The 50,237-nt window shown below is 72.6% G+C and carries 46 protein-coding genes and 1 pseudogene; 23 read left to right on the forward strand and 24 right to left on the reverse strand.

Features of this window, described 5'->3' with window-relative positions; genetic code table 11:
• Window positions 1–159: 159 nt before the first annotated feature.
• Together ACWGE1_RS15005 and ACWGE1_RS15010 are read right to left on the reverse strand one after the other, a co-directional pair.
• Window positions 160–360, reverse strand: a complete 201-nt coding sequence (locus ACWGE1_RS15005; protein ID WP_453420923.1) for a hypothetical protein — start codon at window positions 358–360, stop codon at window positions 160–162.
• A gap of 178 nt (window positions 361–538) precedes the next feature.
• Window positions 539–3,778, reverse strand: coding sequence for a BTAD domain-containing putative transcriptional regulator (locus ACWGE1_RS15010; protein WP_453420924.1), 3,240 nt, complete (start codon window positions 3,776–3,778; stop codon window positions 539–541).
• Between the two features lie 131 nt (window positions 3,779–3,909).
• On the opposite strand from ACWGE1_RS15010, the gene ACWGE1_RS15015 reads away from it, so the two are divergent.
• The 3 genes from ACWGE1_RS15015 (at window position 3,910) to ACWGE1_RS15025 (ending at window position 6,806) form a co-directional block, all read left to right on the forward strand.
• Window positions 3,910–5,136 (forward strand): amidohydrolase family protein, encoded by a 1,227-nt coding sequence (locus ACWGE1_RS15015; RefSeq protein ID WP_453420925.1) that lies wholly within the window; start codon window positions 3,910–3,912, stop codon window positions 5,134–5,136.
• Window positions 5,137–5,372: 236 nt separating this feature from the next.
• Window positions 5,373–5,867 (forward strand): GNAT family N-acetyltransferase, encoded by a 495-nt coding sequence (locus tag ACWGE1_RS15020; RefSeq protein WP_453420926.1) that lies wholly within the window; start codon window positions 5,373–5,375, stop codon window positions 5,865–5,867.
• Between the two features lie 84 nt (window positions 5,868–5,951).
• Window positions 5,952–6,806: a trypsin-like serine peptidase gene (locus tag ACWGE1_RS15025; protein ID WP_453420927.1), complete on the forward strand. Its 855-nt coding sequence runs from the start codon at window positions 5,952–5,954 to the stop codon at window positions 6,804–6,806.
• 46 nt (window positions 6,807–6,852) lie between these two features.
• Here ACWGE1_RS15025 and ACWGE1_RS15030 read toward each other — a convergent pair whose 3' ends face one another.
• The 5 genes from ACWGE1_RS15030 to ACWGE1_RS15050 all read right to left on the reverse strand — a co-directional run bounded on the left by ACWGE1_RS15030 (window position 6,853) and on the right by ACWGE1_RS15050 (window position 10,965).
• Entirely contained in the window at window positions 6,853–7,296 is a 444-nt protein-coding gene (locus ACWGE1_RS15030) for an NUDIX hydrolase (protein ID WP_453420928.1), read from the reverse strand.
• Window positions 7,297–7,413: 117 nt separating this feature from the next.
• Window positions 7,414–8,640 (reverse strand): ABC transporter permease, encoded by a 1,227-nt coding sequence (locus ACWGE1_RS15035; protein WP_453420929.1) that lies wholly within the window; start codon window positions 8,638–8,640, stop codon window positions 7,414–7,416.
• Entirely contained in the window at window positions 8,637–9,356 is a 720-nt protein-coding gene (locus tag ACWGE1_RS15040) for an ABC transporter ATP-binding protein (RefSeq protein ID WP_453420963.1), read from the reverse strand. Before ACWGE1_RS15040 ends, ACWGE1_RS15035 begins: the two co-directional genes overlap by 4 nt.
• 14 nt (window positions 9,357–9,370) lie before the next feature.
• Window positions 9,371–10,477: a peptidoglycan-binding protein gene (locus ACWGE1_RS15045; RefSeq protein ID WP_453420930.1), complete on the reverse strand. Its 1,107-nt coding sequence runs from the start codon at window positions 10,475–10,477 to the stop codon at window positions 9,371–9,373.
• Window positions 10,474–10,965: a hypothetical protein gene (locus tag ACWGE1_RS15050; protein WP_453420931.1), complete on the reverse strand. Its 492-nt coding sequence runs from the start codon at window positions 10,963–10,965 to the stop codon at window positions 10,474–10,476. Before ACWGE1_RS15050 ends, ACWGE1_RS15045 begins: the two co-directional genes overlap by 4 nt.
• Window positions 10,966–11,055: 90 nt before the next feature.
• Here ACWGE1_RS15050 and ACWGE1_RS15055 point away from each other — a divergent pair, with 90 nt between their 5' ends.
• From ACWGE1_RS15055 to ACWGE1_RS15065, 3 genes are read left to right on the forward strand one after another with little or no spacing between them, the layout of a single operon-like run.
• Window positions 11,056–11,718, forward strand: coding sequence for a response regulator transcription factor (locus ACWGE1_RS15055; protein ID WP_453420964.1), 663 nt, complete (start codon window positions 11,056–11,058; stop codon window positions 11,716–11,718).
• Complete coding sequence (locus tag ACWGE1_RS15060; protein ID WP_453420932.1) at window positions 11,715–13,010, forward strand: ATP-binding protein; 1,296 nt, start codon at window positions 11,715–11,717, stop codon at window positions 13,008–13,010. The genes ACWGE1_RS15055 and ACWGE1_RS15060 overlap by 4 nt, the downstream gene beginning before the upstream one ends.
• Window positions 13,007–13,816 carry a L,D-transpeptidase family protein gene (locus ACWGE1_RS15065; RefSeq protein WP_453420933.1) on the forward strand — a complete coding sequence of 270 codons (810 nt, stop codon included), beginning with the start codon at window positions 13,007–13,009 and terminating at the stop codon, window positions 13,814–13,816. The genes ACWGE1_RS15060 and ACWGE1_RS15065 overlap by 4 nt, the downstream gene beginning before the upstream one ends.
• On the opposite strand, the gene ACWGE1_RS15070 is transcribed toward ACWGE1_RS15065, so the two are convergent.
• Window positions 13,788–14,417, reverse strand: coding sequence for a transmembrane-type terpene cyclase (locus ACWGE1_RS15070; protein ID WP_453420965.1), 630 nt, complete (start codon window positions 14,415–14,417; stop codon window positions 13,788–13,790). The genes ACWGE1_RS15065 and ACWGE1_RS15070 overlap by 29 nt on opposite strands.
• A gap of 192 nt (window positions 14,418–14,609) precedes the next feature.
• Here ACWGE1_RS15070 and ACWGE1_RS15075 point away from each other — a divergent pair, with 192 nt between their 5' ends.
• The 5 genes from ACWGE1_RS15075 to ACWGE1_RS15095 all read left to right on the forward strand — a co-directional run bounded on the left by ACWGE1_RS15075 (window position 14,610) and on the right by ACWGE1_RS15095 (window position 21,327).
• The gene (locus ACWGE1_RS15075) at window positions 14,610–15,557 is read left to right on the forward strand and encodes an LLM class F420-dependent oxidoreductase (RefSeq protein WP_453420934.1); all 948 of its coding nucleotides are present in this window, start codon (window positions 14,610–14,612) and stop codon (window positions 15,555–15,557) included.
• Window positions 15,558–15,567: 10 nt separating this feature from the next.
• Window positions 15,568–16,353: an SDR family NAD(P)-dependent oxidoreductase gene (locus tag ACWGE1_RS15080; protein WP_453420935.1), complete on the forward strand. Its 786-nt coding sequence runs from the start codon at window positions 15,568–15,570 to the stop codon at window positions 16,351–16,353.
• A 104-nt stretch (window positions 16,354–16,457) separates the two neighbouring features.
• Window positions 16,458–17,579 (forward strand): LLM class flavin-dependent oxidoreductase, encoded by a 1,122-nt coding sequence (locus tag ACWGE1_RS15085; RefSeq protein ID WP_314250461.1) that lies wholly within the window; start codon window positions 16,458–16,460, stop codon window positions 17,577–17,579.
• 539 nt (window positions 17,580–18,118) lie between these two features.
• Window positions 18,119–19,858, forward strand: coding sequence for an N-acyl-D-amino-acid deacylase family protein (locus ACWGE1_RS15090; protein WP_453420936.1), 1,740 nt, complete (start codon window positions 18,119–18,121; stop codon window positions 19,856–19,858).
• The gene (locus ACWGE1_RS15095) at window positions 19,855–21,327 is read left to right on the forward strand and encodes an aldehyde dehydrogenase family protein (protein ID WP_453420937.1); all 1,473 of its coding nucleotides are present in this window, start codon (window positions 19,855–19,857) and stop codon (window positions 21,325–21,327) included. Before ACWGE1_RS15090 ends, ACWGE1_RS15095 begins: the two co-directional genes overlap by 4 nt.
• A gap of 56 nt (window positions 21,328–21,383) precedes the next feature.
• On the opposite strand, the gene ACWGE1_RS15100 is transcribed toward ACWGE1_RS15095, so the two are convergent.
• Both ACWGE1_RS15100 and ACWGE1_RS15105 read right to left on the reverse strand, forming a co-directional pair.
• The gene (locus ACWGE1_RS15100; protein WP_453420938.1) at window positions 21,384–23,201 is read right to left on the reverse strand and encodes a hypothetical protein; all 1,818 of its coding nucleotides are present in this window, start codon (window positions 23,199–23,201) and stop codon (window positions 21,384–21,386) included.
• A 54-nt stretch (window positions 23,202–23,255) separates the two neighbouring features.
• Complete coding sequence (locus ACWGE1_RS15105) at window positions 23,256–24,344, reverse strand: DNA alkylation repair protein (protein ID WP_453420939.1); 1,089 nt, start codon at window positions 24,342–24,344, stop codon at window positions 23,256–23,258.
• 348 nt (window positions 24,345–24,692) lie between these two features.
• Here ACWGE1_RS15105 and ACWGE1_RS15110 point away from each other — a divergent pair, with 348 nt between their 5' ends.
• From ACWGE1_RS15110 to ACWGE1_RS15125, 4 genes are all read left to right on the forward strand, one after another.
• Entirely contained in the window at window positions 24,693–26,252 is a 1,560-nt protein-coding gene (locus ACWGE1_RS15110; RefSeq protein WP_453420940.1) for an APC family permease, read from the forward strand.
• 169 nt (window positions 26,253–26,421) lie between these two features.
• Complete coding sequence (locus ACWGE1_RS15115; RefSeq protein ID WP_453420941.1) at window positions 26,422–26,712, forward strand: hypothetical protein; 291 nt, start codon at window positions 26,422–26,424, stop codon at window positions 26,710–26,712.
• Window positions 26,713–26,788: 76 nt separating this feature from the next.
• On the forward strand, window positions 26,789–27,583 hold the full coding sequence (locus ACWGE1_RS15120; RefSeq protein ID WP_453420942.1) for a bestrophin-like domain: 795 nt from the start codon (window positions 26,789–26,791) through the stop codon (window positions 27,581–27,583).
• A 131-nt stretch (window positions 27,584–27,714) separates the two neighbouring features.
• Entirely contained in the window at window positions 27,715–28,053 is a 339-nt protein-coding gene (locus ACWGE1_RS15125) for a hypothetical protein (protein WP_453420943.1), read from the forward strand.
• Here the strand turns inward: ACWGE1_RS15125 and ACWGE1_RS15130 are convergent.
• From ACWGE1_RS15130 to ACWGE1_RS15145, 4 genes are all read right to left on the reverse strand, one after another.
• Entirely contained in the window at window positions 28,050–28,448 is a 399-nt protein-coding gene (locus ACWGE1_RS15130; RefSeq protein WP_453420944.1) for a VOC family protein, read from the reverse strand. The two genes, ACWGE1_RS15125 and ACWGE1_RS15130, sit on opposite strands and share 4 nt — an antisense overlap.
• Window positions 28,449–28,951: 503 nt before the next feature.
• A complete protein-coding gene (locus tag ACWGE1_RS15135) occupies window positions 28,952–29,194 on the reverse strand; it encodes a hypothetical protein (protein WP_453420945.1) in 243 nt (80 codons plus the stop codon).
• A 125-nt stretch (window positions 29,195–29,319) separates the two neighbouring features.
• The gene (locus ACWGE1_RS15140) at window positions 29,320–29,514 is read right to left on the reverse strand and encodes a DUF397 domain-containing protein (RefSeq protein WP_453420946.1); all 195 of its coding nucleotides are present in this window, start codon (window positions 29,512–29,514) and stop codon (window positions 29,320–29,322) included.
• On the reverse strand, window positions 29,511–30,347 hold the full coding sequence (locus ACWGE1_RS15145; protein ID WP_453420947.1) for a helix-turn-helix domain-containing protein: 837 nt from the start codon (window positions 30,345–30,347) through the stop codon (window positions 29,511–29,513). The genes ACWGE1_RS15140 and ACWGE1_RS15145 overlap by 4 nt, the downstream gene beginning before the upstream one ends.
• 129 nt (window positions 30,348–30,476) lie before the next feature.
• Here ACWGE1_RS15145 and ACWGE1_RS15150 point away from each other — a divergent pair, with 129 nt between their 5' ends.
• Both ACWGE1_RS15150 and ACWGE1_RS15155 read left to right on the forward strand, forming a co-directional pair.
• Window positions 30,477–30,899: an ATP-binding protein gene (locus ACWGE1_RS15150; RefSeq protein ID WP_453420948.1), complete on the forward strand. Its 423-nt coding sequence runs from the start codon at window positions 30,477–30,479 to the stop codon at window positions 30,897–30,899.
• 138 nt (window positions 30,900–31,037) lie between these two features.
• Complete coding sequence (locus ACWGE1_RS15155; protein WP_453420949.1) at window positions 31,038–34,988, forward strand: hypothetical protein; 3,951 nt, start codon at window positions 31,038–31,040, stop codon at window positions 34,986–34,988.
• Between the two features lie 71 nt (window positions 34,989–35,059).
• Here ACWGE1_RS15155 and ACWGE1_RS15160 read toward each other — a convergent pair whose 3' ends face one another.
• Window positions 35,060–35,920: a TIGR03619 family F420-dependent LLM class oxidoreductase gene (locus tag ACWGE1_RS15160; protein ID WP_453420950.1), complete on the reverse strand. Its 861-nt coding sequence runs from the start codon at window positions 35,918–35,920 to the stop codon at window positions 35,060–35,062.
• Between the two features lie 89 nt (window positions 35,921–36,009).
• On the reverse strand, window positions 36,010–37,128 hold the full coding sequence (locus tag ACWGE1_RS15165; protein WP_453420966.1) for an ADP-ribosylglycohydrolase family protein: 1,119 nt from the start codon (window positions 37,126–37,128) through the stop codon (window positions 36,010–36,012).
• A gap of 573 nt (window positions 37,129–37,701) precedes the next feature.
• On the opposite strand from ACWGE1_RS15165, the gene ACWGE1_RS15170 reads away from it, so the two are divergent.
• Entirely contained in the window at window positions 37,702–37,983 is a 282-nt protein-coding gene (locus tag ACWGE1_RS15170) for a hypothetical protein (protein WP_453420951.1), read from the forward strand.
• Between the two features lie 67 nt (window positions 37,984–38,050).
• On the opposite strand, the gene ACWGE1_RS15175 is transcribed toward ACWGE1_RS15170, so the two are convergent.
• From ACWGE1_RS15175 to ACWGE1_RS15190, 4 genes are all read right to left on the reverse strand, one after another.
• Window positions 38,051–40,627, reverse strand: a complete 2,577-nt coding sequence (locus ACWGE1_RS15175) for a bifunctional FO biosynthesis protein CofGH (protein WP_453420952.1) — start codon at window positions 40,625–40,627, stop codon at window positions 38,051–38,053.
• A 40-nt stretch (window positions 40,628–40,667) separates the two neighbouring features.
• Complete coding sequence (locus tag ACWGE1_RS15180; protein WP_453420953.1) at window positions 40,668–41,450, reverse strand: SDR family oxidoreductase; 783 nt, start codon at window positions 41,448–41,450, stop codon at window positions 40,668–40,670.
• A gap of 232 nt (window positions 41,451–41,682) precedes the next feature.
• Window positions 41,683–41,997 (reverse strand): hypothetical protein, encoded by a 315-nt coding sequence (locus ACWGE1_RS15185; RefSeq protein WP_453420954.1) that lies wholly within the window; start codon window positions 41,995–41,997, stop codon window positions 41,683–41,685.
• On the reverse strand, window positions 41,994–42,146 hold the full coding sequence (locus ACWGE1_RS15190) for a hypothetical protein (protein WP_453420955.1): 153 nt from the start codon (window positions 42,144–42,146) through the stop codon (window positions 41,994–41,996). The genes ACWGE1_RS15185 and ACWGE1_RS15190 overlap by 4 nt, the downstream gene beginning before the upstream one ends.
• Before the next feature lie 188 nt (window positions 42,147–42,334).
• Here ACWGE1_RS15190 and ACWGE1_RS15195 point away from each other — a divergent pair, with 188 nt between their 5' ends.
• The 3 genes from ACWGE1_RS15195 (at window position 42,335) to ACWGE1_RS15205 (ending at window position 44,580) form a co-directional block, all read left to right on the forward strand.
• Window positions 42,335–43,669, forward strand: coding sequence for a diacylglycerol/lipid kinase family protein (locus tag ACWGE1_RS15195; protein ID WP_453420956.1), 1,335 nt, complete (start codon window positions 42,335–42,337; stop codon window positions 43,667–43,669).
• Window positions 43,670–43,786: 117 nt separating this feature from the next.
• On the forward strand, window positions 43,787–44,032 hold the full coding sequence (locus ACWGE1_RS15200) for an amphi-Trp domain-containing protein (protein ID WP_453420957.1): 246 nt from the start codon (window positions 43,787–43,789) through the stop codon (window positions 44,030–44,032).
• The gene (locus ACWGE1_RS15205) at window positions 43,999–44,580 is read left to right on the forward strand and encodes a hypothetical protein (protein WP_453420958.1); all 582 of its coding nucleotides are present in this window, start codon (window positions 43,999–44,001) and stop codon (window positions 44,578–44,580) included. Before ACWGE1_RS15200 ends, ACWGE1_RS15205 begins: the two co-directional genes overlap by 34 nt.
• Here the strand turns inward: ACWGE1_RS15205 and ACWGE1_RS15210 are convergent.
• Complete coding sequence (locus tag ACWGE1_RS15210) at window positions 44,558–45,805, reverse strand: aminotransferase-like domain-containing protein (protein WP_453420967.1); 1,248 nt, start codon at window positions 45,803–45,805, stop codon at window positions 44,558–44,560. The two genes, ACWGE1_RS15205 and ACWGE1_RS15210, sit on opposite strands and share 23 nt — an antisense overlap.
• 170 nt (window positions 45,806–45,975) lie before the next feature.
• On the opposite strand from ACWGE1_RS15210, the gene ACWGE1_RS15215 reads away from it, so the two are divergent.
• Window positions 45,976–46,875: a hypothetical protein gene (locus tag ACWGE1_RS15215; protein ID WP_453420959.1), complete on the forward strand. Its 900-nt coding sequence runs from the start codon at window positions 45,976–45,978 to the stop codon at window positions 46,873–46,875.
• Between the two features lie 195 nt (window positions 46,876–47,070).
• Here the strand turns inward: ACWGE1_RS15215 and ACWGE1_RS15220 are convergent, their stop codons facing one another.
• The 3 genes from ACWGE1_RS15220 to ACWGE1_RS15230 all read right to left on the reverse strand — a co-directional run bounded on the left by ACWGE1_RS15220 (window position 47,071) and on the right by ACWGE1_RS15230 (window position 49,395).
• Window positions 47,071–47,280 carry a DUF397 domain-containing protein gene (locus ACWGE1_RS15220; protein ID WP_453420960.1) on the reverse strand — a complete coding sequence of 70 codons (210 nt, stop codon included), beginning with the start codon at window positions 47,278–47,280 and terminating at the stop codon, window positions 47,071–47,073.
• Window positions 47,281–47,499: 219 nt separating this feature from the next.
• Window positions 47,500–48,384, reverse strand: a complete 885-nt coding sequence (locus ACWGE1_RS15225; protein ID WP_453420961.1) for a helix-turn-helix domain-containing protein — start codon at window positions 48,382–48,384, stop codon at window positions 47,500–47,502.
• A 276-nt stretch (window positions 48,385–48,660) separates the two neighbouring features.
• A complete protein-coding gene (locus ACWGE1_RS15230; RefSeq protein WP_453420962.1) occupies window positions 48,661–49,395 on the reverse strand; it encodes a GOLPH3/VPS74 family protein in 735 nt (244 codons plus the stop codon).
• A gap of 186 nt (window positions 49,396–49,581) precedes the next feature.
• Here ACWGE1_RS15230 and ACWGE1_RS15235 point away from each other — a divergent pair.
• A pseudogene (locus ACWGE1_RS15235) lies at window positions 49,582–50,237 on the forward strand (hypothetical protein); the annotation flags it as partial.

The raw sequence follows: 50,237 nt of genomic DNA on the forward strand, positions 1-50,237 counted from the left end.
GGCCGGTTGGTTGTCCAACACCCCCCCCGCTTTTGCCCCCCCCCCCCCCACATACTTTACGGGGGGTGGCGGTGGCTCCCCCTCCGGGCCACCGCGACCGCCGTTCCCCCGTTGTTCCCCCGTACTCCCCCGTGGTTCCCCCGTACGTCGTGCGCGTGCCTACGGACGCGGGCCGGACGCGTGGTTGTCCAGCGTCTGGATCTCTTCGCCCGCGGCCGGGTCCGGGACCGGAGCCGCAGCCGGGTCCGGCGTCTTCTCGAGCGGCTTGATCTCGACGCCCGAGGCGTGGTTGTCCAGGGTCTCGATATCGACGCCCGAGGCGTGGTTGTCGAGCGGCTTGAGGTTCTCGTTCGTCGTCATCGGTTCTCCTGAAGATTGGGTAGGGCTGGGCCCGTTCGGCGATTCCCCCGATGACCGCCGAACGGGTAGTCCACCAACCGGCCCGGATGCTCCCCCGAGGCGCCGGGTCGATGCGTCTATCGTGGCGGAGGGCGATAAACGAACGATGAACGCCGCGTTCAGCCGGAGTCCCCGCAGCTCAGGCCGCGATCTCCGAGGCCAACAGGGCCTGGACCTCGCCCAGTTCGGCCGACCGAAGCTGCTTGAACACGCTCTCCGCGTCCCGCCAGCACGCCCGCGCCCGGTCCGTCTGTCCCAGCCGCCGCAGCGCCTTGCCGAGCACCGTCAGGACCGTCGCCCGGCGCCACTCCCCGCCGATGCCGCGCAGCGCGATCGCCTGCTCCGCGTGCGAGGCGGCCAGGGTGGGCCGGCGCGCCGCCAGGTGGGCCTCGGCGAGCCGGAAGTGGGTCACGCCCTCCCACAGGGGCTGGCGGTTGTCGTGGAACAGCGACAGCGCCTCGGCGAGCTGCGCCAGGGCCTCGCCGAGCCGCCCCGCCTGGGTGAGGGCGATGCCCAGGGCGTAGCGGCCGTTGGCCAGGCGCAGGCTCAGGCCCATCCGGTCGTAGATGGCGATGCCCTGCTGGGCGAGGTCTATGGCGCTGGGCAGCCGGTCCAGTCCCACGTGGATGCGGGAGAGGTTGCACAGGGCGCTGGCCTCGCCGACGTTGTTGCCGTCGGCGCGGAAGTTCTCGATGGCCTCCAGCAGGTACCGCTCGCCGTCCGCGAACCGGCCCTCGTAGAGGGCGATGATCCCGCGGTCGTTGGGTGCCCAGCAGCTGGGCAGCGGGTCGCCGGCCTCGCGGGCGAGCGCGGTGGCCCGGGCGGCCTCGTCGTCGGCCTCGGCGAAGCGGCCCGCGACCAGGTGGACGTTGGTGAGGGTGGTGCGGGCGCGGCCCTCGGCGTACGGGTCCTTGGCGGCCTGGGCGGCGTCCCGCAGGGCGACCGCGGCGGATTCGTACTGCCGGGAGTTGGCGCCGGACTCGGCCAGGTCCTTCGCCGCCCACAGCAGGTCCACGGCCCGGCGCAGGACCAGCGTCTCGCCGCCCCGTACGGAGGCCTGCCGTACGCACGCCAGCAGCGGGTCGGCCTCGGCGTACAGCCAGTCCAGGGCGGCGCGGGGCTCGGCGAAGACCAGCCCGGGGTAGTGGGTGTCGGACAGGTGCGCGGGCAGCCGGTCGCCGGGGCGTTCCAGGGCGTAGACCCCGGAGGCGGTGGCCAGGTAGAAGTCCAGCAGCCGGTCCAGGGCCGCCTCGCGCGAGCTCGGCGGCTGCTCGTCGCGCTCGGCGCAGGCACGCGCGTAGAGGCGTACGAGGTCGTGGAAGCGGTAGCGGCCGGGAGCGGCGGATTCCAGCAGGGAGCAGTCGACTAAAGCTTCGAGGAGGTCCTCGGTGTCGTACTCGGGCAGGTCCAGTACGGCGGCCGCCGCGGACAGCGAGATGTCGGGGCCGTCGGCGAGGCCGAGGAGGCGGAAGGCGCGCTGCTGGGCGGACTCGAGCTGGCCGTAGCCCAGCTCGAAGGTGGCCTTGACGGCGAGGTCGCCGGCCTGGAGCTCGTCGAGGCGGCGGCGTTCGTCGGCGAGCTTGGCGGCGAGGACGGAGACGGTCCAGGTGCGGCGGGCGGCGAGCCGGGAGGCGGCGATGCGGATGGCGAGCGGCAGGAAGCCGCAGGCGCCGACGACGTCGAGGGCGGCCTGGCGTTCGGCGCGCACGCGTTCCTCGCCGACTATGCGGGTGAAGAGCTGGAGGGCCTCCTCGGGGCTCATCACGTCGAGGTCGACGAGATGGGCCCCGGCGAGGCCCGCCATGCGGACCCGGCTGGTGACGAGGGCGGCGCAGCCGGCGGTGCCCGGCAGCAGCGGGCGGACCTGGGCGGCGTCGCGGGCGTTGTCGAGGAGGACCAGGACGCGGCGGCCGTCGAGGGTGGAGCGGTAGAGCGCGGCCCGGTCGGCGGGGGAGTCGGGGATGGCCGTGTCGGGGGTGCCGAGGGCGCGCAGGAAGGAGCCGAGGACGGCCTCCGGTTCGGCCGGCCGGGCCTCGGTGCCCTGGAGGTCGACGTAGAGCTGGCCGTCGGGGAAGTGCGGGCGGGCGGCGTGGGCGACGTGCACGGCCAGGGTGGTCTTGCCGACGCCGCCGATGCCGGCGAGCGCGGAGACCGCCATGACCTGGTCCTGGGCGCCGCCGCCGAGGATGGCGCCGAGCTCGTCGACGAAGCTGGCGCGGCCGGTGAAGTCGGGGACGGTCGCAGGCAATTGGGCAGGCCTTACGTGAACGGTCGCGGCGGCCGGGGCCGGGTCCTCCGCGCGGGCGAGATCGGCGTCGGCGTTCAGTATGCGCTGCTGGAGAGCGGCCAGTTCGGGGCGAGGGTCGACGCCGAGCTCGTCGGCGAGGAGACGGCGCGTGTCGGCGTAGACGGCGAGGGCCTCGGCCTGCCGGCCGCTGCGGTAGAGGGCGAGCATCAGCAGCTCGCGCAGGCGTTCGCGCAGCGGGTGGGCGGCGGTGAGGGCGGTGAGCTCGGAGACGGCCTCGGCGTGGTGGCCGACCTCCAGGTCGAGGTCGAGGCGGGTCTCCAGCAGCTGCAGGCGCCATTCGGCGAGCCGGGTGCGCTCGGTCTCGGCGTGCGGGCCGGGGACCCCGGCGAGGGGCTCGCCCTCCCACAGGTCGAGGGCGCGGGCGAGGAGCGTCCGGGCGAGGGAGCGGTCACCGGCGGCGCGGGCCGCCTCGGCGTCGGCGGCGAGGCTGCGGGCGATGCCGAGGTCGAGGGTGGCGGCGGAGCGCAGCCGTATGGCGTAGCCGCCGGACTCGGTGACGAGCAGGCCGGGGGCGACGACCTTGCGCAGACGGGAGGCGTACGTACGGATGGTGGCGAGGGCCTGCTGCGGCGGGTCCTCGCCCCAGATGGCGTCGATGAGCTCGGGCGCGGTGGCGGTACGGCCGTCGCGCAGCAGGAGCACGGCGAGCAGGGCGCGCTGCTGGGGGGTGCCGGAGGGCAGGATGTCGGCGCCGCGCCAGGCGCGGACGGGGCCGAGGACGGCGAAGCGGGACTCGCCTGCGGCGGGCGCAGCGGTGTCACCTGCGGCGGTGTCGGCCGGTCCGGCGGCGGCGGGGGCGGCGGGCCGTGCCGGGCCCGTGGCGGCGGCGCCGGGGTACGTGCCGGTTCCGGTTCCGCTTCCGGTTCCGCTTCCGGCTCCGGTCGGGGTCGCCGTCGGCGACGCGGCCCCGGCAGCGCGGCCGGCGGGGTGTGCGACGGCTTCGGACGCGGCTTCGGGTGCGGCGGGTGCCGCGGGGGAGGGGGTCGCCACCGGACCGGCTCGGTGTGCTGCGGCAGCCGTATGGGCCTCGGGGTGTTTCCGCGGGCTCGGGATGGCCGGTACGCCGTCCATCTGTCGTCCCCCTGCCTTCCGTCGGTGTCATGGTCAGTCTGCCCTGTATCGCGCGTACACGTCAGCCCGTCCTTGACCGATCACCGCCCAACTAGCTGACGGTTCGTCAGATCAGCGCTACCGTATGAGCCATGGAGACCTTCCCGAAGATCATCTCGGTGGACGACCACACGGTTGAGCCCCCTCACGTCTGGCGGGACCGGCTCCCGTCCAAGTACCGCGACATCGGGCCCCGCGTCGTCCGTGCCCCCTTGAAGGAAATGACCTTCCTCGGCGGCAAGTTCGCCCCCGTCATGGGGGCCAGGGGCGACGACGGCCCCATCGGCGACTGGTGGGTGTACGAGGACCTGCACCGGCCGCTCACCCGCCTCGACACGGCTGTCGGGTACGACCGCGACGAGATCAAACTGGAAGTCATCACCTACGAGCAGATGCGCCCCGGGTCCTTCTCGGTTCCCGACCGGCTCGCGGACATGGACGTCAACCACGTCCAGTCGGCCCTCTGCTTCCCGACCTTCCCCCGCTTCTGCGGCCAGACCTTTACCGAGGCCAAGGACCGCGAACTGGGACTGCTCGGCGTACGGGCCTACAACGACTGGATGGTGGAGGAGTGGTGCGGCCCGGACGCCCGCGGCCGCCTGATCCCCCTCACCCTGATCCCGCTCTGGGACGCCCGGCTCGCCGCAGCCGAGGTCCGCCGCAACGCCGCGCGCGGCGTGCGGGCGGTCGCCTTCTCCGAGATACCCCCGCACCTGGGCCTCCCCTCCATCCACACGGACGACTGGGACCCCTTCCTGGAGGCGTGCAACGAGACCGGCACGGTCATCGCCATGCACATCGGCTCCTCCTCCCGCATGCCGTCCACCTCGGCGGACGCCCCGCCCGCGGTCGGCTCCACCATCACCTTCGCCAACTGCTGCTTCTCGATGGTCGACTGGCTGATGAGTGGCAAGTTCGAGCGCTTCCCCAACCTGAAGATCATGTACGCGGAGGGCCAGATCGGCTGGATCCCGTACATCCTGGAGCGCGCCGACGTGGTCTGGGAGGAGAATCGGGGCTGGGGCGGAGTCGCGGACAAGGTGCTGCGCCCGCCGTCGGAGCTCTTCGCCGAGCACGTCTTCGGCTGCTTCTTCGACGACGCCTTCGGCCTGAAGAACCTCGACGCGATCGGCGTCGCCAACGTTCTGTACGAGACGGACTACCCCCACTCGGACTCGACCTGGCCCAAGTCCCGCGAGGTCGGCGAGAGCCAGATGGGCCACCTCGCGCCGGACGTGGTGGACCGCATCGTGCGCGGCAACGCGATCGACCTGCTCGGTCTCACACCGGACGGCCTGTGGGTGGGACCGGGGGCGTGAGTCCGCAGCCCTAGGGCGGCCGGCTTCCCCCGTACGGGGGAGGGCGGGATCGTGCGGCCGCGGGATCCGCGGCAGGTGCCGGTTCGGTGAGGCCGGGGCGCGTCCGGGCGGCGAGGAGGCCGGGACCGGCGGCCGAACCGAACCGGGCATGCCGGAGACCCCGGGGCGACCGTGAACGGGATCGCGGTCCGGCGGCGGCGCGGAGCCGCCGACACCGCCCGTCCTACCATCGGGCCGTGACCGGACTCCAGTTGCTCCGCTTCGACCACGCGCCGGCCCTGCTCGCATTCGAGCGGGAGAACCGGGCCTACTTCGCCGCCTCCGTGCCCGACCGCGGCGACCGGTACTTCGAGCGCTTCGACGAGCGGCACGCCGCGCTGATGGCCGAGCAGGCCGCCGGGCTGTGCTTCTTCCACGTGCTGGTGGACGACGGCGGTGACGTGGTGGGCCGGGTCAACCTCGTTGACGTGGCCGACGGTTCGGCCGAGCTCGGGTACCGGATCGCCGAGCGGGCCGCCGGCCGCGGCCTGGCCACGGCCGGGGTACGGGAGGCCCGTGCGCTGGCGGCCCTGGAGTACGGGCTGACCGCGCTGCGGGCGGTCACGACGCTCGACAACGCCGGTTCGCGCGCGGTGCTGGGCCGTACGGGCTTCGTGCCCACCGGCGATGTCGATCTGGAGGGCCGACCGGGGCTGCGTTTCGTATGCGACCTGCGGGTCGAAACCATGTGACGGGAGGGTCGGGAGCCGTTGCCGTTCTTGCACCCACCCCCGCCGCCGGGGCATGCTTCGCCAGGGTGAAGCGGAAGGATGATCATGCCGGTGGACAAGCGGACCGTCGTGACGGCGGTGCTGTGTGCGGTGGCGGCTCTGGGGGCATCCGCCGCGGTGGCCAAGCTGGCGCCGCCACCCGAAGCGGTCCCGCCCGCACGGGCGAAGGCCGCGCCGACCGCCTCGCCGACGGGTCCGTCGTCGCGTTCGCAAGCGGCGAGGCCCCAGCTCTCCCCGCCGCCCGGCAGCACCCTGCCGCCGGCCGTCACACCGCCGCCCGGTGGACCCGCCGCCTTCACCGGGGCCCTGTTCACCGACGGCCTGGACAGTGACCACTTCTGCACCGCCACCGTCGTGAGCAGCCCCGGCCGGAACATGATCATCACTGCCGGGCACTGTCTGCTCGAAGGGGACCAGACCGGCGGAAGCGCCGTCTTCGCTCCCGCCTACGCCAACGGGGTGGCCCCGTACGGCACATGGAAGATCGAGCAGGTCTTCGAGGACGACCGCTGGGCCGAGGGTACGGACGACGACTACGACCTCGCCTTCGCCCGCCTCGCCCCGGACGCCAAGGGCCGCACCATCGAGGACGTGACCGGCGCGGCCGTGCTCGACACCAGCGGCCGCGCGGGCGAGGAGGTCACCGTGACCGGCTACCCCGCCGACCGCAAGATCCCCCGTACCTGCACCTCGGTCGCCGTCCGCGAGAGCGCGACCCAACAGCGCTTCGACTGCGCCGATTTCCCGGGCGGCACCAGCGGCAGCGCGTGGATCGCCCGCGACGGGAAGATCGTCGGCATCCTCACGGGCGGGGACACCGACGACGTGTCCACCAGCACGGTCCTCGGCGAGTACGCGGCCCAGCTGTACGCCAAGGCCACCACGAAGCCCGCGGCCTGATCGGCAAGACACCCCCTGGGGTCCGGCGGGATCCGGAAGGGACGGGCTAGGCCAGCAGTCCCAGGTGGACCGGCTCCGTCGGGGTGTTGGCCAGCAGGTCCGGCAGGCGCGGGGGCCAGAGGGGTTCGCCCAGGGTGGCGAGGCGCTGCGGGGAGAGCCACTGCCAGTGGATGTCCGGGGCCTCGAGGACCGGCTCGCGGTGGGGGCCCGTGGTGACGTAGATGTGCTCGTGCTGGCGGACGGGGATCCCCTGGTGCGTGAAGTCGTGCTCCCAGGTGCAGAGCAGCCGCTCCGGTTCCAGGTCGGTCCACCCGGTCTCCTCGCGCAGCTCGCGCCGCACGCAGTCCTCGGGGCTCTCGCCGGGATCGATGCCGCCGCCGGGCGGCAGCCAGTGGATGCCCACCTCCACGTTGTCCTCGCGGAAGAGGAACACGGATCCGTTGGGGGACAGGATGACAACGCGCGCTGCGTGACGTGGAGTTCGCATCATCAATTCAATGTACGCCGGTGATCGGGTTCGGGGGACGGTCTTGCACCTGGCCTTTTACCGCCGCCCGGCCGCCCGTCCCCCGTCCCGGTGTCCCTTCCGGTTCCGCGGCCCGGTCCGCTACGCCGCAGCCAGCGCCAGCGTCGGCGACAGCCGGGCCGCGCGCACCGCCGGGTAGAGCCCGGCCAGCGTGCCGATGATCAGCGTCGAGGCGAAGCCGCCGGTCACCGCCCAGAGCGGGACCACCCAGGGGAGGTCGCCGACCCGGGCGTAGACCGCTGTGGCCGCGCCGCCCAGGGCGATGCCCGCCAGGCCGCCGAGGCCGGACAGCAGCAGGGACTCCGTCACGAACTGGATCCGGATCTGGCCCTTCGTGCCGCCCAGGGACCGCCGCAGGCCGATCTCGTGGCGCCGCTCCAGCACCGAGATGATCATGGTGTTGGCGACGCCGACCCCGCCCACCAGCAGTGCGATCCCGCCCAGCCCCAGCAGCAGCGTGCTGAACGCGCCCTCCGTGGCCGCCTTCGCCCGGAGCGCCGCCGAGGGATCGGTGACCTGCACCGCGGTCGGGCTCTGCGGGTTGGCCGTCCGGGGGATCAGCTCCCTGACCGCCGCCACCCGGTCGTCCGCCGACCGCTCGTACACCGCCGTCGGGTGACCGCCGAAGCCCAGCAGCTGCTCGGCGGCCTCCCATCCGATCAGCGCGGAGCGCTCGATCTCCGGGGCCAGCGGGACCGGCTCCAGGATGCCGATCACCGTGAAGTACCGGCCGCCGATGAAGACCTGCTGGCCCGGTTCGGTGATGCCGAGCCGGCGCGCGGAGACGTCCCCGAGCACCACCGACGGGTAGCGGCCGGTGACCGCGTTGAGCCAGGTGCCGCTCGCCATGCCCGCGCGCAGGGTGCCCAGCAGGTCGTCCCTGACCGCCTTGAGCGCGATCCCGCCCGTCTCCCCCTTCGGGATGTTCTCCGAACGGCGTACGGACTCGGGCACGTCACCGGTGGTGCCGACCGACTCGACCCCCGCGATCCGGGAGATCATCCCGGGGGCGTCCTTGGGCAGCTCGGTGTCCTGGCCGGTGAACATCCCCTCGCCCGGCTTCACGACCAGCATGTTGGTGCCCAGCCGGTCGAGCTCCTGCAGCAGCTTGGCCTGGCTGGAGGACGAGATCCCGACCACCGCGATCATCGTCGCGATGCCGATGGCGATCCCGAGCGCGGACAGGAACACCCGCATCGGGCGGGAGCGCAGGCCCGCCGATCCGACGTGCAGGACGTCCCGCGGGGACAGCCTCGGCGGCGTCAACCGCCGGGCGCGCACCCGCTTCCGGGCGTCGGCGCGGCTCATGACGCCACCTCCGCCCGGCCGCCCGCGTCGGCCCGGCCGCGCACGCCCGCCCGGCCGCCCACGTCCGCCACGATCTCCCCGTCGCGGATCCGCACCTGCCGCGGCAGGCTCGCCGCGATCTCCTGGTCGTGGGTGATCACGGCGATGGTGGCCCCGTCCCGGTTCAGCTCGCGCAGCAGCTCCATCACCGACTCCCCGGACGCCGTGTCCAGCGCGCCGGTCGGCTCGTCGGCCAGCAGCAGATCGGGTGCGCCCGCCACCGCCCGGGCGATCGCCACCCGCTGCTTCTGCCCGCCCGACAGCTCGTGCGGCCGGTGCCCCATCCGGTCGCCGAGGCCCACCCGCTCCAGCGCCCCGGCCGCCCGGCGCAGCCGCTCGGACCGCGAGAGCCCGCTGTACAGCAGCCCCTCGGCGACGTTCGCCCGGGCGCTGATGCCAGGCACCAGGTGGAAGGACTGGAAGACGAAGCCGACGTGCCGGGAGCGCAGGGCCGACAGCGAGCGGTCCGAGAGGGCCGCGATGTCGTACCCGGCGATCCGTACGCCGCCCGCGGTCGGGCGGTCCAGGGTGCCGACGATGTGCAGCAGGGTGGACTTGCCGGAGCCCGACGGGCCGACGATGGCGAGCAGCTCCCCGGCGGTGACCGTCAGATCGACCCCGCGCAGGGCCGCGACCCCGCCCGGGTACTCCTTCGTGACCCCGGTCAGCTCCACCACTGTCTCCATGTGCGTCACAGCTTCGGGATCCCCACCTGCATGCCCTCCTCGAGGGCGTCGCCGGTCACCTCGACCCGGCCGTTGCCGAACATGCCCAGCCCGACCGGAACCTCGCGGGCCCGGCCGTCCTCCACGACCTGGACGCCGAAGCCGCCATCCGCGAGCGCGAGCAGCGCGCCGACCGGTACGGAGAGCACGCCCTTGCGGGTCTCCCCGGTCAGGCCGACGCTCACCGGGGACTGGTCGGGGGCATTGACCTCGGCCGGCTTGTCGAAGGTGACGGACACCTCGACCTTGGCCTTCTGATCGCCGCCACCGCCACCGCCGCCGCCCGGGCCGCCGTTCCTGTCGTCCGGCCGGGCCGAGCCGCCCACCGAGTCGATCCGCCCGGTGGCGCTGCCGCCCCCGGGCAGCCGTACGGTCACCGGATCGCCCGCCTTCGCCGCGCCCGCCTTCGCCGCGTCCAGCCGGAAGCGGACGATCCGCTCGGTGCCCGTGACCGTCAGCACCGGCTTGCCCGGCCCCGGTTCGTCACCGACCGCCGCATCGTTCCCGCGTACCCGCTGCGGCCCCGAGGCGAAGGCGATGTCCTCCTTGCCGACCTCGCCCGTCTCCGCCGTCCTGTGCGCCTTCTGCCACCGCTTGACCGCCGTGGCCGTGCCCGCCGTGAAGACGCCGTCCTGCGGGTCGAGCCCGGTGCCGTACCCCAGCGCCTGCAGGTTCCGCTTGAGCTGCTTGACGTCCTCGCCCTTGTCCCCGGCCTTCAGCGGCCGGTACATCGGCGTGGACCCGTACATGAGCCGCACCGCCCTGCCGTTGACCTCGTACAGCTTCCCGTCCCGCTCCACCGCCGAGCCCTCGCCCGCGATCCAGGTCAGCACGCCCGGCCCGCCCGCGTTCAGCTTGCGCTCCTGCGCGTAGCCGAGGGTGCCCTCCACCTGGAGGCCCGAGCTGAGGTCGCCCCGCTCGACCGGCGCCGTGGCCGGCGGCAGCCCGCCGGCCGCGCGCCGCTCCTGCCCGCCGGCATCGCCCTGCGTCCGGTCCATGACGGCCCAGCCGCCGCCCGTGGCGGCCAGTACGGCGGCCAGCGAGGCCAGCAGCCACTTGGCCCGCTTCCTCATCGGGCCGTGTCGCACTTCTTCTGGGCCTCCTCGAAGGCCTTCTCCTGGCCCTTGGGGATCTCGGTGGCGCTCTTCATGCCGCCCTCGTGGTACTCAGGGTCTTTGAGGGCGATCCCGTTCTCGCGCATGCACCGGATCCACTCCAGCTCCTTGTCCTTCTCCTCCTGCGTGGGCTCCTTGCCGGCGCCGGAGCCGGTGCTCATCCCGCATGCCTTCATCGCCTCCTGCATCTTCTGCGGGTCGGCGTCCCCGCCCAGCGTCATCCCGCGCGGGTCCTGGCCGGGCTCGGGGTCGGGCACGTCGATGCCGTGCTCGCGCAGGCACTGGCGCATCTTCACGGCGTTGTCGGCCACCGAGCCGGCGCCGCCGCCGCTCGCGCCCCCGGAGGCGTCCTTCTTCCCCGCCGAGGAGTCGTTCGCGCAGGCGGTGGCGAACAGGGTCAGCCCGGTGACGACCGCGGCCGTGGTCATGATCAGGGATCGCTTCATGGGCCCGAGCCTGCGGTGAAAGGGCCTTTCGTTTCCCTCTCGCCCTCTGCTTACAACGGCGAAATGCCGATCTCCGGTAAAGAGGACGCCATGCGCGTACTGGTGGTGGAGGACGAGGAATTCCTCCGGGAGATGATCGCCGAGGGGCTGCGCCGCGATGCGCTCGCCGTCGACGAGGCGGCCGACGGCCCGGAGGCCCTGCGGCGCCTGCGCCTGGGCGAGTACGACGTCCTCGTCCTGGACCGCGACCTGCCCGGCCTGCACGGTGACGAGGTCTGCCGCCAGGTCGTGCGCGAGCGGCTGCTGACGCGCGTCCTGATGCTGACCGCCTCCGGGACGGTACGGGACCGCGTCGAGGGCCTCGGTCTCGGCGCCGACGACTACCTCACCAAGCCGTTCGCCTACGACGAGCTCCTCGCCCGCGTCCTGGCCCTGGGCCGGCGGACCCGCCCCGCCCTGCCGCCCGTGCTGGAGCGCGCCGGGATCGCCGTCGACACCGCCCGGCGCAGCGCCACCCGCGACGGGCACCGGCTCGCGCTGTCCCGCAAGGAGTTCGCGGTGCTGGAGGCGCTGCTGCGCGCCGAGGGCGCCGTGATCAGCAACGACGACCTGATCGAGCAGGTGTGGGAGCAGGACACCAGCTACTCCACCAACGCGGTCCGGGTCACCCTCAGCAAGCTCCGCGCCAAGCTGGGCGAGCCGCCGCTGATCGAGACCGTGCCGGGCGCGGGTTACCGGATCGCCGCCCGGTGAGCGGGCACCGGACGCGGGTCCGCAGACTCCTGCGGACCGAGCGCGGCCGCCTCACCGCCCTGTACGGCTCGCTGCTGCTCCTCGCGGGCGGCGGCCTGGTGGCGCTGGTCTACCTCCTGGTCGGCCAGGGCCTCTACGCGAGCGTCAGCGGGGCCGTGCGTACGGTCGGTCCGGCCTACGTCGCCCAGTCGCCCGGGCCCGTGCCCGGGCTGCCGGTCGCCCCGGGCCGCCCCTGGGAACCGGCCAGGACGATGCCGCCGGGCCAGGCCCCCACCCCCGAGCAGCTCAAGAGCTACGCCTACACCCAGAACCTCTCGGACGCCGTCACCGATGCCACCCGGCACCGGCTGCTGATGTACTCCCTCCTCGCGCTGGCCGTCTTCGCCGTGCTGTCCATCTGCCTCGCCTGGTGGATGGCCGGCCGGGTGCTGCGCCCCGTCGGCGTGATCACCGAGACCGCGCGCCGCCTGTCAGGGGAGAACCTGGACGAGCGGATCTCCCTCGACGCCCCGCCCGGCGAGCTCAAGCAGCTGGCCGACACCTTCGACGCGATGCTGGGGCGGATGGAGCAGCTGGTCTCCGCGCAGCGGCGGTTCGCGGCGAACGCGGCGCACGAACTGCGCACCCCGCTGGCCGTCCAGCGGGCGGCGGCCGAGATCGGGCTGGCCGGGGACCCGTCACCGGAGAAGGTCGCCCGGATCCGCGCCAAGCTGATCGGTGTGGCGGACTCCAGCGAGCACCTCATCGAGTCGCTCCTGCTGCTGGCCGTCTCGGAGCAGGGGCTGGAGTCGACCGGTCCGGTGGACCTGGCGGAGCTCGCGGCGGCCGAGCCGGCGGCCTGTCCGCAGCAGGGGCTGACCGTCGTACGGACCCTCGCGCCGCTGACCGTGACGGGCGACCGGACCCTGCTGGGGCACCTGCTGCGGAACCTGCTGATCAATGCGGTGCGTCACAACCGCGCCGGAGGCCGGATCGCCGTGGCCACGTCCGCCGACGGGGAACTGACGGTGTCGAACACCGGTCCGGTGATCGATCCGGCGGACGCGCCGGGCCTCCTGGAGCCGTTCCGCAGACGCGCCGAACGGCAGCACACCGCTGGTGAGGGCGCCGGGTTGGGGCTGTCGATCGTGGCCTCGATCGCGCGGGCCCACGGGGCGGAGCTGGCGGCCGCGGCCAATCCGGCCCCGGAGGGCGGCCTCACGGTCCGCGTCCGCTTCCCGGTGCCCGCCGAGGCGCGCACGCCCCGGCCACACGGGCTCCGGGGACCTGCTGATGTACGGTCGGTTGAATGAGCAAGCACGCCCGAGCCCGCTCCCGCCCGTCCCGCAGGACCCGTACGAACCGCCGGGTGGCCCTCGCCGCAGTCCTGGGCCTCGCGACCTTCACGGTCGGCTGGGTGTACGTCGCCCAGAACCCGGACAGGGCCGCCGTCGCCCGGCAGGAGGTCCGTGCGGACGCCCGGCCGCAGGCCGAGGACCGCGCCGCGCGCGACTCCCCGCGGGTCGTCGCCCCGCAGGGCCTGACCGGCATCAGCGAGCAGACCCGGGCCCGGATTCCGGCCGAGTCCCTGCAGCTCATCCTGGTCACCGGCAGCGCCGCCGACTCCTCGGAGTCCACTGCCGCGCTCTACACCCGCCCCGCGACCGGCGCCGACTGGGTGCGGGCCGAGAGCTGGCCCGCCCGCAACGGGGCCAAGGGCTGGTCGGCCGAGCGTGCGTACGGCGACCTGACCTCGCCGCAGGGTGTCTTCGCGCTCACCGACGCGGGCGGCCTGCTGCCGAAGCCGCCCGGCACCCGGCTCCCGTACGACAGGAACGGCGGCTTCGTCGCCAGCGGTCTCGGGGTGAACGGGGAGTCCCTGGCGGGCTCCTTCGACTACGTCGTCGCGATCGACTTCAACCGCAGGGCTGGCAGGTCCCCGCTGGATCCGGTCATGCCGGACGGTGCGGGCAAGGGCGGCAACATCTGGCTGCACGTGGACCACGACGGCCCCTCGCAGGGGTGCGTCGGCATCCCGAAGGCGGCCATGAAGAAGGTCCTGGAAACCCTCGACCCGGCGGCGAAGCCGGTCATCGTGATGGGGCCGGAAGGCTTCTGACGCGGGCGAACCGGGGCCGGAGCAGCAGGCCGATGTAGGCCAGGTCGAAGACGCTGCACAGGATCCCGAGCCCGAGGATGAACGGGGCGTCCTCCACCACCCCGAACAGCAGGGTGGGGGCGAGCGTCCCGAGCCACTTGGCGACGGCGATGGTCAGGGACTGCCCGTGCGACCCCTGCCGGGTGGTGTACAGGCCGATGAACAGCCCGGACATCAGGAGGTTCTGCAGGAACGCCGAGTACCTGGTCGCGTCGTGCATCCCGAAGTGCGCCAGGAACAGCCACTGCACGGCGAAGCCCGTGCCGAAGATCAGGACCGACCAGGCGGCGAAGAGGGGCCGGGTGACGAACTCGGGCAGCTCGGCCCGTCCGAAGCGCAGGTAGGTGTAGACGATCACGAGGTCGGCCACCGCCCACACCACGTTGACGACGCCCTGCGCGGAGACGCCGACCGAGAACTCACGGACGGCGTAGGTGCTCTCCCAGGCGAAGTTGAGCGCGAGCGCGGCGACGGGCATCGCATATGTCCGGTCGCGCAGCCCGACGCGGATCGCCTCCACGTACACGACCGTCCAGGCGATCCCGCTGACGAGCGTGAGCATCAGATCCACGCGCGCACCCTAGCGAGCGGAACGGGCGGAGGGAACGGGCGGAACCGGCCCTCGTCCCGGCCCGGCCCTTGCGTCCGGTTCCGGGCGGAGCCTGTCGCCCCCCTTGTCTGACGGCCCGTCAGGTACCACGATGGCCCGGCACCGATATGACGAATCGGCAGACGAAGGCGAGGCGGGTCCGCCATGGCGCGCGTGTTTCCGGAAGGTCGGCTGGTCTACGGGATGCAGCTCCCGGTCCAGTCGCAGAGCACCATCTACGCCGAGCCCTGGGAGGCCTCGGCCACCGCCGCCGATCTCGCCGGGATCGCGCGGGCCGCCGACCGGGCCGGTTTCGGGTACGTGGCCACCTGCGACCACGTGGCCGTCCCGCGGCGGCTCGCCGGCCCCATGAGCACCGTCTGGTACGACCCGGTGGCGACCCTGTCCTTCCTCGCCGGCATCACCGAGAAGGTGCGGCTGCTGAGCCACGTCGCGATCCTCGGCCTGCGCCACCCGCTGATCAGCGCCAAGCAGTACGCCACCCTCGACCACCTCTCCGGCGGCCGGCTGATCCTCGGTGTCGGCGCCGGGCACGTGCAGGAGGAGTTCGAGATCCTCGGAGTGGACTTCGCGCGCCGCGGGGCCGTCCTCGACGAGACCCTCGACGCGCTGCGGTCGGCGCTGGGGCCCGAGGAGTACCCGGAGTTCGAGGGCGAGCTGTTCTCCTTCAAGGACCTCGGCCAGCTGCCCCGGCCCGTCCAGGAGCGGATCCCCGTCTGGGTCGGCGGCTCCTCGCCCGCCGCCGTGCGCCGCGCCGCGGTCCGCGGGGACGGCTGGCTCCCGCAGGGCGACCCGCGCGACCGGCTCCCGGCGCAGATCGCCCGTATCGCGGAACTGCGCGCCGGGGCGGGGGCGAGCGGCCCCTTCGAGGTGGGCGCGATCACCGAGGCACTGTACGTCGGCGAGCCCGGCTGGGACACCGGCCGCCGCACCCTCACCGGCAAGGCGGAGGCGCTCGCCGAGTCCCTGCGGGAGTACCGGGCGCTGGGCGTGGACCAGATCCAGGTCCGCTTCCGCAGCCGCGACCGCGCCGAACTCGTGGACCAGATCACCGCTTTCGGGGCCGAGGTGGGCCCCCTCCTCAATGACTAGGAGCACAGGTATGGGCAAGCTGGAGGGGCGCGTCGTCATCATCACCGGCGCGGCGCGCGGCCAGGGCGAGCAGGAGGCCCGGCTCTTCGCCGCCGAGGGGGCCAGGGTGCTCCTCGGGGACGTGCTGGACGAGCAGGGCGCGGCGGTGGCCAAGGACATCGGCGAGGACCGGGCGCGCTACGTGCGGATGGACGTGAGCCGCGAGGAGGACTGGGAGGCCGCGATCGCCGTCGCGAAGGAGGCCTTCGGCCCGGTCGACGGCCTGGTCAACAACGCGGGCATCCTGCGCTTCAACGAGCTGACCGCGACCCCGCTGGAGGAGTTCCAGCAGGTGGTCCAGGTCAACCAGGTGGGCGCCTTCCTCGGGATCAAGACGGTGGCCCCCGAGATCGAGGCGGCCGGCGGCGGCACCATCGTCAACACCTCCTCGTACACGGGCCTGACGGGCATGGCGTACGTCGGCACCTACGCCGCCACCAAGGCGGCGATCCTCGGCCTCACCCGGGTGGCTGCGCTGGAGCTCGCGGGCAAGGGCATCCGGGTCAACGCGATGTGCCCGGGCGCAGTGGACACCCCGATGGCCAACCCGGGCCTGCTGGACCCGGCGAACATGACCGACGAGGCCAGGGACGCGATGGCCGAGCTCTACAAGCGGGTGGTCCCGATGGGGCGGGTGGGGCAGCCGGAGGAGATCGCGAAGCTGGCGCTCTTCCTGACGGCAGAGGACTCCTCGTACATCACCGGCCAGCCGTTCGTGATCGACGGCGGCTGGATGGCGGGCGTCAGCATCCTGTAGCGGTATCTGATGGAGCGTCAGCTATTGACGCTGCCGCCCCGGCGATGGAACAGTCGAGACATCAAATCTGACGCAACGTCAGAAACCAAAGGACGGTGAACCCCTTGGAATTCGGGCTCTTTGTGCAGGGATACGTGCCTGAGGCGCGGTCCAAGGTCGACCCCGAGGCAGAGCACAAGGCGCTGATCGAGGAGACCGAGTACGTCATACAGGCGGACAAGTCCGGCTTCAAATACGCCTGGGCCTCCGAGCACCACTTCCTGGAGGAGTACTCGCACCTGTCGGCGAACGAGGTGTTCCTCGGGTACCTCGCCCACGCCACCGAGCGCATCCACCTCGGCTCCGGCATCTTCAACCCGCTCGCCCCGGTGAACCACCCGGTCAAGGTGGCCGAGAAGGTCGCCATGCTCGACCACCTCTCCAAGGGCCGCTTCGAATTCGGCACCGGCCGCGGCGCGGGCAGTCACGAGATCCTCGGCTTCCTGCCGGGCATCGAGGACATGAACGGCACCAAGGAGATCTGGGAGGAGACCATCGCGGAGTTCCCCAAGATGTTCCTCCAGGAGGAATACGAGGGGTTCCAGGGCAAGCACTGGTCCCTGCCGCCGCGCAAGGTCTTCCCCAAGCCGTACGGGAAGGCCCACCCGGCCATGTGGTACGCCGCCGGGTCCCCGTCCTCCTACGCGATGGCGGCGAAGAAGGGCCTCGGCGTGCTGGGCTTCAGCGTGCAGAAGGTCTCCGACATGGAGTGGGTCCTCGACCAGTACAAGACGGCCATCCGGGAGGCGAAGGCCATCGGCGCCTTCGTCAACGACAACGTCATGGTCACCTCGACCGCGATCTGCGCCGAGACCCACGACAAGGCCGTCGAGATCGCCGTCAACGCCAACATGAACCGCTTCCAGTCGCTGGTCTTCCGCTACCACGACACCTTCCCGCGGCCCGAGGCGATCCCGCAGTGGCCCGAGACCCTCCCGGAGTACAACGCGGAGATCATCGAGCTGCTGATCGCCGAGGAACTACTGATCTGCGGTGACCCGTCGGAGGTCCGCGCGCAGTGCAAGCGCTGGGAGCAGGCCGGCGCCGACCAGCTGTCCTTCGGTCTGCCGACCGGTGTCTCGCCCGAGGACACGATGACGACGATCAAGCTGATCGGCGAACACGTGATCCCGCACATCGACACGGACCCGGTCCACCGCACGACCCGCTTCCGTCAGGCGGCCTGACCCGGCGGGCGGCTCGCCCCGGCGGGCCGTCTGCCCGGCGGGCGCACGAACGGGGACGGCGTCTTCCCGGACCGCCGTCCCGAACCCTGCCCCGGCCGGGCGGCCACCGGCCGGGGCGCGGGGTTCTGTTCGTCCGGGTCGGTCCGCGGGGTCCCTCCGGGGCGTCTCCTCGTCCTCGCGCCTGCGGGCACCTGCCGCAGTGCGGGGTGGTTGCGCGCTCGTCCTGCGGGGACGCCCCGGAACGCCCCCGCTCCCCCCGCGCCTGCCATGCCCCGCCCCGGGGTCGGGACGGAGGGAGTGGGGGCGGGGACACGGCGGAGTGTCCCCGCAGGACGAGCGCGCAACCACCCTCCGCATCACGAGGTGCCCGCAGGCGCGAGGACGAGGAGACATTCCGGCGGGGCACCGCCCCCACAGGCCGATCCCGCCCACGGCAGACGGTCGGCAGGCGGGGCACCGCCCCCACAGGCCGATCCCGCCCACGGCAGACGGGACTCGGCCGCGCCGCACGCAACGCAACGCAACGGAGAAGGGACGTCATGCTCGACCACCTGATCAAGGGCGCGACCGTCGTGGACGGCACCGGCGCTCCCGCCCGCGTCGCAGACGTGGGGATACGCGACGGCCGGATCGCGGCGATAGCCGCACCCGGCACCGTCACCGAAGAGGCCCGCACCAGTGAGGACGCCACCGGGCTGGTCCTCACCCCCGGCTTCATCGACCCCCACACGCACTACGACGCCCAGCTGTTCTGGGACCCGTACGCCACGCCCTCCATGAACCACGGCGTGACCACCGTCGCCGGCGGCAACTGCGGCTTCACCCTGGCGCCGCTGCACCCTGACCGCCCCGAGGACGCCGACTACACCCGCCGCATGATGAGCAAGGTCGAGGGCATGGCCCTCAAGGCCCTGGAGGAGGGCGTCGACTGGACCTGGTCCACCTTCGGCGAGTACCTCGACGCCCTGGAGGGCCGGATCGCCGTCAACGCCGGGTTCATGGTCGGCCACTGCGCCCTGCGCCGCCACGTCATGGGCGAGGACGCCGTCGGCGGCCAGCCCACCCCCGAGCAGATGCAGCAGATGCTCGACCTCTTCCACGACGCCATGAACGCCGGCGCCTGGGGCCTGTCCACCACCCAGTCCTCCACGCACTCCGACGGGTCCGGCGCCCCCGTGGCCTCCCGCCACGCCCGGCCCGCCGAGCTGCTGGCCCTCTCGAAGGCGGTCGCCGAGCACGAGGGCACCCAGCTGGAGGCGATCGTCGCCGGCTGCCTCGACCAGTTCTCGGACGACGAGATCGACCTGTTCGTGGAGATGAGCGCCGCGGCCGGCCGGCCCCTGAACTGGAACGTCCTCACCATCGACGCCTCCGTCCCCGAACGGGTCCCGCGCCAGCTGATCCCCAGCGAACGCGCCCGCAGGGCCGGCGGCCGGATCGTCGCGCTGACCATGCCGATCCTCACCCCCATGAACATGTCGCTGGGGACCTTCTGCGCGCTCAACCTGATCCCCGGCTGGGGCGAGATCCTCGGCCTGCCCGTCCCCGAGCGGATCGCGAAGCTCCGTGACGCGGGCGTACGCGCCGAGATGCTGCGCCGCGCCGACAGCAAGGAGGCCGGTGTCTTCCGCCGCCTCGCCCACTTCGGCCGCTACGTCATCGGCGACACGTACAGCAAGGAGAACGAGGGCCTCTCCGGGCGGGTCGTGAACGACATCGCCGCCGAGCGCGGCCAGGACCCCTTCCAGTGCCTGGTGGAGATCTGCGCCAACGACGACCTGCGCACCGTGCTCTGGCCGATGCCCACCGACAACGATCCGGCGAGCTGGACGCTGCGCGCCGAGACCTGGCAGCACGAGGACGTCATGCTCGGCGGCTCCGACGCCGGAGCCCACCTGGACCGGATGTGCGGGGCCCCGTACACGACCCGTTTCCTCGGGGACTGTCTGCGCGGCCGCAAGCTGGTGCCGCTGGAGCAGGCGGTCCGGATGCTCACCGACGACCCGGCCCGGCTGTTCGGGCTGCGCGAGCGCGGCCGCCTCGTCGAGGGCTTCCACGCGGACCTGGTCCTCTTCGACCCGGAGCGCATCGAGGCCGGCCCGGCGACCCTGGTCCACGACCTGCCCGGGGACAGCCCGCGGCTGGACGCTCGGGCCATCGGCATCGTCTCGGTACGGGTCAACGGCGTGGAGACCATCCGCGACGACGAGGTCACGGGGGCGATCCCCGGGATCGTGCTCCGCTCGGGCCGGGACACGAGGACGGTGAGCACCCGATGACGGACGCCCGGGCGCAGCGGCTCTACATCGGCGGAGAGTGGGTGGAGCCCGCGGGCGGCCACTACGAGGTGGTCAACCCGGCGGACGAGTCGGTGGTCGGGCTCGCCCCCGAGGCATCGCGCGAGCAGGTCGCCGACGCGGCCCGCGCCGCGGCGGAGGCCTTCGTGAGCTGGTCCCGTACGACGCCCGAGGCGCGGGCCGCGATCCTGGACCGGGCCGCGGACATCATGCAGCGGGAGTTCGAGCCGTGGACGGCGCTCGCGCAGGCGGAGACGGGCGCACCCACCGGGATCGCCCGCGGCATGCAGGTCGGCGTCGGGGTGGCCCGCTTCCGGCGGTACGCCAAGGGCGCCCTGGAGCCGGTGGAGAAGGGGCTGCCGCCGCAGGTCACCGAGGCCGGCCCGATGGGGCGGGCGAGCATCCTGGGCGCGCTGGAGGTCCGCCAGCCGGTCGGAGTGGTCACCTGCATCACCTCCTACAACAACCCGTGGGCGAACCCGGCGGGCAAGGTGGCCCCGGCCCTGGCCATGGGCAACACGGTGGTGGTCAAGCCGGCGCCGCAGGACCCGCTGTCGGTGTTCAGGATGGCGGACGCCCTGCACGAGGCCGGGGTGCCGGCGGGCGTGGTGAACGTGGTGAACGGCCGGTCGGTGGAGGTCGGCGAGGCCGCGGTGGATTCCCCGTACGTGGACATGGTGTCCTTCACCGGTTCCACGGCGGTCGGGCAGCGCATCGCGGAGGTCTGCGGCCGGTCCATGAAGCGGCAGCTGATGGAGCTGGGCGGCAAGGGCGCGGCGATCGTCCTGCAGGACGCGGACCTGGACGCGGCGGTGATGGGGATCGGGACGACCTTCTCCTTCTACTCCGGGCAGATCTGCACGGCCCCGACCCGGGTGATCGTGCACCGGTCGGTGTACGGGCAGCTGATCGAGAAGCTCACCGGCTACCTGGCCTTCATGAAGGTCGGCGACCCGGCGGCGGCCGGGACGGTGGTCGGCCCGGTGATCTCGGCGGCGCACCGGGACCGCGTGGAGTCGTACATCGAGCTGGGGAAGAAGGAGGGGGCGCGGATCGCGTACGGCGGCGAGCGCCCGGTGGTCGGTGACGGCCGCGGCTTCTACGTGGCCCCGACGCTGCTGGTGGACTGCACGAACGACATGCGGGTGGTCCGCGAGGAGATCTTCGGCCCGGTGGTGGTGGTCGTCCCCTTCGACGGGGGCGAGGACGAGGCCGTCGCGCTGGCCAACGACAGCGACTTCGGGCTGCTGAGCTACGTGTGGTCGGCGGATTCGGCCCGCGCGTTCCGCGTGGCGCGGCGGCTGCGGGCGGGCGGAGTGGGTGTGAACACCATCGGCCGGAACATGGAGGCGCCGTTCGGCGGCTTCAGGCGCAGCGGGGTGGGCCGTGACGTGGGCTCGTACGCGCTGCACGCCTACAGCGAGATGCAGTCGATCGTCTGGACGGGCTGAGGCGGTGGTCGTCCGTGTCCGGCCGGGGCGCGTCCCCGGCCGGACACGGACACCCCTCAGTCCTGCGGCCAGTTGTAGCCGAGGGACTCGGCTAGTGCGCGGCTGCCCTCGTGAAGGCGGGCGAACCCCTTCGGGTCGGACACCGCGAACTGCTCCAGCACGGCCGCCGCGCGGTCCTGCGGCGGGCTGCCGTCGTCGTACGGCAGGGGCCACTCGAAGAAAAGCCGCACGGGCCTGCCCTCCTGCGGGTCCTCGGCGCGGCCCGGGGGTGCGAACGCGAACCGGATCAGAGTCTTCTCCGGCTCGCGCCAGTCGGTGATGGCCCAGCACCGATCGATGTCCCACCGGCTCAGCAGGTCCGGCCGATCCCGCAGCCCGGCCTCGATCAGCCGCGCCGTACCTCGGGCGGGCCAGCACCAGGAGTGGTCCCCTTCGGCGCGTTCGAGCTCGGCGTCGTACGCGGCCGCGTCGAAGCGGTACGCGGGCGGCTGCGGGAGCGCCGCCCCGCGCCAGCCGTCCCACACCACCTCCGTGCCCTCCCGGCGGATCGTCACGTACAGGGCGCCGCAGCAGCTCTCGGCACAGTAGGCCGCGGCGAGCCGTACCTCCCGCGGCTGCGGTCCGGCGCGCAGGCGGCCGTTGTCGAGCAGCAGCTCCGGCCGGATGCAGGGTCCCACTTCGAACAGCGCGGGCAGCAGCGGGAGTCCGTCCACCAGGATCCGGGTCTCGACGGCGGACGTCGCCGCGGTGGTGTGGACGACGGCCACTTCCCAGCGGGGGAGCGGGCCCACCGCAGCCGTACGGGTGAAGGGCAGACGCGCGTTGCGCCGGATCCAGTCCGCCCGGCGCACCTCGGCGCCCTCTCCGACGTCCGCCCGCACCGCGGTCCACGGGGCCCCGGCCAGTAGCCGGTCCAGCCCGTCGAGCAGGGTCTCCCGGCGCCCGGGACCCCAATCGAGGAGTGCGGCGGGACCGCTGTGCAGGTCGAGGGCGGTCGAGAGGAGCAGCGTGTGGTGGGCGAGGGTCGGGGGCAGCCGGTCCGCCGCCGCGAGCACCCTCTCGTACACGGCCACGGCCGGCCCGTAGTCCAGGATGTCGGCCCGGTGGTCCAGCTGCCGGGACATCGAGTGCAGTAGCCGGAGTGCTGTGGAGATCAGTTCCGCGTCGTCCTCGGGGTGGGCGCGCAGCAGGCCGTGGAGGTCGGCGGCCTCGGCGACCCGGCGGGGCGAGCCCGCGGGCGGCCCCTGCCCCAGGGTGAGCAGGGCGGTCCGGGTGCCCCGGGCGTCACCTGCGGCGGCGGCCGCGCGCAGGGGTTTCAGCCGGTCGGAGCGGGTCCGGCCGCTCAGGATCAGCAGGGCGGATGCCTGCCGGTCGAGCCGGTCGAGCGCTGCGGCCGCGGGGGAACCGAGGCCCTGCAGCATGCCGAGGGCCTTCAGGTACGGCACGTCCTCGGCCTCGCCGAGACGGTTCAGCAGGGCCATGCCGACGCCGACGGCGGCGGCGGAGGTGCCGGTGCGGATCAGCTGCCGGGCGGTCCGCCGGGCCGCGTCCTCGTCCGCCGGGAAGAGCCGTGCGGCGTGCCCGTGCAGGATGTGGTGGGGCATCAGCAGGTCGGCGACCCGGCGGTGGACGGCTTCGGCGGCGCGTACCGGATCGGGGTCGGCCAGTGGCGGCAACAGTGCGGCCGCCACTGTCGAATGGGTCTTTTTCCAGGTCAGACCCTTGCCGGAAGGCTCCGGCGGGGATCCGTCGGGCAAGGGATAACCCTCGCTCGGGACTTGGCCGTCCGGCTCGATGCCATGGCGGAAGAGGGCGTAGTCGTACAGGGACGTCGTCCGGGGGGCGAGCGGCTCGCGCTCGTCGCGGACGCTCATCGGGCGGGGTGGGACTCGATTCCGTAGGTCATGCCGAGAGGGTGTCAGGCGGGGTCAGGACGCGTCCAGCGAAAATGCGGCCTCGCCGCGGACCCGTCCGTTGATCTGGAGCTGCACCAGGTGCTCGCCCGAGTGGTAGCGGCGGGTGGTGATCGGCTTGAAGGAGTGCCGCTTGGTGCCGCCGAGGGTTTCGCCGGGGGCCAGCGCGCGGGTGACGAGTTTGAACACCTTGGGGGTGCGGGTTCCGTTGGCCTTCGCGTGGTGCACGACGTAGTCGACGACCAGCTGCGCAGCGAGGGGGCCGGTGTTGGTCACCGCCCAGTCGAAGACGAGGTACTCGCCGACGGCGACCCGCGGGACGGCGACGACGGGGCCGCTCACGGTGACCGGCACGTCGGGGAAGTGGCCGAGCAGGGTCAGTGCCTCGGGCCGGCCGGCCTTGATCAGGGTGCGCAGCCCGTGCCGTACGACGCGGTCCGTCGTGGCCCCGGGCCCGGCCAGCCAGCGGGCCGCGGTCTCGACGGCGAGCTCGGGGTGGTCGCGGCTGATGTCGTTGAGGTGGTTGGAGACGGAGCGGCGGACGTATTCGGACGTGTCGCGGTAGAGGGCGTCCAGCACCGGCAGGGCCGGCCGCGGGTCGGCGACGAAGGCGGGCAGCTGCGGCGCCCACGGCAGCCGGGGCCGGGTGCCCTCGCTGGCGAGGCGGCGCACGTGCGGGTCCGGGTCGGCCGTCCATTCCTGTACGACGGCCAGGGCGCGGGCCGGGTCGGCGCGCAGGAAGGGCCGTACGGCGGATTCCGCGGTGAGCCGGGAGGTGAGGTCGTGCAGCAGGGCCAGCCCGGGCTCGAACACCTCCAGCCCGCGGACGGCTACGGCCTCGTTGACGGGGAAGGTCATCCACCCCGCGAAGGCGGGGTCGGCGAGGGCGGTGCGCACGACGGCCTCGAAGGCGGGCCATTCGGCGGGAAGGTCGTCGAGCACGGCGTCGCGGACGGCGGTGACGCGGCCGCTGTAGCTCAGTCCGTCGAGGGCGCCGGCGCGGGCGCGCAGGGCCGGCGCGGACCGGCGGCCGCCCGCGCGGGCGAGCAGCCGGGCCAGGGTGGTGACGGTGTCCGCGCTGAGGAGCTCATCGGCCGTGGGCATGGGCCCAGTCTTGCGGATGGCGCCCCGGTCCAGGGAGCTCATGGCGTCCGAGCTCTCGGATCCCATGTGGTGATGTCCGCGGCAAACCCGTCCGGACCCCTGTTACCACTGGTCACCGCAAAGTCACGAGGGAAAGTTTGAAAACGCCCAAAACGGGCATGGCTGCGGTTTCCGCATGCCGAAAGCCTCCTGGTCGAGCCTGCTGAAGCGTGGGCGCACCCGGAGATGAACCTTGTATTAAGTGCTTGTGAACTGTCCTGGTCTCAGGATTCCAAGGCATTCAGGGCTCATTGGTTCCGGACTTCAATCGTCCATATGTGGAATACGCACCATCTAACGTCCTGACCCATGACTCAGCTGGACGTTCGGCCTCAGGCCGGAGACACGGTAAGCGGCGTCGCCGAGGGCGACGTTCGCGGCAAGGGCCTCGGCAAGGGGTCCGTCGGACTGGTCGGAAGCGCCGTCATCGGCATCTCCACCGTCGCCCCCGTCTACTGCCTGACCTCGACCCTCGGCTCCACCGCCGGTGAGGTCGGCATGCAGATGCCCGCGATCTTCCTCGCCGGCTTCCTCCCGATGCTCCTGGTGGCCTTCGCCTACCGCGAGCTCAACAAGGCCATGCCGGACTGCGGCACCTCCTTCACCTGGACCGTCAAGGCCTTCGGCCCGCGGATCGGCTGGATGTGCGGCTGGGGCCTGGTGATCGCCACGATCATCGTGCTCTCCAACCTCGCGGGCGTCGCCACCTCGTACTTCTGGCTGCTGGCCGGCGAGATCACGAACAACGCGTCGATCGCCGCCCTGGACGACAACAAGCTCGTCCACATCGCCACCTGCCTCACCCTGATCGCCGTCGCGACCGCCATCAGCTACCGCGGCATGACCGCCACCAAGGGCGTCCAGTACGCCCTGGTCGGCCTCCAGCTCGTCGTGCTCGCCGTCTTCGTCGCGATGGCCTTCCAGAAGGCCTCCGCCGGCACCTTCGACACCGGCCTGGACTTCTCCTGGTCCTGGATGAACCCCTTCGCGGTCGAGTCCATGGCGGCCTTCACCGCCGGACTCTCGCTCTCGATCTTCATGTACTGGGGCTGGGACGCGTGCCTGGCCACCAACGAGGAGACCACCGGCTCCACGAAGACCCCCGGCCGCGCCTCGCTCATCGCGATGATCGTCCTGGTCGGCTCCTACCTGGCCACCGGCATCGCCGCCCAGATGGCCGTCGGCTCCGGCGGCGAGGGCCTCGGCCTCGCCAACGAGGAGACCTCCGACAACGTCTTCGCGGCCCTCGCCGGCCCCGTCATGGGCCCGGTCCTCGGCATCCTGCTCTTCGTGGCCGTCCTGGCCTCCGCCGCCGCGTCCCTGCAGACCACCTTCATCCCGGTGGCCCGCACGGTCCTCGCCATGTCGACGTACGAGGCCCTGCCGCCCTCCTACGCCAAGGTCCACCCGCGCTTCAAGACCCCGGGCCGCGCCACCGTCATGGCGGGCGTCGCGACCGGCGTCTTCTACACGGTCATGACCCTGGTCAGCGAGAACGTCCTGACCGACACGATCTTCGCGCTCGGCCTGATGATCTGCTTCTACTACTCGCTGACCGCCTTCGCCTGCGCCTGGTACTTCCGCGGCGAGCTGCGCCGCTCCTCCCGCGACCTGTTCTTCAAGGGCGTCTTCCCGGTCCTGGGCGGGCTGCTGCTGGCCGCGGTCTTCTGCAAGACCCTCTTCGACATGTGGGACCCGGCCTACGGCTCAGGCTCCACCGTCCTCGGCGTCGGCAGCGTCTTCATCATCGGCGTCGGCCTGCTGGCCCTCGGCCTGGTGATCATGTTCGTCACCGAGCGCCGCAGCCCGGCCTTCTTCCGCGGCGAGGTCCTGACGAAGTCCACCCCGGCCCTGGTGGTCGAGGACTGACCCTCCCCGCGCGCCCCCGCCCCACCCGCTGAGTCATGCCCACGGCCCCGGATCGATTCCCCCGATCCGGGGCCCCGGGCGTTCCGGGCCCCGGGCGCTGCGCGCCGATTCCCGGCCCGAGTGGGGCGCGGGCGGTGACCCGGGGTGCGTCGGGGTCGTTGGGCGGGGCATGAATGCCTTGAAGCGCAGCCTCGCCGCCCTCGTCGTCTCCGGTGGCGCCGCCCTCGCACTCACCCCCGTCGCCGCGCACGCCGACGAGCCGGCCGTCCAGGCGCCCCCGGTCGCCGGCCGCGTCGTCGACATCGTCGACCACCCGACCCAGGCCGTGGACGACACCAGGACGGCGGTGGGCGTGACCACCTCGGCGGCCGGATCCGCGACCCGGGCCACGGACTCCTCCCTCAAGGGCGCCGGCTCGGCCCTGGCGGCCGGCCTCCCCAGGCCCCCGAAGGTCGAGTGACCCGGGGAGCACCGGTACGAGCCGATCGGCGACCGGGAGGCCGGGATCTCCGACGGCGGCGCTCGTTGAGCAGCGCATGATCCTTTGGCTGCTCAACCACCTCAGCACCTTCGTCATCGCCGTCCTCCTGGTCGGCGGCCTCACCGCCCTGGCCGTGGCCGGGAGCGTGGCCGCCCGCCGCCGCTTCCCGCACCTGGCGGGCGGCGACCACAACGAGATGGTCGGGGTCGCGCTCGGCATGTTCGGCGCGATCTACGGCATCATCCTCGCCTTCGTCGTCGTCACCCTGTGGACCCAGGTGGAGACCACGCAGAGCATCGTCGCCAGCGAGGCCACCGACCTGGCCCTCGTCGTGCGCAGCGCCGACGCCTTCCCGCCGGCCGACCGCGCGAGGATCAACGAGGCGGTCGGCGCGTACGCGCACGCCGTCGTCGAGGTCCAGTGGCCGCTGATGCGCCAGGGGGAGCCGAGCTACGAGGCGACCGCGGCGCAGACGCGCGCCCTGTACGCGGCGCTCCAGGCGTACGAACCGCAGGGCGCCCGCGCCGAGACCTTCTACGCCGAAGCGGTCTCGCGCCTCAACGACGTCGCCGCCCAGCGCCGGGCGCGCATCGCGATGGCCGAGACCTCCCTCCCGGTCCTGCTCCAGGTGCTGGTGTACGGCGGCGCGCTCGTGATCGTCCCGCTCACCTTCCTGTTCGGGCTGCGCAGCCTGAAGATGCAGCTGCTCTTCGTATCGGCGGTGGCCGGGCTGATCGGCTTCAGTCTGCTCCTGGTGGTGGCACTGGACCGGCCCTTCGCGGGGGACCTCAGCGTGACCCCCGAGCCCTACAAGGAGGCTGCCCTGGCGCAGTTCTGGGCGGCCGGCTGACGGGTCCCCGGCCCGCTCCGACGGGCCCGGGGCCTGTCAAGTCCCGAACGTCCGCGACGTGACGCGATGCGCGCGCCGGGGCTGACTGGAGAGACGGTTCTCCCTGTCCCTCCAGCCCCGAGGAGCCTCCCATGGCCCGCACCGGCATCCGACGCGTCGTCCTGTTCACCGCTGTCGCCACCCTGGCTCTGGCCGCCCTGGTCGTCGTGGCCGTCTCCTCCGGCCGCGGCGCCTCCGCGACCATCGAGAAGCCGCCGAACACCCACTCCGCCACGGCCACGAAACGCCCCGCCGCCGAGGAGCGGGGCGGCATCCTCGGTGAGGGCGGGGGATCCGGCCAACGCCTGTGGTCGGTGTTCAAACACCTCTGGACGAGCACCGGCATGGCCAAGGCATCGCCGGAAGAGACCCCGTCGCCGCCGGACACCGGCCGGACGGCCGCCGTCGCCCTCTCCCGTACGGCGTCCTAACCCCACGTGCGGGAACAGAGCACCAGCCGGTAGCCGTCGGGGTCGGCGACGGTGACGCCCCACTCGTCCCAGTACGGATTGTGGGCGGCCACCCGTGTCCCGCCGTGCTCGACCAGCCGCCGGACGAGCGCCTCGTCGGGGGCCTCGCCGAGGTAGACCACGAACAGGTCGTCGACGGTGGGGGCGGGCAGGACCGGGTTCGAGGCGTCACGGGTGAGCTCGAAGTGCCAGCCGCCGCCGGCCGGTCCGACCATCAGCAGGTCGTGCTCGCCGGGCACGCTCTCGGCGCTCCGCCACTGGACTTCCAGCCCGAGTCCGTCGACGTAGAACCGCTCGGCGGCCGCGAGGTCGAGGGAGGGCCGGGCGACGCGGACATGGGTACGTGAATCGATCATGATCGGAAGGGTACGGAAGCCCACCGGTCCGGAGTGGTCCGAGCGCACGGGCAGACTTGGCCGGTATTGGCCGCGCGGCCCGGGTGCGCAGATTCCGCTTGCTGCCGGGGTACGCGTTCCGGCTGTGCGGGAGCGGGGCGGACGGCCGTTCCCCATGCCTGCTGCCGGTGGGCGAGTATTGGCCAAATAGAGTCTGACCTGCGGAAATGCATTTCTCCGGGCGAGCGGTGCCCGCCTAGGATTGATCCCGCTGAACGGCTCCGGGCGACCGGTTGCATGCTGCTTTCACGGGGGGAGCGGCAGGGCCGCACGAGGTCTCCAGGGAGCCGTTCAGCCCTTGTTCCAGGTCTGCGGGCCCGATCCCACGCGACCGCCGACCGCGGCCCCGCCCGCCCGAACCCTGCTGCCATCCCTGACCCGAGCGGGCGGTGGTCCGGCGACGCGACGGCCGGCTCACCGGCCGGGGCCCTTCTGACGGGGCCCCGGCCGGCGAGCACCGGTCGTCAGGCGCCCAGGTGGTGAGCCTCAACCCATTCCTTCTCGCCCTCGACCTCGCAGTTCGAGGCGTACAGGGGGCCGATCTTCGCCGGAACGCCCGCGAACGACGAGCAGTTCGAGCCGAAGGCCTTGTGGCCGCCGGAGAAGTAGTCGATGTCGACGCCGTCGTTGGCCAGGGCCGCGCCGGCGCCGCCCAGCAGGATGCCGGCAGCGAGGACAGACGCCGTCAGGGCAGAGCGAATACGCATGACACTCTCCTAAGAATCCGATGACGCGCCGGACAGACGGCACGCGACCAGCTCAACATCACGGAGAGTTCACGGGAAACGGTGTTTCACCCCAATGGCGGTCACCCTCTGTGACCCCATGTGTGTCAGGAGCCCGAGCCTGCCGTGACCCCGGCCAGGAACGCGCCCCAGCTCGCCGTCGTGACGGCCAGCTCGGGGCCGGCCGTCACCTTGGAGTCCCGCACGTGGACGGCGTCCGCGCAGGAGGCGACCTCGACACAGTTGTCGCCGTCGCCGCTGCTGTAACTGCTCTTGAACCACCGCAGCTGGGAGCTGTTCACAGGGATCCTCGCATTCGCATCAACAGGGCCCTGCTGTCCGCAGGATTGAGGGCCTGGATGCGAAGTTTGGCATACCGCAGGTGAAGGAGACTGAGGTCTTTCGGGTCATTCAGTACGCGGCCCGACTGCTGGCCCTCGCTGTAGCCCACCCACTCGTGGTCCTGGGTTTCGAGCAGGCAGAAGGGGCCGCCGAGGCCCGCGTGTTCCGGGCTGACGAGCGGCATGATCTGCAGGTCCACATTGGGGAGTTGCCCGCACTCCAGCAGGTGGTCGATCAGCCGGCGGGTCACCTCCGGTCCGCCGGTCTGCCTCAGGATCACGGCCTCGTCGATGATGAAACTGAAGACCGTGTACGGCGTGCGGAACAGGAGTTGCTGTCGCTCCAGCCGGGCCGCGATGCGCTCCTCTACCTCCTCGGCGGTGGGTGGCGGCAGGACGGCGTCCACCAGGGCCCGTGCGTAGGCCTCCGGCTGCAGCAGCCCCGGAACCGACCGGCACTCGTAGGTATTGAGGATGACGGCGCCCTCCTCCAGCTCCGCCCACCGCCGGAACCAGGACGCCAGCCCCTGTCGGCGGGACAGCCGCTTCGCCGCGATGTCGATCACACCGAAGGTGTCCAGCACGGCTTCGGTCTTGCTGATGAACTTCCGGGACGGATGGCGGCGGCCCTGCTCGACCGAGCCGACGTACTGGACCGAGTAGCTGATCAGCGGGGCCAGTTGCTCCTGCGTCAGGCCGGCGCGCCTGCGGGATGCCTTGACCGTCTCGCCGAAGCTGCGCAGGGTGTCATCCGGTTCGACCTCGCCGTCACCGCTGTCGTCGGCACTCACCATGGCGGTCACCTCCCCGACAGGAAGCCTCACGCACGGTGACTCCCACTGTCCAGGAAGTGGACTCGTACAGTTGGTTTGTACGAGTCCGGGTTGTGTTGAACGAGCCTGGTCGGGCGGGATGTTGGCGCCATGACCGCACCTTCCGGCCCCGCCCGGACCCTCGTACGCGTGTTCACTCAGCGTTTCAGTTCCACCCGCCGCGGCGCCCGCCTCGCCCGCCAGATGGCCCTCGTCGAACTGCACGACTGGGGCATCCCGGAGTCCACCGCGCTCTCCGCGGACGCCGGACTCCTCGTGGCCGAGCTCGCCGCCAACGCCGTGGCCCACGGACGGGTTCCCGGGCGGGACTTCGAGCTCAAACTGACGCTGCTGGAAGGGATCCTGCGCGTCGAGGTCTCCGACGCCCGGCGGGACCGGCGCCCCGCCGTACAGCCGCACATCTACCAGGCGGAAGGCGGCTACGGGCTGCGTATCGTGGACGCCGTCGCCGCCGACTGGGGGGTCACGGACCGGCTCATCGGCAAGACGGTCTGGGCCGAGCTGGGGTGGTGACGGACGCGTCCGACGCCGCTGTGCCGGTCCCCCGTCGTGCCGCGTGTAACCGCCGGATAAGCTCCGCCTGCCCGTACGGCTGTGATGGTCACAAGGCCCGGGCGCTGTTGAACTGGGGGGTTCATGAGATTGCTGCCCATGGGCAGAAGAATGCGGAGCAGACACGGGCGGGGGAACATCCTCGCCCCGGGGGCCCTGGTGCTGGCCCTGCTGGCCTCGCTCACCGGCCAGGCGGCCGGTACCGCGCTCGCGGCGCCGTCCGGGCCGACCGCTGCCGCTTCGCCGCAGCAGGGGGCCGCGAAGGCAGGCCCGCAGGCGCCGTCCACGGCGTCCTCGAAGACGGATCCCGGGGCCGACCGCGAGGCCGCGGTGCGTGCACTGCAGAAGAGCCAGGTGGCCGCGGCCTGCCCCGCGGACCTGGCGCCGCAGGCGATCGTCAGGTGCGGGGTCGACGCGGGCAAGAGCGTCTCCTTCTCGCTGACCCTGCCGCAGCAGCAGGACATGGTCCGCTACCAGGCCGTCACGACCCAATCGCGGGTGTCCACCAAGCTGCTCGCGCCGGACGGCACCGAGGTCGGCTGCCGGCCCGTCGACGGCGTCGCCCACTGCCCGACGAGCCGGGCGGGGACGTATTCGCTGCAGTTCACCAACCTCGAGGACGTCCGCAGCGACCTGTCGGTCTCCTACCTCGCGCTGCTCTCCGCCACCACCTGCAAGACCGTGGGCGCAGCCGACAGCAGGCTCGGCGCCCCGACCGTCTTCCAGGCACCGGTGGTGCCGCTCGCCTCCGCGGGTGACTGCTACACCCTGGCCCTTGCCGCGAACGACATGCTGCGCGTGCGCGCCCATACGCCCCACGTGTTCACGGGTGTCTACGACGGCGCCGGGAACAAGCTCTGTTACCAGCAAGGCAGCGAGAACCTCGACTGCAGGCTCACGGGCGTGGCGCCCTTCCGGGTCGTGACCACGGCGACCAACGGCGTGGAGCTTCCCCACCAGCTCACCTTCGCCCGGCTCTCCAAGCCGGAAGGGTGCCCCGTGGTGGAGCCCCAGGCGTTCGGCACGTCGCCGGACCTGAGCTCCACGGTGCCGTGCCGCGTGCTGCGGGCCACGGAGTCCGCCCGGTACACCTTCGGTCCCGTCGTCACCAAGGACCACTACGCGCCCCTGGGGCACTTGCTCTCCTCGGACGGAACGCTCGTCGGCAACGACTGCGCGTACGGGGCCTGCGACCTGGCAGCCGGTGACTACACCTGGGCGAACCACACCCAGGTGCTGGACAGCTCCCCGTTCGGCATGGCCTTCCACTCGGTCAAGGAGGTCCGTGGCTGCACCGCGACCCACGACAACGCAATGGTGGCCGGTCCTGTCAACGTCGCCTTCGGCGGGCCCGGGCAGAAGCTCTGCCTCACCCTGCCGACGGCCACGGGCCAGGGCGTGTACCTGATCAACCGCCTCGCCCCCAACGGGCTGCGCGTCGTGGTCCACGACGCCGTGGGCGGGCGGCAGTGCGAACTGGACGGCTCCAATGGCGACACGGCCGTACCCTGCAGGCTGACCGGCACGGCCCCGTTCCGCGCGGTGCTCAGCGGCACTCCGGCCACGTCCTACGGACTGGCTGTCCACCGAACCGGGGAGCACGCCGGCTGTGCCGCATGGCCGCGGACCGGTTTCGACGGTTCCGCGGGTGTCCAGGTCCCCTCGAACCAGGTGACCTGCCTGAGCATCCCGGCCGACCAGCACTCCACCGCCGAGATCATGGACTTCGTCGATTCCGACAACCGGCGGTCGAGCGGGATCCAGCTGGTCGACGCCTCGGGCACCGTGGCGTGCAGGGGGAGTGCCCCCCTCGTCTGCCGGCTCACTCCCGGGGTGGCCTACACCGCGCTGCTGGCGAGCAACGGGTGGTACTCCGTCAAGCTGGCCCGGCGGGACGTCTCGTCGGCAGCTGCCTGCACGGCCACGGCGCCCACCAAGGTCGGCGGCCCGTCCACTCCCGTCGTGCTCGGTTCGCCCCTGGACGCACGCTGCCTGCAGATCAGCGGCGCCGCAACCGACAAGTACTGGCTGGGCGACCGCATGCCCGGCCGATACCTGAAGGACAGCACCTCCACGTGGCTGACGGTCGTCGATGCGGACGGCAAGCTGCTCTGCCAACAGGCGAGCAGTCTTCCGTGCAAGGTGACCGGCTCGACCTCGTACAAGGCGGTCCTGACCCCCCACGGCCCGTGGGACCAGCCCATCCACAGCGCCATGGACATCTGGAAGGTGGGCACGGCCGGCGGCTGGGCGCCCGAGTGCACGGCCAACCCGATCTCCGTCGACGGCTTCCCGCTGCGCAACGGTGTGCTCTCCGAGACCTCGACCGCCCATTGCGCCGTGGTCGACATGAAGCCCGGCGAGTCCTTCTACGTCACCGGCATCAGGAACCCTTCCGCCAAGAACACGCCCCCTCCCGCGCTGAGTCTGCACAGCGGCAGCGAGTGGGGCAGCGACAGCCCCCGGTACTCCTGCAGTCAGCGATGGGACTTGTTCAGCGCCGAGTGCGAGGCGGACCCCGAGGCCGAGCCCTCCCGGGCGCTCCTGATGCTGAGCGCCGACCGGACCCCGACACCGACCGTCTACAGCGTGCGGGCGGTCTGCGGCCGGTGCTACGCCCCGGACATCGAGGCGCCCGCCTCGATCGGCCCCGACACCAGCGCGGTGAACACGCAGACCCAGGCCGTTGTCCGAGGTACCTCGCTCACCCTGAACACCCGGCTGAAGCTGGTTCGTGCCGGGAGCGACAAGCAGCCGGTACTGACCCCGGTCTCCGTCACCGACGACCGCACCGCGCTGACCGTCCAGGTGGACACCAGGGGCCTGGAGCCCGGCCAGTACGACGTGGTGCTCGACGGCGTCGGGTACACCGCGGGAGTGCCCTCCCAGGGCTACCTCCCCAAGGCGTACACGGTCACCCCCGAGGACACCACGGGCAAGGGCAGGTTCGTGCCGATCGGTCCGTCGCGGTTCCTGGACACCCGTGAGGGCGTCGGGGCGCCGAAGGCCCGGGTCGGGGCGGGCGGGGTGGTCACGCTCCAGGTCGCGGGCGTGAAGGGCGTACCGGCCACCGGTGTGACGGCCGTGGTCATGAACGTCACCGCCGTCGGCCCGACCGCGGCCGGGCACGTCATGGTCTACCCGAACGGCCGGCCCCAGCCCACCGTGTCGAACATCAACTTCAGTGCCGGGCAGATCGTGCCCAACCTGGTGACCGTCGCCGTCGTCAACGGCAAGGTCGACCTGCGCAACCACGCGGGATCCGTCGACCTGGTCGCCGATGTCACCGGCTACTACACGGACAAGGGCCCCGGCTCGGCGCTGACCCCCCTCACGCCGTCCCGGTTCCTGGACACCCGTGAGGGCGTCGGGGCGCCGAAGGCCCGGGTCGGGGCGGGCGGGGTCGTCACGCTCCAGGTCGCGGGCGTGAAGGGCGTACCGGCCACCGGTGTGACGGCCGTCGTCATGAACGTCACCGCCGTCAGCCCGACCGAGGCCGGCTTCGTCACCGTCTACCCCAACGGGCAGGCGGTCCCCGGGGTCTCGAACCTCAACTTCACCGCCGGGCAGATCGTCCCGAACCTGGTCACCGTCCCGGTGGTCAACGGGAAGGTCGACCTGCGCAACCACGCCGGTTCCGTGGACCTGGTCGCCGATGTCACCGGCTACTACTCGGCCACCGGATCCACCTTCGCCGCGGCCCCGCCGGTACGGCTCCTCGACACCCGCACCGCCATCGGGGGCCACCCCGCGCCGGCGGGCAGTGGCGAGACCGTCAACCTCAAGGTGGCGGGCGTCGAGGGAGTACCGGCGACCGGCGTGACGGCCGTCGTCCTCAACGTCACCGTCACCGCACCCGCCTCGGACAGCTTCCTGATCGTCTACCCGCACGGAGTGGCGCGACCGAACGTGTCGAACCTCAACTTCCGCAGCGGGCAGACCATTTCGAATCTGGTCGTCGTCCCCGTCATCGACGGCCGGGTGAGCTTCTACAGCCCGTACGGACCCGTCGACGTGATCGCGGATCTGAACGGCTACTTCACCGGCTGACCGGCCGGCGAAACGGCGAGGGGCCCGTCCGATCCATCGATCGGACGGGCCCCTCCGTCTTTTCGGCCCGGTCAGAGGTACTGGGCGAACGCGTCCAGCGTGCGCAGGACTTCCGGCTTCGTGGCCGAGGGGAGCTGGAGGACGACCTCCTCGATGCCGAGGTCGGCGTAGTGGGCCAGCTTTCCCGGGCTGGGGTGCACGGCGTACGGGACCACCTGGAGGGTCTTGGGGTCGCGTCCGGCGGTCTCCCAGATCCGGCGCAGTACGGGCAGGGACTCGGTGAGGCCGCCACCGCCGATGGGGAGCCAGCCGTCGGCGTGGTCGGCGATGGCGGCGAAGAGCTTGGGGCCGGCCGCGCCGCCGATCAGGGTGCGCGGGCCGTACAGGGGTGCGCCGGGGCCGAGTTCGCGCGGGGTCTGGACCGGCTTGGGGTGGGCGGTGCTGGCCTGGACGGAGGAGTACTGGCCCACGTACGCGGTGGGCTCGGGGGACCACAGGGCGCGCATCAGTGCCATCCGGTCGCGGACCAGGTCGCGGCGGGTGGGCCACTCGACGCCGTGGTCGGCGGCCTCCTCGACGTTCCAGCCGTAGCCGATGCCGAGGGTGAAACGGCCGTGGGAAAGGTGGTCCAGGGTGGCGACCTGCTTCGCGAGGCCGATCGGGTCGTGCTGGGCGACCAGGGTGATGCCGGTGCCGAGGTGGAGCCGCTCGGTGACGGCGGCGGCCTGGCCGAGGGCGACGAAGGGGTCGAGGGTGCGTCCGTACATCTCGGGGAGTTCGCCGCCCATGGGGGCGGCGGTCTCGCGGGCGACCGGGATGTGGGTGTGCTCGGGGAGGTAGAGGCCGGAGAAGCCGCGCTCCTCCAGGCTGTGGGCCAGTCGAACGGGGGAGATGGTGCGGTCGGTGAGGAAGATGGTCGTGGCGATCCGCATGTGTTCTGGCACCTCCGAGACGTGGGACCCGCCACGGTACGGGCTGGGCCCACGAATGTTGAGGGGGCGTCAGGTCGCGGGGTGCCGGTTCAGCCGCGCGGGTAGCGGGCCAGCCAGCCCGGGGTGGAGAGGGCGGGGCCGTGCAGGGACGGGCCCTGGGTCAGCTCCAGCGCGAAGTCGTCGGCGAGTTCCAGCAGCGCGGCGCGGCCCTCGAGCTCGGCGAGCCAGGCCGCCGGAAGGGCGGTCTCGCCGTGCAGGGCGCCGAGGAGGGCCCCGCACAGGGTGCCGGCGGCGATGGAGTCGCCGCCGTGGTTGACGGCGAGGCGCAGGCCGTGCGGGACGTCCTCGGCGACCAGGGCGCAGTAGACGGCGACGGCGAGGGCGTCCGCCGCGTCCTCGGGCCCGTCGCTGTCGGGGGAGAGGGCTTCGACGGCCTCGGGCCCGGGCGAGCCCTGGGTGACCGCGGCCAGGGCGCGCTGGAGGGCGTCCGTGACGGGCTGGTGCCCGGGGCGGGCGCCGAGCAGGCCGAGGGCGCGCTGCACGGCGGAGTCGAGGGAGTCGCCGCGGATCAGGCCGTGGACGACGACCGCGATGGCTCCGGCCGACAGGTGGGCGGTGGGGTGGCCGTGGCTCTGCGCTGCGCATTCGACGGACAACTGGAGGACGAGGGCGGGCTCCCAGCCGACCAGCAGCCCGAAGGGGGCCGAGCGGGAGGCGGCGGCCGCGTCGCGGGCGGTGGGGTTCTTCGGCTGGTCGAGGGTGCCGAGGACGTCGTCGGCGAAGCCGGTCAGGCAGGCGCGGTGCGGGGCGCGGCGGGCGTAGAGCCACTCCTCCTGCGCCAGCCAGCCGTTGTCCTTGCGGCGCTCGTCGGGGCCCCAGTCGTGCTGGGTGGCGGCCCAGCGCAGGTACGCGCGGTGGATGTCGGTGGGCGGGTGCCAGGCGCCGGTGTCGCGGCGTACGTGGGCCCGGATCAGCCCGTCCACCGTGAAGAGGCTGAGCTGGGTGGCGGCGGTGATCCGGCCGCGGCGCCCGTGGGCGGGCGCGGGCCCGGTCAGGCCGTCCGGGCCGTGGGCCTCGCGCACGGCGTCGAGGGAGAGGTCGGCGGCGGGGGCGCCCAGGGCGTCGCCGAGGGCGGATCCGAGGAGGGTGCCGCGGACCCGGCTGCGGAAGTCCTGCTGCTCGACGCGGCCCCAGAGGCCGGTGGCGATGCCCCGGCCGAGGGTGCGGTTCGCCCTGTCGGGGGCGGGTCCCGCGCCGCCGCCGCGGACGGGGCCGGAGGCGGGGGCGGTGGCCGCGTGGCCGGTGGCGCCGGGGCCGTGCGCGGACGCGGCCGGACCGCCGCCGGCCGGGCTCGCGCCCGGGCAGCCCGCCGGGCCGGGGGCTCCTGCCGGGGCGGTGGGGGCGGGGGCGTGCAGGGAGATGGCAGGGGCGCCGGCGGCCGGGTTCCCGCCCGGGCCGGGGCCCGGCGTGGAGCCCGTGTCGTTCGTACCGTTCACTGCGTCCGTCCCCGGCACTGCGCCCCCCGCTGACCAGTCCACTCGATGCCCGGCTCCCCTACCCGTACCCACCGCGCACGCGAACCCGCACTGTAGTGGACACGATCGGTCGAATCCGGAAGTGATCCGCCAAGGGGCGCGTAAGTGAGCGTAGATCGGCCAGAATCCGAACGCTTCCGGCCGCGAACTGGTGGGTGGCACGTTTTGCCAGTTGCCTTCGAGCCGGTCGTTTTCGGTCACGCCTCGTTCATCCGACGTTCTCCGCAGCCGCCCAGCCTCGGAGCCATGAAGAAGGCCCTCCTCGCCGCGACCGTCGTCGCCACCGCACTCACCGCCTCCCTGGTCGCGGCCCCGCTCGCCTCCGCCTCCGGCCGGGACCGGAGCGACCGCTCCGCCATCCCGTTCACCGAGGCCACCGTCACCGCCGGGGCCGACGGCTCCTTCACCCTCCGGTGGAAGGCCCGCGGCACCGATCGCGTCGAGATCAGGGCGAACGGCAAGGTCGTCGCCAAGGGCGGCGCCCAGGGCCGGGCCGTGGTCACGGGCCTGGACCTCCTCGTCGGCTGACCGCCGCCGGGAGGAGACGGCGCGGACCCGGCCGGACGCCACACCGGCCGGGCCCGCCCGCCACCGGTCAGTCCAGTACGGGCAGCAGCTCCGGCAGGTGGCCGTCAGAGGCGCGGGCCGCGTCCTGCCGCTCCTGCGGCACCTCCCCGTACAGCGTCGTACGGGGCTTCGCCGGCCGTCCCGCCGCCTCCGCGACCGCGACCAGGTCCTGGACCGACTTGTACGAGCCGTAACTCGAACCGGCCATGCGCGAGATGGTCTCCTCCATCAGCGTCCCGCCCAGGTCGTTCGCCCCGGACCGGAGCATCTCGGCCGCGCCCTCCGCCCCCAGCTTCACCCAACTCGTCTGGATGTTGGGGATGTGCGGGTGCAGCAGGATCCGGGCCATCGCCGTCACCGCCCGGTTGTCGCGGACCGTCGGGCCGGGCCGGGCGATGCCCGCCAGATACACGGGCGCGTTGGTGTGGATGAACGGGAGCGTGACGAACTCCGTGAAACCACCGGTCTGCTGCTGGATCCGGGCCAGCGTGCGGAAGTGGCCGAGCCAGTGCCGCGGCTGGTCCACGTGCCCGTACATCATCGTGGACGAGGAGCGGATCCCGAGCTCGTGCGCGGTGGTGACGACGTCGATCCAGTCCGCCGTCGGCAGCTTGCCCTTGGTCAGGACCCAGCGGACCTCGTCGTCCAGGATCTCCGCCGCGGTCCCGGGGATCGAGTCCAGGCCCGCCTCCTTGGCCGCCGTCAGCCAGTCCCGTACGGACATCCCCGTGCGGGCCGCCCCGTTGACCACCTCCATCGGCGAGAAGGCGTGCACGTGCATGCCGGGGACCCGCTGCTTCACGGCGCGCGCGATGTCGAAGTAGGCCGTCCCGGGCAGGTCCGGGTGGATCCCGCCCTGCATGCACACCTCGACCGCGCCCACGTCCCAGGCCTGCGCGGCCCGGTCGGCGACCTGGTCGAGGGAGAGGGTGTAGGCGTCGGCGTCCGTGCGGCGCTGCGCGAAGGCGCAGAAGCGGCAGCCGGTGTAACAGACGTTGGTGAAGTTGATGTTCCGCGTGACGATGTAGGTGACCTCGTCGCCCACGACCGACCTGCGCAGGTCGTCGGCGATGCGGCACAGCGCGTCCAGGGCCGGTCCGTCCGCGTGCAGCAGCGCCAGCGCCTGCGCGTCCGTCAGCCCCTGCGGATCGTCGGCGGCCTGCGCGAGCGCGCCCCGTACGTCGGTGTCGATGCGCTCGGCCACCATGCCGGGGGCCGCGGCCTCCCGCAGCGCCTCCCAGTCGCCGTACACCTCGTCGAAGTCCTCGCGGCGGTCGCCGGTACGGCCCTCGGCGTCGATGGCGGTGTGCAGATCCGTGCGCCCGTACGCCGTGAAGCCCTCGTCCGGCTCCTGCCACGGCCTGCCCTCGACCGGCGCGCCCTCGTCGGCCAGCCCGGTCTGCGCATCGGCCAGCGCCCGTACGTGCGGCAGCAGCCGGGGGTCCAGCCAGGGCTCGCCGCGCTGCAGGAACTCCGGGTAGACGGTCAGGCGTTCGCGCAGCTCGAAGCCGGCGGCGGCGGTGCGCGCGGCCAGCTCCTCGATGTGCGGCCAGGGGCGCTCGGGGTTGACGTGGTCGGGCGTCAGCGGCGAGACCCCGCCCCAGTCGTCGATGCCCGAGCCGATGAGCAGCGCGTACTCGGCGTCCACCAGGTTCGGCGGGGCCTGGATGCGGGCGCTCGGGCCCAGGATGTGCCGGGCGACGGCGATGGCGGCGGCCAGCTCCTCCAGTTCCGCGTCCGGCATGCCGCGCATGGCGGTGTCCGGCTTGGCGCGGAAGTTCTGGACGATGACCTCCTGGATGCCGTGGTAGGCCCGCTGGATCCGCCGGAGCTCGAAGAAGGCGTCGGCCCGCTCCTCGTAGGACTCGCCGATGCCGATCAACACGCCGGTGGTGAAGGGCACGTTGGAGCGGCCCGCGTCCTCCAGCACCCGCAGGCGCACCGCCGGGTCCTTGTCGGGGGAGCCGTGGTGGGGGCCGCCGGGCTCGGACCACAGGCGGGTGGCGGTGGTCTCCAGCATCATGCCCATGCTCGGTGCGACCGGCTTGAGCCGCTGGAAGTCGGACCACGACATGACCCCGGGATTGAGGTGCGGCAGCAGGCCGGTCTCCTCCAGGACCCGGATCGCCATCGCGCGCACGTAGGCGAGGGTGTCGTCGTAGCCGTGCGCGTCGAGCCACTCGCGGGCCTCGGGCCAGCGGTCCTCGGGGCGGTCGCCGAGGGTGAAGAGTGCTTCCTTGCAGCCCATCGCCGCGCCCTTGCGGGCGATGTCGAGGACCTCGTCGGGGGAGAGGTACATCCCGTGGCCGCTCTTGCGGAGCTTCCCGGGGACGGTGACGAAGGTGCAGTAGTGGCACCTGTCGCGGCAGAGGCGGGTGAGGGGGATGAAGACCTTGCGGGAGTACGTGATGACGCCGGGCCGCCCGGCGGCGGCGAGCCCGGCGTCCCTTACTCGTGCGGCGGATGCGGCGAGGTCCTTGAGGGCCTCGCCGCGCGCCTGGAGGAGTACGGCCGCCTCGGTCGCGTCGAGCGCGACGCCGTCGCGGGCCCGCCGGAGCGCGCGGCGCATCGCGTTTTCGGTCGGAGCGTCACTCGGAGTGGTCATGGGCCGAGCATACGATCCGACGTTCCGGAGGTGGTGTGGCTCATCTCATCAGCTCACCCGCGTTGACCAGCAGCGACTGGCCGGTTATCGCCCGAGCCCGGTCGGAGGCGAGGAACACGGCGGAGTCCGCGACGTCCCCGTCGGTGGCGAGGTCGGGCAGTGCCATCCGCCGGGTGAGGCGGGCGTGGACCTCGGCCTCGGGGACGCCCTCGGTGTGCGCGGTGAAGGTGACGAAGGCCTGCACGGGCGGGCCCCACATCCAGCCGGGGAGCACGGTGTTGACGCGGATCCGGTACGGGCCGAGCTCGCGGGCCATGGAGTACATGGCGGAGGTCAGCGCGCCCTTGGAGGCGGCGTAGGCGGCCTGCTGCACCTCGTTGGGCGCGGCGACGGCGGACTGCGTTCCGATGATCACGACGGATCCGCCGCGTTCCTTGAGGCCGGGGAGGCAGGCCCGGGTCATGCGCAGGGTCCCCAGCAGATTGACGTCGATGATCTGCTGCCAGGTCCCGAGGTCCGCGTCCTCCAGCCCCCCGAAGTAGGAGTCCCAGGCGGCCACGTGCACGACGGCGTCGATGTGGCCGAAGCGCTCCCGGGCGAGCCCGGCGAGGGCCTCGCACTGGGCCTCGTCGGTGATGTCGGTGGCGAGGTGGGCGGTGTGGGTCCCCTCGGGGTCGATCTCGGCGGCGCACTTGGCGAGATTCGCCTCGGTGCGCGCCCCGAGCACGGCGTTGCCCCCGTCCCGGACGACGGCGGCGGCCACCTGGTGCCCGAGCCCGGCCCCGACGCCGGAGACGATGACGGTCTTCCCTTGCAACAGCATGACGGACCTCCGGGCGCACACGGTGTATCTGACGGTGCGTCAGGCTACGGTGCGGGCGCGGCGGTGTGAAGGGGCGCGGCGCCCCTCGCCCGGCCCCGCCGGGCAGCGTCTCCAGGGTGTTCCCGGCCGGCTCCTCCGCTGCGCGGAGCACGGTCGCCGCCGGTGCGGCCCGGCCGACCACTGCCAACCGTCCGGATCGGCACCCCGCGCGGATGCCGCCCGCGCCTTGAGGTCACGGGACGTGCGGCTCCCCTGCCGGGGGCGGGGCCTGAGGGGCCGCGGCCTGCGGCGACCGGCGGTCGCGCAGTACGCGGGCGATGTCGATGTCCGTCGTGAGGGCGCTCAGCCGGGGAGGGGTCCGGGAGTCGTCCAGGACGACGGCGTGGAGGTGGTCGCCGACCTGCGGAGGGGGTACGTCCGGCGACCACCAGGACGGATGCTTGGCCTGGTCGACGAAGCCCGTGACGCCATCGGCATCGACCCGAGATCCGAACGGGGCGACGGCTGTGACGACGACGTCGATCTCCTGATGATTGACCGGTTTCATTCAGAACTCCAGAACGGTGGACCGACGCGGATCCTCAGCTGCTGATCACGGTCGACGAGGTCTGCGACGACGCCGGTGACGAGCTCGCCGACCTCTGGAACGCCGCCGCCCGCCGCGGGGCCGCCCGGGTTGCCGGATCCATCGCTCACGCGGCGCCCTCCCCCGGGCTCGAATCGAACACACCTTTGCACGGTGCGGCGGGCGTGGCCAAGTGCGTTGTTCGGTGGCGCACATGTCCCGCGTCGACGGCTGATCCTGTTCGGGGGATGATCGGATGTGGACGCATCCCGGTGGTGAGGATCCACCGCACCGGGACTGGCCAGAGGACGTGAGGTCCATGTCGCTCCCGGATCCTTCCGGCGTACCCCGGCGCGCCCGGCTGTGGGCCCGGCTGGCGGTGGTCTGCGCGGTGCTCGCGGCGCTGACCCTGGTGGGCGAGGGCATCGTCGGCGGGCTGCTCGTCCTCGTCGTCGGGATCGCCGGCGCCGCGCTCACCGCCATGGGGACCTGGTGGGTGGTGGCCCATCGCGGGGCGGTGCGGCTCGTGGGGACACTGCTCGTGGTGGGCGCGCCCGTGGCCATCCTGTTCATCTACGCCCGGGCGGACCTGTGGCCCACGGCGCTGGTCGCCATCGCGCTCTGGGCGGCGGCCGTGGCGTGCGCGCGGACGGCGCTGCGCTCGGCGCGCCGGCCCGACGGCATGCCGGCGGTCGCACGCGCCTCCCCCCGGCAGCCGGTGCTGATCATGAACCCGAAGTCCGGCGGCGGGAAGGTCGGCCGTTTCGGCCTGGTCGAGAAGGGCGAGGCGCTCGGCGCCCGGGTGGTGCTGCTGGACCCGGCCGTCGTGACGGACGTCGCCGCCATCGCCCGGCAGGCGGTGGCCGACGGCGCGGACCTGCTCGGCGTGGCGGGCGGCGACGGTACCCAGGCCCGGGTGGCCGAGGTGGCCGCCGAGCACGACCTGCCCTTCCTCGTGATCTCCGCAGGCACCCGAAACCACTTCGCCATGGACCTCGGGCTGGACCGCGAGGACCCCGCCCGCTGCCTGGACGCGCTGGCCGACGGGGAGGAGCTCAGGGTCGACCTGGGCGTCGTGGGCGGCCACGCCTTCGTCAACACGGCCTCGTTCGGCGTCTACGCGGAGATCGTGCAGCGGCCGGAGTACCGGGACGCCAAGGCGGACTCGGCGCTGGCCGCACTGCCCGACCTCCTGCTCGGGTACGCCGGCACCACCCTCGACGCGGTGACCGACGGGACCCGCCTGGAGTCCCAGCAGGCGCTGCTGGTCAGCAACAACCCCTACACCTCCTCCGAACCGATGGGCGCCCGCAGGGCCCGCCTCGACCTCGGGGCGCTGGGTGTCCTCGGGATCCGGGTGAACAACGCGGCCCAGGCCGCCGACATCGCGCTCCGCGGTGCGAAGGCACCGGGCCTGCACGTACTGACCTCCCGCCAGGTCGTCATCGGATCGGCCGCGCAGAACATCGCGGTCGCCGTGGACGGCGAGGCCCTGACCCTGCCCACACCCGTGACCTGCTCCATCCGCCCGGGCGCCCTGCGCGTACTGGTGCCCCGGGAGCGCCCCGGGGCTCCGGCGGGCAGTCCGCCCATGGAGTGGAGCGAGGTCCTCGCGCTGGCCTTCAAGCGGCCGGGGCCGGCGCCCGCCCCGTGAGCACCCCGGAGCACGCCGTCGGTACTCCGGGATGCCCGGGTTCCTGTGCGGCGTCACAATGAGGCTTAGCCCGGCGTTCCCGGTGTTCCCCGCGTTCGCAGCGGATTGGAGACATCCGTGAAGGACCTCAAGTTTGAGCAGAAGAGTTCCCTTTCCCGCCTTGAGGCAGCCGATCAGCTCTCCGCGCTCGCGGAGGCGCTCAGGCACGGCGGCAACGCGGAACTGGAGCTCGGCCCCGGGAGGATGAGCCTGCGGGTCCCCGACGAGCTCCGCACCGAGATCGAGGTCGAAGTCGGCGACGGCGAGATCGAGATGGAGATCGAGCTCAAGTGGCCGACCGCCCGGTCCGGGGCCGCGTCGTAGTGGCCTCGGACGGCCCGGAGCCCGGCCCGGCGACGGGACCGGAGGGGAGCCCGGAGGCGGGTCCCGGGGACGGCCCGGAAGAGGCCCACGGCGACTACACCGGGGCCGTCTACGGCTCGCTGCTCGCCGCCTCCGTCGTGGTCGGCGCCGGCACGCTCGGCCCCTATCCACGGCTCCAGCTCGTCGTGCTGCTGCTGGCCACCGGAGTGGTGTTCTGGGCCGCGCACGTCTTCTCCCGCCTCTTCGGGGCCCGGATCGTGCGCCGCCTGAGCTGGGACGTGATCCGCCGGACGTCGCGGGAGGAGGGCCCGATCATCAAGGCGGCCGTCCCGCCCGCCGTCGCCGCGGCCATCAGCCCGTGGCTCGGACTGGGGCCTCAGGGGGTGGCCTGGCTGGCCCTCGCGGTCGCCCTGGTCGGACAGGTCGGCTGGGCCACCCTGGCCGCCAGCCGGGCCGGGGCCTCGCGCCGCCTGATGCTGGTCGCCGGCGCGATCAACCTCTTCCTCGGGCTGCTCATCGTGCTGCTCAAGGTCGTCCTCCAGCACTGACTCCGGCACTGAGGTCCGCCCGGTACTCCGCCAGGGCCGAACCCAGGCGGCCGACGCCCTCGGCGATCTCCTGCGGGGTGTGCGTGGTGAAGGACAGCCGCAGCGTGCGGGGGTCCGGGGCGGCCGCGTGGAAGGGCGCTCCCGGCACGAAGGCCACGCCGTGGGTCACGGCCGTCTTCAGGAGCGCCGTCGCGTCGTGGTCCTCCGGGAGACGGGCCCACAGGAACATGCCGCCCTCGGGCAGGTTCCACTCGCACCCCGCCGGGAGGGTCCGGCCCAGCGCCCCGTGCAGGGCGTCGCGGCGCTCGCGGTAGGCCGTGCGCACGGTGGCTGTGTGGGCGTCCAGGTCCACCGCCCGGAGGTAGTGCGCCGCGGCCAGCTGGTCCACCGTGGAGGTGTGCAGGTCCGCCGCCTGCTTCGCGACCACCGCGGCCCGCCGCAGCCCCGCCGGCGCCCGGAGCCAGCCCAGCCGCAGCCCGGGGGCCATGACCTTGGAGAAGCTGCCGAGCAGGGCCGTACGGTCCTGCGCCCCCGGGTGCGCGGCGAGCCACGGGACGTCGCGGCCCTCGTAGCGGAGTTCTCCGTACGGGTCGTCCTCCACCAGCCACAGCCCGAGCCGCGCCGCGGTGTCCGCCACCGCCGCCCGGCGGACGGCCGGGAGGGTGCGTCCCGTCGGGTTCTGGAAGGTGGGGACGGTGTACAGCAGCTTGGGCCGCTCGCGCGCGACGATCTCCGCCAGCGCGTCCGGGAGGATGCCCTCCGCGTCGCAGGGCACGGCGACCACCCGCGCGCCCGCGAGCCGGAAGCACTGGAGGGCGGCGAGGTAGGTGGGGTTCTCGACCAGTACGACGTCACCGGGTTCGACCAGGGTCGCGGTGATGAGGGTGAGGGCCTGCTGGGAGCCCGAGGTGATGAGCACGTCGTCCGGGCCGGTCGGCAGGCCGCGCGCCGTGGCCCGGGCGGCGACGGCCTCGCGGAGCTCGGGGGCGCCCTCGGTGGTCGAGTACTGGAGCGCGCGCCGGGCGGACACCGCGAAGGCGGCGTCGTACGCGGCCCGCAGGCCCTCGGTGTCGAAGAGCTCGGGCGCGGGGAGGCCGCCGGCGAGGGAGATGATCCCGGGCCGTTCGGTCAGCGCCAGGATCTCGCGCACCGGGGACCCCTCCACCGAGGTGGCGCGGGCGGCGAACGCGGGCGGCGGTGCGGTGGCGGAAGCAGGCACGGGCAGCTCCTTCAGGAGGCGGGTGCGCGCATCGTAGCGAGGGAAGTTGTAGACGGCATCTATGTATCGAGTGGCGGACCGGCGGCCGGTACCGCTCGCCGAGTACCGGCCACGGGCGCTGTCCGCCACCCCCGCGACCCCTCCCGATCTGACGCTGCATCAGCTAGACCGTTCCCATGACGACAGGAGAGCAGGACCAGGAGCAGCACCAGGAGCAGCACCAGGGTCAGGGCCGGCAGCGGCAGCCCGGCACCCGCGTCGACGACTACGCCGAGCTCGCGGCCGTCGGCCCATACGGCGTCCGCCCCGGCCACGCGCTGATCACCATGGTGGAACCGCACCCGGGCCACGAGTACGCCTACAACCGCTGGTACGAGGACGACCACTACTACGCCGGGGCCATGGCCATGCCCTGGATGTACGCGGGCCGCCGCTGGGTGGCCACCCGTGAGCTGCAGGAGCTGCGCTACCCCGAGAAGTCGGCCGTCGCCCAACCCGTCACCGCGGGCTGCTACATCTCGACCTACTGGGTCACCGAGGGCCGCTACGACGAGCACATGAAGTGGACCGTCGGCATCAACAAGCGGCTGAACCGCGACGGGCGGGTCTACCAGGACCGCACCCACGTCTTCACGTCCTTCCAGGACCACGTGGCCACGGTCTACCGCGACGGCGCCGCCGGTCCGCGGGACTACCACGCCCTGGACCACCCGTACGCCGGTCTCGTCGTCCAGGTGATCGACGCCGACGGGCCCGGGCAGCGGGCCGAGTTGCTGGAGTGGCTGCGCTCGCGCGCCCTGCCGAAGCGGCTGCACGGTGGCCCGGCCGCGATGGTGACGGTCTTCCGGCCCACCCCGCTGCCCGGTGACCGGATGACGTACGTCAAGCAGGTGGAGGGGGTCGACACCCGCCTCACGCTGCTGTGGTTCCTCCAGGAGGACCCCCGGACCTCCTGGGACCGCTTCCGGGGACTGGACGCGGAGGTCGCGGAGGCGGGGCTGGGGCGGGTGGAGCTGGTGGCGCCGTTCGTCCCGACGGTGCCGGGGACCGACCGGTACGTCGATCAGCTGCGCTGAGGGGGATGTCGGCGCCGCGGACATGGCCGAGCCCCCTCGGCCAAGACGGCGGGTCGGTCGAGAGGGCTCACGTCAGTGCTGCAGGTGGTTCTGGTGCTGCCGGTGGTGCTGGTGGTGCGACGGACGGTCCGCTGGTGCTGGACGCGGGGACCGGACGGCTTGAAGAGGGGGGACGGTTGGGGCGCGCCGTGCTGTTCAGGCCACGCGTCCCGGCCGGCCCTCGGTGACGACGGCGACGAACGAGGTCCAGGAGTCGGGCGCGAAGGTGAGGGACGGTCCGTCCTGCACCTTCGAGTCGCGGACGGCGATGGCCTCCATGACAGGGGACTTGACCTCGACGCAGGCGCCGTTGGCGGAGTAGGAGGACTTGATCCAGTTGTCCGTGGCGCCCTGGCGAATAGCCATGTTTCTCTCCGGTGAGCGAGTAGTGCCGGTAGTTCCGGTGTCCTGTCGGCCACTTTTCCGGCTGACCTGATCGACGCTACCGGCAGCTCCTGACGGGTGAAGCGACCATTCACCCGACCGGGTGGCATATTCCATTCAAGCCTTTGTGGCTGGGGAGTGACGGTGTACGGTACCGACCCGCTCGTCGCGCACCCGGTGGATCTCGGTCATATACCGGCGCTATGCGCCCTTGTCGGCATATTGATCGATGATTCCCGAGATGAACTCGCGGGTCTGGTCGACGTTGAGGGCCTGCGCGCGCAGGTGTTCGTACATCACGCTGTACTTCTGGACGTCGTTGGCCTTCTCCAGGTACAGGTCGCTCGTCACGCCCTCGATGTAGACCACGGTCGAGTCGGACGCGTCCGGGAACTCCAGGATCGCGTACTGGCCGTTGACGCCCGGATGCGCGCCCAGCTCGAAGGGCATCACCTGCACCGTGACGTGCGGCTGCTCCGACTGCTCTATCAAGTACTCGAGCTGCCGGATCATCAACTGGGCGTCGCCCACCCGCCGGCGCAGCGCGGCCTCGTCGATCACCGCCCACAGGCGCAGCGGCCCCAGATCGGGGTTGTTGTTGTCCGTCTCGGAGAGCCGCTTCTGGCGGTGCATCCGGACCTGGACGCGCTTGTCCACGTCGGCCGGGGCCGTCTCCGGCCACGCGCCGCGGACGAGGGACTGCGCGTACTCCGTGGTCTGGAGCAGTCCCGGGATCACCAGGGGCTCGTACGTGCGCAGGCTGGCGGCGTCCGTCTCCAGCCCGATGTAGACGCTGTACGGGATGTCGCCGAAGGCGTGCCACCAGCCCTGCTGGCGGGAGTCCTTCGCCATCTGCATGAGCGAGTCGATGAGGCGGCGGTCCTCGACCTCGTAGACGTCGCACAGGTCGCGGACGTCGCGCTGGCTGATGGAGCGGCGGCCGTTCTCCAGGCGGCTGATCTTCGACTGGGAGACGAGGAGGCGCTCGGCGACCTGTTCGGCCGTCATGCCCTTGTCCTCGCGGAGCTTGCGCAACTCCATGCCCAGTCGGCGGCGTCGGACGGTGGGATTGACATTGGACGCCACGTGAACGGCACCTCCGCCTTCTTCTGTCGTTGCAGCTGTCTCTCTGCGTATCTGGTGTTGAGCAGACTGCCACCGAAGCGGGCGGCGCCGCTGGGGAACGGCCCGGAAACACAGACGCGCGGGGCGGCGGGGTCGGCGAACCGGCCCCGCCACCCCGCGCGCTGGCGGCTCCCGGACCGGTCCTCGCGGACTTCGGTCCCGGCGGTGGCGTTGCGTTGGTGCTGCGATCGAGCGGTGGAACGGGTGCAGCGGGTACAGCGGGTGCAACGGGGTGGATCAGTGCGCGGCCGCGCGGGCCATCGCGCCCGTCCGGCGCGGCTGCAGCGGGACGCTGCTCGCCGTGGCCCGGGCCGGCGCTGCGGGTGCGCGGTCACGGCGTGGCTGTGCGGCCACACCGTTCTGGACGTCCATCACGGCATGCGCCACGAGTCCGCCCATCGGGTCGTGCCGGATCAGGTCCCGCAGCCGGGACCTGGACGACCGCCCCTCGTTGCCGGGGTACAGGTGCTTGCCGAGTCCGACCGCGTGGGCCAGTGCGGCGAGCGCCGCGGTCCGCGGGTCCGGCGGTACGCCGGTGCGGATCGCACTGTCGAGCCGGGCTCGGATCTCCCGGCTGATCTCCGTGTCCGTCGCCTGGTAGCGAGTCGTCGGCAACACTCCGCACATCTGTCCCGCGACGGCATGAACCATGCCGCAGCGCTCCAGATGAGCGAGGTAAATCTGACGGAGCCCCAACCGGGGTCCGCCGATCCAGTGGACGGCCCGTACCGGGCTGCCGCGCCTGCGCAGCAGTTCCAGTGCGGAGTCCAGAGTCGGATCTCCTGTCGGCCGTGGCATCACCACGGCGATACGATCCCCATCAGGGGCTATCCGTCCTGCCAGAGCCAGCTCCACTAGCTGTGCCCCGGCCAGGCCGAGGTCGAGCGACTGCGGCTGCGCCGTGGTACCCGTGGCCGGGTCCAAGGCGAGCAGCAGAAGCTCCTCCGGAATTGTTCTGCGGCTCCTGCCCATCCATGCCTCCCCGCGTGGATGAGTGACAGGGTGACGCCTCTCACATTCATCTGTCGAGAGCGCGTGGCCGCTTTGTGGGGGAACCCGCAGCTATGTCGTTCTCGTCTCTCGCGGGGGCGATGCCCCCGAGACGGGACACTGTTAGACATTCGGACAGCCGGACGTGGCGGCGATGGAGGAGGAACGGTGGCGGGCGAGTCCCCCGACAAGTCGGTAGATGAAGGAGCGCCGGGGGCGGCGGAGTCGTCCGCGGGGCGTGACCCGAGGCTGTCGGTGTTCCGGCCGCGGGATCCCGAGGGCGGCGTCGCCGCTGCCGATGCCGATGCCGATGCCGATGCCGACGCCGGCAGCGGTTCTGGTGTCGTCGTCGAGGTCGAGGTCGAGGCCGAAGCGGAAGTCGAGGTCGAGGCCGGAGCCGGTGGGCGGGATGCGCTGCGGGACGCGGTGGCGGCGTGGGTCGCCTCCGCCGATGCCGATGCCGATGCCGACGGCGCATCGGGTGAGGACGAGGATTCCGCTTCGGCGGACGGTGAGGCGCGGGCGGACGAGTCCGACGCCGTCGGTTCCGACGCGCCGGATGCTCGTGCCGAGGAGCCGGATTCCGACTCCGATTCTGATTCCGGTTCCGCAGCCGGCCGGGTGAAGCCCGCCGCTGCGGCCGAGAAGCCTGCGGCCGAGAAGCCTGCGGCCGAGAAGCCTGCGGCCGAGAAGCCTGCGGCCGAGAAGCCTGCGGCCGAGAAGCCTGCCGTGAAGACCGATTCCGCTTCGACTCCCGCCCCGGAGCGGGAGCCGAAGCCTGCGGCCGACGCGCCTGCGGACAGTGAGCGCACTGCCGTGTTCCG

This window comes from Streptomyces sp. NPDC054932, assembly GCF_053610205.1.

What these genes read in the sequence shown, in the direction of transcription:
- ACWGE1_RS15005 (WP_453420923.1), bottom strand. Translation starts at nt 360, where the DNA reads ATGACGACGAACGAGAACCTCAAGCCGCTCGACAACCACGCCTCGGGC.
- ACWGE1_RS15010 (WP_453420924.1), bottom strand. Translation starts at nt 3,778, where the DNA reads ATGGACGGCGTACCGGCCATCCCGAGCCCGCGGAAACACCCCGAGGCC.
- ACWGE1_RS15015 (WP_453420925.1), top strand. Translation starts at nt 3,910, where the DNA reads ATGGAGACCTTCCCGAAGATCATCTCGGTGGACGACCACACGGTTGAG.
- ACWGE1_RS15025 (WP_453420927.1), top strand. Translation starts at nt 5,952, where the DNA reads ATGCCGGTGGACAAGCGGACCGTCGTGACGGCGGTGCTGTGTGCGGTG.
- ACWGE1_RS15030 (WP_453420928.1), bottom strand. Translation starts at nt 7,296, where the DNA reads ATGATGCGAACTCCACGTCACGCAGCGCGCGTTGTCATCCTGTCCCCC.
- ACWGE1_RS15035 (WP_453420929.1), bottom strand. Translation starts at nt 8,640, where the DNA reads ATGAGCCGCGCCGACGCCCGGAAGCGGGTGCGCGCCCGGCGGTTGACG.
- ACWGE1_RS15045 (WP_453420930.1), bottom strand. Translation starts at nt 10,477, where the DNA reads ATGAGGAAGCGGGCCAAGTGGCTGCTGGCCTCGCTGGCCGCCGTACTG.
- ACWGE1_RS15050 (WP_453420931.1), bottom strand. Translation starts at nt 10,965, where the DNA reads ATGAAGCGATCCCTGATCATGACCACGGCCGCGGTCGTCACCGGGCTG.
- ACWGE1_RS15055 (WP_453420964.1), top strand. Translation starts at nt 11,056, where the DNA reads ATGCGCGTACTGGTGGTGGAGGACGAGGAATTCCTCCGGGAGATGATC.
- ACWGE1_RS15065 (WP_453420933.1), top strand. Translation starts at nt 13,007, where the DNA reads ATGAGCAAGCACGCCCGAGCCCGCTCCCGCCCGTCCCGCAGGACCCGT.
- ACWGE1_RS15070 (WP_453420965.1), bottom strand. Translation starts at nt 14,417, where the DNA reads ATGCTCACGCTCGTCAGCGGGATCGCCTGGACGGTCGTGTACGTGGAG.
- ACWGE1_RS15075 (WP_453420934.1), top strand. Translation starts at nt 14,610, where the DNA reads ATGGCGCGCGTGTTTCCGGAAGGTCGGCTGGTCTACGGGATGCAGCTC.
- ACWGE1_RS15080 (WP_453420935.1), top strand. Translation starts at nt 15,568, where the DNA reads ATGGGCAAGCTGGAGGGGCGCGTCGTCATCATCACCGGCGCGGCGCGC.
- ACWGE1_RS15090 (WP_453420936.1), top strand. Translation starts at nt 18,119, where the DNA reads ATGCTCGACCACCTGATCAAGGGCGCGACCGTCGTGGACGGCACCGGC.
- ACWGE1_RS15095 (WP_453420937.1), top strand. Translation starts at nt 19,855, where the DNA reads ATGACGGACGCCCGGGCGCAGCGGCTCTACATCGGCGGAGAGTGGGTG.
- ACWGE1_RS15100 (WP_453420938.1), bottom strand. Translation starts at nt 23,201, where the DNA reads ATGAGCGTCCGCGACGAGCGCGAGCCGCTCGCCCCCCGGACGACGTCC.
- ACWGE1_RS15105 (WP_453420939.1), bottom strand. Translation starts at nt 24,344, where the DNA reads ATGCCCACGGCCGATGAGCTCCTCAGCGCGGACACCGTCACCACCCTG.
- ACWGE1_RS15110 (WP_453420940.1), top strand. Translation starts at nt 24,693, where the DNA reads ATGACTCAGCTGGACGTTCGGCCTCAGGCCGGAGACACGGTAAGCGGC.
- ACWGE1_RS15115 (WP_453420941.1), top strand. Translation starts at nt 26,422, where the DNA reads ATGAATGCCTTGAAGCGCAGCCTCGCCGCCCTCGTCGTCTCCGGTGGC.
- ACWGE1_RS15120 (WP_453420942.1), top strand. Translation starts at nt 26,789, where the DNA reads ATGATCCTTTGGCTGCTCAACCACCTCAGCACCTTCGTCATCGCCGTC.
- ACWGE1_RS15125 (WP_453420943.1), top strand. Translation starts at nt 27,715, where the DNA reads ATGGCCCGCACCGGCATCCGACGCGTCGTCCTGTTCACCGCTGTCGCC.
- ACWGE1_RS15130 (WP_453420944.1), bottom strand. Translation starts at nt 28,448, where the DNA reads ATGATCGATTCACGTACCCATGTCCGCGTCGCCCGGCCCTCCCTCGAC.
- ACWGE1_RS15135 (WP_453420945.1), bottom strand. Translation starts at nt 29,194, where the DNA reads ATGCGTATTCGCTCTGCCCTGACGGCGTCTGTCCTCGCTGCCGGCATC.
- ACWGE1_RS15145 (WP_453420947.1), bottom strand. Translation starts at nt 30,347, where the DNA reads ATGGTGAGTGCCGACGACAGCGGTGACGGCGAGGTCGAACCGGATGAC.
- ACWGE1_RS15150 (WP_453420948.1), top strand. Translation starts at nt 30,477, where the DNA reads ATGACCGCACCTTCCGGCCCCGCCCGGACCCTCGTACGCGTGTTCACT.
- ACWGE1_RS15155 (WP_453420949.1), top strand. Translation starts at nt 31,038, where the DNA reads ATGGGCAGAAGAATGCGGAGCAGACACGGGCGGGGGAACATCCTCGCC.
- ACWGE1_RS15160 (WP_453420950.1), bottom strand. Translation starts at nt 35,920, where the DNA reads ATGCGGATCGCCACGACCATCTTCCTCACCGACCGCACCATCTCCCCC.
- ACWGE1_RS15170 (WP_453420951.1), top strand. Translation starts at nt 37,702, where the DNA reads ATGAAGAAGGCCCTCCTCGCCGCGACCGTCGTCGCCACCGCACTCACC.
- ACWGE1_RS15175 (WP_453420952.1), bottom strand. Translation starts at nt 40,627, where the DNA reads ATGACCACTCCGAGTGACGCTCCGACCGAAAACGCGATGCGCCGCGCG.
- ACWGE1_RS15180 (WP_453420953.1), bottom strand. Translation starts at nt 41,450, where the DNA reads ATGCTGTTGCAAGGGAAGACCGTCATCGTCTCCGGCGTCGGGGCCGGG.
- ACWGE1_RS15185 (WP_453420954.1), bottom strand. Translation starts at nt 41,997, where the DNA reads ATGAAACCGGTCAATCATCAGGAGATCGACGTCGTCGTCACAGCCGTC.
- ACWGE1_RS15195 (WP_453420956.1), top strand. Translation starts at nt 42,335, where the DNA reads ATGTCGCTCCCGGATCCTTCCGGCGTACCCCGGCGCGCCCGGCTGTGG.
- ACWGE1_RS15215 (WP_453420959.1), top strand. Translation starts at nt 45,976, where the DNA reads ATGACGACAGGAGAGCAGGACCAGGAGCAGCACCAGGAGCAGCACCAG.
- ACWGE1_RS15220 (WP_453420960.1), bottom strand. Translation starts at nt 47,280, where the DNA reads ATGGCTATTCGCCAGGGCGCCACGGACAACTGGATCAAGTCCTCCTAC.
- ACWGE1_RS15230 (WP_453420962.1), bottom strand. Translation starts at nt 49,395, where the DNA reads ATGGGCAGGAGCCGCAGAACAATTCCGGAGGAGCTTCTGCTGCTCGCC.